Genomic DNA, 55574 nt, shown 5'->3' with positions numbered 1-55574 from the left:
GCTGGCCGACCGACTGGCCGGCCATCCGGAGCGGGTGCTGGTGATCGGCGGCGGTTTCACCGGTTCGGAAATCGCATCCGCCTGCCGGGAGCGGGGGCTGGAGGTCACGGTCACCGAACGCGGTCCCGCACCCCTGGTGGGCGCGCTCGGCGGCACCCTGTCGAAGCTCGCGGCCGTCATGCACCGCAATCACGGCGTCGACCTGCGCACCGGGGTGACAGTCACCGCCCTGCGCGGGAACGGCCGCTTCACCGGTGCGGACCTGTCGGACGGCAGCCGCGTCGACGCCGACCTCTGCGTCGCGGCACTGGGGGCACTGCGTAACGTCGAGTGGCTGGCGGACTCCGGCCTGGCCGCAGGCCCGCGCGGGATCGCCTGCGACGCCGGTTGCCGCGCCTTCACCATGTACGGCATCGTCACCGACGACATCTTCGTGGCCGGAGACGTCTCCCGGTTCCCCCACCCGCTGTTCGGGTACCAGATGCTCTCCCTGGAGCACTGGGGCAACGCGGTTGCACAGGCCCAAGTGGCGGCCCACAACATGGTCAATCCGGGACCCCTGCGGCGCCCGCACCTGGCCATCCCGACGTTCTGGTCCACCCAGTTCGGACTCAACATCAAGTCCGTGGGTGTGCCCAGCTACTCCGATCACGTGGTCATCGCCCAGGGCTCTTTGGAGACACGCCGTGTGGCCATGGTCTACGGCTACCAGGGGCGGGTCACCGCCGCGGTCACCGTCGACATGGCCAAGTCGCTCCCGTACTACCAGCACCTGATCGAGACGGCTGCCCCGTTCCCGCCCCCGCCCGGCGCGGCGGACCGCGCGATCGCGGCGGACATCCCGATCCCGTCCGACGTACCGGACCCGAAGGGGCTGTCCCACGGCCCCACCGTGGCGCTCACCGGCTACTTGCCCGACCGCCGGCTGACCATGGTGCAGCCTCTCAGCTGATCCACGTCCCGCCCGACCACGAGGAGCCACCATGGACTCCGACACCTTGCTGGCAAGGATCACCGACTACGCCAGTCGCCCCGACCCCTACCCTCTGTACGCGGAACTCCGCGAGGCCGGCCCCGTAGCGCGGCAAGGCGACGGCAGCTATCTGATCGGCACCTACCACGACATCGCCGCCCTGCTCCACGACCCGCGCATGAGCGCCGACCCACGCACCCGCGGCGAGACGACACACAAACCGCCGTTCCTGCGGCTCGACGACCCTGAGCACCACAGACTGCGCACCCTGGCCATGCGGCCGTTCGGCCCGCCGCACAGCCCGGGCCGGGTCGATGCCATGCGCGGGGAGATCTCCCACATCACCGAGGAACTCATCGTGGCGCTACGGGACCGCGAGCAGTTCGACATCGTCGACGACTTCGCTTATCCCCTGCCCATCACCGTCATCTGCCGGCTCATGGGGGTCCCGCGTGAGGACGAGCCGCTGTTCCAGGCATGGACCGACGTCATCGTCGCGTCCGCCGACATCGGGCCCGAAGAGGACACCACCCAACGGGACAAGGCGGGCATCCAAGCCCGACAGGAAATGGGTGGATACCTGGTGAACCTCGCCGAGCAGCGCCGTGGGCAGCCCGGCGACGACATGCTCTCCGCCTTCATCAACGAACCGGACCCCGCCCTGCGGCTCACCGTCGAGGAACTGGCGGAGAACGCCATCCTGCTGTTCATCGCCGGACACGAAACCACGGTCAATCTGATCGCCAACGGCGTCCTCACCCTGCTGCGCCGGCCCGACCAGCTGGACCGGCTGCGCCGCGAACCCGGCCTGTTGCCGCAAGCGGTGGAGGAACTTTTGCGCTACGAACCGCCGGTCCACATGCGCGAGAGGATCCCCCTCGCCGACATCGACGTCGCCGGCACCACGATCCCCGAAGGCTCGTCCGTCATCCTGGTGCTGGCCTCGGGCAGCCGCGACCCCAAGCAGTTCCACGAGCCCGACCGGTTCGATCCCGGACGCCCGGACAACGAGCACTTCGGCTTCGGCAGCGGGATCCACCTGTGCTACGGCGCGCCTGTGGCCCGCCTCGAGGCACAGGCCGCGCTCGGCGCGCTGATCCCACACCTCGGCACAGCACGCCTGGTCCAGGACCCACCCCCCTACCGGCAGAACGCCATGCTCCGCGGACCGCGTCACCTGCCCATCCATCTGTAGCGCGGCGGGGCGCCACACCACGGCAGAAACGACCGCCACCCCTCGCGTGCTGTGCGGACCAAGGGAAACCGTTCGTGATCGGTGTCGACGGACCCTTACGGGGCCCCGGCGGGAAGGGGGCGCCGGGTCAGGTCGCGGGCCTCATCCGGGGGGACGCCGAGCATGTGCAGGAGCATCGCGGCCAATGTGCCTGCAGCCTGATCCTTGTCGGTTTCGGTTTCAGGTCGGCTGACCCACAGCTCCAGGAGCGCCAGCATGCTGCCGTTCAACGCCATCAGAGCGATGACCGGGTCGATTACGGTAAAGCGGCCCGAGGCCATGCCCTGCTCCATGTCGCGCTTCGCGCGCGGAGCCAGGCCGTGGCAGGAGTACGTGCGGCCGAGTGCGCTGTGACACAGGATCCGCATGATCTCCGGGTGTGACTCGGCCACACGTGCGCTGAGCCGCACGGCCCCAGCGAGGCGCTCCGCGGGATCGTCGAGGCCACGCAGGCCTTCGTCGATGGCTTGGGCGTACTCCTCCAGCGTCTCGTCCACAGCCGCTTCGAAGAGGTCCAGCTTGCAGGTGAAGTGGTTGTAGAAGGAGCCGAAGCCCACGTCCGCGCGTTCCGCGATGGCTCGGATGCTGGTGCTGGTGTCGCCGGACTCGGCCAGCATCTTCCGGGCGGCGCGGACAAGCGCCTGCCGGGTTGCGGCACGACGGCGTTCGAATCGGCTCCTGTACGAGGCTGGCATCAGCATGCACCACAAACAAAGTTACCAGTTCTGATGAATTCATCATTGCAGTCGTAACTGCGACAGTCCACCCCGCGCAACCCGCGCGGGAGGTCGTCCTTGCGCATGAGTTCGCAGCCCGGACCGAGAGCGCTGCCGCTCCGCGGCACACAAATCTGACCAGAACATCAGATCTGGAACACTTGACGATGAAGTGATCGTATCTGATAATTTCATCAGAACTAGACAAATAGGACTTCGGCGGTGACGCCGACGAGTCCTCTGGAAGAGGCACTTTCGCGTGGCGCACCCGAGCCCGCCCGGCCGGTGATGTGCAGGCCCGCCCGTTCCCGCTCGACCGCAGACCGGGCCACCGCTGTACACGCCGGTCCTCTTTCACATCACGACACCGATGGGACACCCGCGATGACGAACACGGATCAAACGCCGCTTGCCGAGCCGCCGAGCCGCCATGAGGTACCCGACGCAGCTATAGCGATGATCGACGCGGAGGGGACAGTAGTGGGATGGACGCAGGCTGCTCAGCAGCTCGTCGGGTATGCGGCGCGCGAGATGGTGGGCCGGTCCGCGGCGCAGGTGCTGCAACCCTCGACGGACGTACTGGGAGCATCGGCGCAGGCCGAGCAGTGCCGTGCACAGGGTGGCTGGTCCGGGACCGTGGCGGTCCGCCATCGCGACGGTCACACGCTCAGGATGACTTTGAGGGTCTCCTTGCTGTGGGGACAGGACGCCAGCACCCGGTGGCTGGTGTCCGTGACCGACATCGGCTCCCTGTCCTCAGGGAGGGTCGACGGGCCGGTACGCGAGTCTCTCCTCGCTCACGCACCGATCGGCATCGTCGTTCGTGACCTGCATCTGCGCTGCACCTGGGTGAACGACGCGATGGAGCGCCACGACGGCGTTCCTCGTGCCCGACGGTTCGGACGCCGCCTCAAGGACTCGCTGCCCGGTTTCGAGGCCGAAGCGCTGGAAGTGGTCATGCGGCAGGTGCTGGCGAGCGGCAGCACCACGGTGCACGAATATCGGGCGTGGCCGCCGGCCGATCGGCGCGGGGAGCACGTCTTCTCGGCTTCGTTCTTCTGCCTTCAGGACGCGGACGGCAGGCCACTGGCGGTGTGCTCCATGAGTGTGGATGTCACCGGCAACCGGCGGGCCCAGGAACGCCTGGCCATTCTCAGTGAAGCCAGTACGCGTATCGGCAGCACCCTCGACGTCATGCAGACGGGGCAGGAACTGGCCAACCTCACCGTGCCGTTGCTGGCTGATCACGCCCTCGTCGACCTTGTCGAGCCGGTTCCGTTCGGCCTGGAGCCCTCGTTCGGCACGGCGAGGGTCAGCCCATCTCGGCTTCGCCGTGCCGGTCTGGCCTCCATCGACCTGGGTGTTCTGGAGTCGCCGTGGGTTCGCGAAGAGGTGGTCCATGTCCACCCGAGCTCGCCGTTCGCCACCGCCCTGCGCACGGGCAGGTCTCACTTGGAACCGGTGCTGGACACTGCCGGCCCATGGGTCGACCACGACCCGGTGCGGGCACAGAAGGTCCGTGACAGCGGGGTCCACTCACTGATGGTCGTCCCCATCCGGGCGCGGCGCTGCATGCTGGGGCTGGCGCTGTTCGGCCGCTCCGAGGAGCAGACGCCGTTTCAGGAGGATGACCTGCTCCTTGCCGAGGAGCTCGTCACCCGGGCCGCGCTCTGCCTGGACAACGCTCTTCAGTACGCTCGCGAACGCACAGTGGCCCTCACGCTGCAGCGCGACCTGCTGCCCCACCGTGTGCGAGGTGGCGTTGCCATCGAGGTGGCCTCGCGCTACATGCCGGCCGACATGGATCATGGCGTGGGGGGTGACTGGTTCGATGTGATTGAGCTGTCCGGCGCCCGGGTGGCCCTCGTCGTCGGCGACGTGGTCGGACACGGCATCAACGCCGCGGTGGCGATGGGGCGGTTGCGCACCGCCGTTCATACCCTCGCGGATATGGATCTGCCTCCCCATGAACTGCTGGCACACCTCGATGACACGGTCCGGCGGGTGAATGAGGAGGACGCCGACGCTCCGGACCAGGTTCCAAGTGGCGCCACCTGCCTGTATGCCGTCTATGACCCGGTCACCAGGCGGTGCACGATGGCGCGGGCCGGGCATCCTCCGCCCGTGATCATCGATCCGCAGGGCCAGGCAAGTTTTCCCGAGCTGCCGGCCGGAGCCCCGCTCGGCCTCGGCCTCGGGCTGGTTCCCTTCGAGTCCGTGGAACTGGTGCTGCCCGAGGGAAGTCTGCTCGGCTTCTACACCGACGGTGTGGTCGAGTCTCGCAACGACGACATCGACGTCGGCCTCCACCGCCTGGCCGCCACTCTGGCACGGCCGGGGCAGTCGCTGGAGGAGCTGTGCTCCGAAGTGATCGAGAGCCTGCCGGTCCCGGCGCCGGCCGACGACGTCACCTTGCTGCTGGCCCGAACCCGCGAACTGAAACCAGCCCAAGTCGCCTCCTGGGACTTGCAGAGCGAGCCGACCGCCGTCCGCGCGGCCCGTCAACTGGCTGCCCGTCAGCTCGATGAGTGGGGGCTGGAGCGCCTCGTGCCTGCGGTGGAACTCATCGTCAGTGAGCTGGTCACCAACGCCCTCCGTTATGGGGAGGGACCCAGCCGCCTACGGCTCATCCAGCACCACGTGCTGACGTGCGAAGTCTCTGACACCAGCGCCAGTCACCCGCGCCCGCGCCATCCCCGCGCCCTGGACGAGAACGGCCGCGGCCTGTTCCTCGTCGCTCAGCTATCCCGCAGATGGGGATCCCGCTCCGCAACGGACGGCAAGGTCGTCTGGGCAGAACAAGACCTGCCTTCCACGCCGCGCGATGTGCTGTCGACGTGGCGATGACTGGTTCGAGTTCCCCCGGCTTCTCATGGGGGGTGGTGGTACCCGCCGCCTCAGGCGCAGAGAGGATTTGAAAAAATGCATATATATGATGCCAACAGCTCCTACCCGGCAAGCAGCCACCGAGCGACGACGAGCGGCGGCGATACTGGCCATAGCGGTACGCCGTACGCCTTCGACGGTCTGGCAGCCGTCGTGCTCGACGACCGAGGCACGGTTGTGCAGTGGACCGGGACAGCCACGGACCTGACGGGGTTCACCGCCGAGGAAGTGTGCGGGCGCTCCGTGCACGAACTCGTGGCCAATGTCCCGGAGGAAATGCGCTGGCCCCTCCACAAGCCGCAGTCCGGCTGGGTACGGCTGCGGCACCGGTGCGGCAATACCATCGATGTCACCTTCCGGACCACGAAGGTGGACGGCTCGCAAGACGTCCTCGTCCTCGCAGCGCCTGCACATCACGTCGCCAACCACGAGCAGGGCGCAGCGCTCTTGCGCGCGCTGGCTTCCCAAAACCGCATCATGGTCGCCCTGCACGACACGGAGCTGACCCTTGTCCAGACAAACTCCATGCCAGGCAATGGCAACGGCCGCGGGGTATGCCCGGGCACCCGGCTGGGCGACATGCTCTGCACCCAGGACGCCGAGAACCTCGAGGCCGTACTGCGCCGGGTCCTGACCACGGGCGTCCCGGTGGTCCGCAGGACTCAGCGCGTCAGGTGGCGACGTGGTCCCGCGCGGCCGCAGGTCCTGTCGCTGTCCGCCTTCCGCCTGGAGAACGCACAAGGGCATCCCACGGGGGTCGCGGCCCTGTACGTTGATGACAGCGACCAGCTGCGCGCTCGTCGTCATCTGGACCTCACCCGTGAGGTGGCCGAGCATGTCGGGAAATCGCTGAACGTCGTGCGCACAGCGCAGGAGCTGGCGAATGTCCTCGTCCCCGCCCTCGGTGATCTCGTGGCCGTCGACCTCGCCCAGGCGGTGTTCGAAGGAGAGGAACCCCCCGGCCGGCCGGGCGGTGGGGATCTTCATCTCCGCAACGCCGCCATGGCCCCGGCCGCCGCGCTCTGGCCGGCCGGCATCAAGCCCGGCGGCCTCGTCCCGCCCCTGCCCGACCACCCCTTGTGGCACAGCTTCCGGCACGGCGAGACGCTCACCCTCAGCCTCGAGGACTACGCTGCTGCGATCGGCGAACCGCGTCTGATCGAGTTCCTCGTCCCGCAAGGCTGCCATTCGGTGATGGTGGCCCCGCTGCACACCCGTGGTCTCACGCTCGGCGACATCTCGGTCTGGCGCACCGGCCGATCAGCCCCCTTCACCGACGACGAGGCTGATCTCCTGCGGCAGATCGCCGCGCAGGGCGCACTGGCCATCGACAACGCCCGCCGCTATGCGCGCGAGCACCGTGCGGCCGTGGCGCTGCGGCAGCGTCTTCTTCCGCCGGCCACCACCGACACAGCCGCGGCCGAGACCGCGGGCATCCATCTGCCCGCAGGCGGTGCACCGGGGATCGGCGGCGACTGGTTCGACGCCATAGCCCTGCCTTCTTTGCGGGTGGCCCTTGTCGCCGGGGACGTGGTCGGCCACGGGATACCCGCGACCGCCACCATGGGCCGGCTGCGCACCGCAATCCAGACCCTCGCCGACCTGGAGCTCGAGCCGAGCGAGTTGCTCGGCCGCATGGCGGACCTGGTGCAGCGTCTCGCGGCCGAAGTCCCGTCCGGCGACCACGACTTCGTCGGTGCCACCTGCCTGTACGCGCTCTACGACCCGATCAGCCAGAATTGCACCATCGCCAGTGCCGGACACCCGCCGCCCATCGTGGTGAGGCCCGACGGGACCTCCGAGGTCGTCAGGATCTGCCCGGGACCGCCGCTGGCCGTCGGTGGCATCCCGTACGAGAGCACCACGATCCACCTGGATCCAGGCAGCATCCTCGCGCTCTACACCAACGGCCTGATCGAAAAGGGCGACAGCGACATCGACCAGGGCGTGCAGCGCCTGACCGACGCCCTCGCCACAGCCTGCCGACCCGATCGGGCACTGGACGACACCGGCCGGTCCCTCCTCACCGAACTGGCAGACCAGCCACCACGTGACGACGCGGCCCTGCTACTGGCCCGCACCCGCGCCATCCCGAGCGAGTACACCGCCGACTGGGAGTTCCCAGCCGACCCGTCCGCCGTCTCCAAGGCCCGGGAAACGACATCCCGCCAACTGCGCACCTGGGGACTGGACGACCTCCTCCTGCCGACTGAGCTCATCGTCAGTGAGCTGGTGACCAACGCCATCCGCTACGCCCACCCCCCAGTGCACCTCCGGCTGATCCGCCACGACGTCCTGGTATGCGAGGTCACCGACTCCAGCAGCACCCAGCCCCGCCTGCGGCATGCCCGCACCACCGACGAGGGAGGACGCGGCCTGTTCCTCATCGCCCAGCTCACCACCCGCTGGGGCTGCCGTTGCAACGACTACGGCAAGACGATCTGGGCCGAACAACCCATCCCCCGAACCCCCGACGACTCGCCGGCACCCTCATGATCCGGACCCGAGCCGCACCAGCACTCGCGGCGCCACACAGACGGCTCTCACCACCGCCCCCTCGCCCGCCCCCTTCACCGCAGCACGCCCCACCGCAGCCAGAATTCGTCACCGCCGAGGAAGGCTGCCCAGCAGTACGCCGCGGGATCAGCCGGCCGAGGATCTACGCGTCGACCGCCCGGAGTTACCGTGCGCCCAGTTCACCTTTTCAGCACACACCGCATCCGCTGACCCCTCGTTGAAGAACAGTATGGCTACCCTCAGGAAAGATCGTGCCGACCGCCGAGATGGCTCCACCACAGCCCCGCAGGCCGCGGGCACCACGGCCTACCGTGCTGAGGTGCTGCGCCAAGCTTTGAGGGATCGGGCCGAGCAAGAAATCGCGCAGCGACTGGGAGCGACGGTGCGGCTGGTCCGGTGAGCACTCCCAACACAGGCACACACACTCATTCAAGAACGAGACCGTGAGGGCACTCGTCACGGAAGGGCCCAAGCACCGGGCTCGGCTGCCCGGCTGATCGAGACGCCACACCCTGGACGAGCGCATCGCCATGCGCCCAGGAGCCTGCACTGCCAGCACCGTCGTCCCTTCACCGGCCCGCACGCTCACTCCGCCGCCGTCCACGGGCCGCGCCGCGCCATCCGTTGGCCGCCTGACCCTTGGCTAGAGGTCTCCCCCCGGGCCACAGGCTTCGTCCGACGCCGCGTACGGAGCGGCCCGCCGAGCCGTTTGGGGGGGCGGACGCCGTAGCCCCCGTTGCGCCGTCTTCGCCCACCACTCAGAGAACTGATGATTTCATCGGTCCTGATGAGACTTGACGAATGCGCTCTTTTTGCTGATGCTTTCATCAAGACTGACTAGAAGTGCTCCACGGGGCGGTTCGGTCGCCGCTCAGAACTCAGGAGAGCCGATGATGATTCCGGTCGCCCGCACAGCCGAGGGCTGGTGGGTGGAGAGCAGCACAGGAAGGCTGCATCGCATCACCACCGGCGCCTCGACCACCTCGGACCTGCTCGCCGACCGCGCCGCGGTGACCGAGGCGGCGGCCCACGCCGCGTCCGACCCGGACGCCGGACGGCAGGCGGGGCGCGGAGAACTGCTCTCGCCGGTCACCGCTCCCTGCCGGGTGGTGGCACAGATGGTCAACTACCGCTCCCACGCGGAGGACTCCGGATTCGACCCCGACACCGTCCCCCCGGCGTTCTTCCGCAAGGCCTCAGGGTCCGTGAGCGGCCCGTACCAGGACCTCGTGCGCCCCTCGCATGTCCGGTTCCTCGACTACGAGATCGAGCTGGGCTTGGTCATGGGCGCGGACCTGCCAGTCGGCACAGAGGTCACAGCGGCAAGCCTGGCTCGCTACGTCGCCGCTCTGGTCGTCGCCAATGACGTCAGCGCACGCGACCTGCAGCTACCCAAGACGCAGTTCTACGAGTCCAAGTCCTACCCCACCTTCACCCCCCTCGGACCTCGGCTGCTCCTGGTCGACGCCGACGACCTCGCCCGCCTGTCCGACCTTCGGCTCACCTTGCAGGTCAACGGGGCCACCCGTCAGAACAACACCGTCACCGACATGATCGTCAAGCCCGCGCGCGCCCTGACCCTGCTGGCCCGGTTCCAGACCCTGCAGCCCGGAGACGTGCTCCTCACCGGAACCCCCGGCGGGACCGCCCTGAAGTCCCCGGGCAAGCTGGCGACCAAGCTCGCCGCTTTGCTGCCACCGCAGAAGCGCTGGCAAAAGTTCTTCGCCCGCCAGCAGCACAACCCGTACTACCTGCAAGACGGCGATGTCGTGACCGCCCGGATCGCGACCGACGACGGCGTACTGGACCTCGGCGAGCAGCGCACGGCAGTGCGCGCCCGCTGACCCCTCCCGGGCTCCCCCCATCCGGGACCGGCCGGTCCGGCCCCCACGCCGGGCCGGCCCTTCACAAGCCGTACAGGCTCGGACTGCGTCTGCAGGGCACCACACGCAACCGACCACGCTGGGCGCTGGGACAGCCCCCAGGCAGATCACCCGGCAACCGGGCGACGGCGGAGCCGTCCGTGAGTTGCCTATCCGCCCTGGCGAGCCGAACTGCCACCAGGACACCGAGGCCTCAGCCCACAGGGCATCCACCGGAAGTACACCACCCAGCCCGTCACCTGATCCAAGGAATGTTCATGATTGCCACCGTCCTTCTGGCCGCCGTTCTGGCCGCGTTGTTCCTCCTGGCGGGAGCGGCCAAGGTCGCAGCGGTTCCCGCGATGCGTCAGGCTGCGGCCCATGTGGGTGCGACCCTCACCCAGTACCGACTGCTGGGCGCCTTGGAGGTGGCGGCAGCCGCCGGGCTGCTGGTCGGTCTGCGCTGGCACATGCTCGGCGCCACCGTTTCCACAGGCCTGATCCTGCTCATGGCCGGAGCCGTGATCGTGCATCTGCGCAGCGGTGACAGGGCCGTCCGCTGCCTGCCGGCCGCCGTCACAGGCGCCCTGGCCGCAGCCGAGCTGATCCTCCTGACGGTCGCTTAGACCTGAACCGGGAGCCCCACGCTGCGCTCGCGCCCGGCCAAGCCCCAACGATTGCCCGCCCCCGTTATCCGTTGAAGAAGGAAAGTCATGGCAAAGCTGGAGATCATCGTCGCGAGCACGCGACCCAACCGAATCGGTCCGTCGATCGGCCAGTGGGCGCTGGCCGAGGCGAAGGAGCATGGGGCTTTCACCGAGGTCGAGCTGGTGGACCTCGCGGAGGTGAACCTTCCGTTCATGAATGAGCCGCACCACCCCCGGCTGGGACGCTATGTGCACCAGCACACACGGGAGTGGAGCGCGAAGATCGCCGAGGCGGACGCGTTCGTGTTCGTGATGCCGGAATACAACTTCGGGTACAACGCCGAACTCAAGAACGCCATCGACTACCTGCACGCCGAATGGCAGTACAAGCCGGTCGGCCTGGTCAGCTACGGCGGAGTCTCCGCAGGAACCCGCGCCGCGCAGATGATCAAGCAAGTGGTGACCACGCTGAAGATGACGCCAGTTCCTGAAGCGGTGTCCATTCCCTTCGTTCACCAGCTCATCGGCGAAGACGAGGGACTGCAGTCCAATGAACTCATGACCGCTTCCGCCAAGGCGATGATGGACGAACTCGCCCGCCTCAGCAAGGCCCTGCTCCCCCTGCGCCGTCCCACGACCGAGTAAAAGGCCGGACCGGAAATGGCTCACCGACGCGGGAGCGTAGAGCCACCTGATGTGCGTACACCGCACGATGGCCGAAGTCCGGCCGCCCCGACCCACCACATGCCTGAAGGTCCGCACTGCATGCGGGGCCGCCCCGTGGCAGGGGCGGCCCCGCATCTCGGAAATGGCCGGGCGACCAGCCCCCCCCCCGAGGCTGCTATATCGCGTCAAGCTGCTTGAGGAAGGTCCGCATGGCTGTGTCGCCCGTTCTGGTCGGTGCGTTCGAGGAGTTTGAAGAGCTGGCGGCAAATGGCGCGCTTCAGGCAGCGTTGGGCATCGCGTGAAGTTTTGCCCTCGGCTGTTCGGCGGGCGACGTAGGCCTTGGTGTCCGTGTCCAGCCGCATGCGGATCAGGGTGATCGTGTGCAGGACTCGGTTGAGCTGTCGGTCGCCGCTGCGGTTGATGGGGACTGCAAAAAGAACGGCACCTCTCTGTGTCAAGCGGGGGCGATCAGAGAGGTATCCCAACGTGTTAAATCGGCGCCAGAGATCGTGGTCTGCAGCCATGATGTCCGAGGCTGTGGCAGGGGTCGCTCAAGTTACACCTGCCGCCTGCGGGCTGGCCCTCGAACGGCGTGCGTCCCGGCCACAGCCGCCGACGGGAGTGGTTCAAGAGAGGTCTGCACTGCCCAACGTTGGTCTGCCCTCCTCGTCGGTCACCCGGAGCCGACCACGAAGGAGACACCGCGCCATCCCGCCGTTCCGCCGACGCCGCATCAGGCCGGGTCAACATCGCCATCGACCCGCACAAGGCATCCTGGACGGCTGTTGCCGTCGACACCCGCCTACGGACGCTGAACGCCTTACGCGTCCCGGTCAGTCGAGCCGGCTACCAGGATCTGCTCCGCTTCGCCCGGCGGTGGCCCGAGGCGATATGGGCCATTGAAGGCGCCGGTGGCCTGGGTGCCCCGCTGACCTCCGGGCTGGCCGCCGATGGCATCGCACCCACGGACGTGCCTGCCAAGCTCGCCCGCCGGGTGCGGCTGCTGTCCACCGGCCACGGCCGCACGAGCGACGAGGCTGACGCATTGTCCGTGGGCATCGCCGCCCATACCGCAACCAGTCTGGGCGCACTTCACGGCTGGACGCCCGCGCCACCCGCACATCGATACCCGTGAGATCCGCCGCGGCAGCGAACCTGACTGCTCCAGAATCGGCCGCGCTCACCCCTTGCCGTCATCGTCTCCTAACTGTGCCCTTCACCCCCGGCGCTGCGATGGAGTCCGCCCTTCTCCTCAGTGGCCGCTGCTCGAAGACCGGTCTAGCGTTTGACAGAGAAGGGAGCGCAAGAGCGTCGTTCCTTTCATTCCACCGTCAGAGACGAAGGACGCGGCGACGTTGCTGATGTCTGGCTACGTCAATTTCCCAGCTTGATCAGGTTCCAAGCTCGGATACTCTCGGAGGGCAGCATGCTCCCTACCTACCACCGCACGGCGGCAATCGAAGGACAGCGGGTCTTCTACCGCGAGGCGGGTCCCGCCGGTGCGCCGGTTGTCCTGCTCCTGCATGGCTTTCCGAGCAGCTCCCACATGTTCCGTCACCTCATCCCTGCGCTTGCCTGCGACTATCATGTGATCGCGCCGGATCACATCGGATATGGACAGTCCTCCATGCCCAAAGTCGACGAGTTCGAGTACACCTTCGACAACCTCGCGAAGGTCACCGCCGGACTGCTCGACAGTTTGGATATCAACCGTTTCTCAATTTATGTACACGACTACGGTGCCCCCATAGGGTGGCGGCTGGCGCTCGATCCCGCGTACGAAGTGACCGCGATCATCTCGCAGAGCGGCAACGCATATATGGAAGGGTTTGCCCAGCCCTTTTGGGAGGACCTGTTCGCCTATGCCACGACCCCCAGCGGAGACACCGAGCCGGGGGCACGAGCCAAGTTCAGTGCAGCAACGACCCGTTGGCAGTACGAGAACGGCGCTTTGGACAAAAGCCTGGTCAGCCCGGACAACTGGCTTCACGACCAGACTCTGCTGGACCGGCCCGGCAACGATGAGATCCAACTTGCGCTTTTCCGGAACTACCCGACCAACATCGACGGCTACCCCCAGCTGCAGGAGTACTTCCGCACCAGCCAGGTGCCGCTGCTTGCGGTCTGGGGCGAAAGGGATGAGATCTTCGGGCCGGACGGTGCACGGGCGTTCACGCGCGACCTGCCGAACGCGGAAGTCCACCTGCTGCCGGCTGGGCACTTCGCCCTGGAAACGCACCTGAACACCATCAGCGGCTACATCCACGGATTCCTCGGCCGCGTCCTTTAGCTGAGGTGCCGCCGAAGCACTCATGCCGATTCAGGGACGATCACTCGGGGCGATCTTGAAGTGGGGCATCTAGGTGCGAACTTCACGGTGGGCGGACTCCCGGACAATGAGATGTACATCATCGGTCCTTCATCGCGGCCCCAGATAGACCCCAGCCGGTACGGGTAGCCGGCATCAAGCCGCCCACGCAACACTCGACCAGGCCTCGGCCAGCCGACCCGCCAGCCGGCGAACGGGCCAGGTCGGATGCGCGCTGCGGTCAGTTTCCGGACACGCGTCCAGTCGAGGGTGGGCCGTGAAGCGTGTCTGCTGCGACCCCTTGCACGTTGGAATCTCTCCGGCCTGGTCCAGATCGCCACAGTGTGACCGGGCTACGACAGACCGCGTCGGTCGCTCATCGGTGAAGCCTGGAGCTGGTCGTCTCGGCCTGAAGCTGGGCAAGTTTCTCCGCGGAGGGGCTGCCGGGTTCGGCATGGAAGACGACGATGAGCTGACCATGGGTCCCCGCGATGGTGAACCGCTCGTACTGCAGGGTCATCTCGCCGACACCCGGGTGGTTCAGCTGCGCTACGCCGGCGGCACGCGGGCTGACGTCGTGGCGAACCCAAAGACGCTGGAACTCCGGGCTGACAGTGGTCAGTTCGCCGACAAGTTCCACGACCCGTACGTCTTCCAGTTCTGTCCCTACCAGAGCGCGGAGGCCGGCCACAGCACGGACGCTCATCTCGTCCCAGTTGAGGTACAGGCTGCGCAGTTCTTTGTCGAGGAACGCGGCACGGATGACGTTCACACCCGGGAGGAAGATCGGGGACATGGCGGTAGCCAGCGCGTTGGAGGCGAGGACGTCCATGTACCGGTTGAGGACGATCACGGGTGTTTGCGACCACCACGTCGAGATCAGTTGTCGGATCTCAGGGCTGACGTGGTCCGGTTCGGCGAGGTTGTGATTTCGCCGCGGCGGACTGGCCAGAGCGTGGAGATGGGCGGTGGCGGGTTCGTCGAGTTGCAGGACTCGTGCGAGGGCATCGAGCACCTGAGGTGAGGGGTTCTGGTCTCGTCCCTGTTCCAGTCGCAGGTAGTAGTCGGTACTGATACCGGCGAGTAGTGCGAGTTCTTCTCGGCGCAGGCCCGGTACCCGGCGGCGGCCGCCCGGAGGAAGACCGACGTCTTCGGGCCGGACAATCTCACGGCGTGCACGCAGGTAGTCGCCTAGTTGCTTGCCACCCATGGTTTCCACGGTACGTCGTGGTCTGCGTACGGGAGGAACAGGAGGGGGCTGTCAGTGGGACTTGGCCGTTGATGAGCGGTGGCTTGTCTGCGTGTCACCATCAGGCCAATAGTCGAATGTAAGGCACTCGCGAGTGCTGACTACTTCGGTGGCTATCAGCCGTGCTGCGGCATCCGCATGGGAGTGCCGGCGCACGAATGTGGTCGTCCGACCCGCCTCCCGGGTCGCGGCGCCCGGGAGGCGGGTGACAGCGCGTGCCAGGGTGGCGTCGTTCTCACGGCAGTTGTCCTGCGCATGCCGGCCGCGGCGCCGCCTGGTACGCAGATAGCCGCCAGAGTCAGCCGGCCGCAGCAGGGCTGGGTGCGCCGGCGATGATGCGGGCCGCTCCGGGCAGGCCGCGGGCTCCCTCCACTGCCCGGGCGGTGATGTCTGGGACGCTGTGTCCCAGGGCCCGGACCGCGTCGTCGAAGATGTCCATGTCGATGAGCTGCAGCGTCGTCAGGTGCTCGGCGTTGTCGGTGGTGACCGCGCCGCCGAGGGCCTGCAGGGCAAAGCTCGAGCCGGTGCCGGAGCGCAGAAGGTCGACCAGGGCGGCGATGTCCAGGCCCAGGTCCTGGGCCAGTCCGAGGATCTCCTGGACGTTGCGCTGGTTCATCATCAGCAGGGTGTTGTTCATGAGCTTGCCCAACTGGCCGGCTCCTCCCTGGCCCATGTGGGTGACCTTCTTGGAGAAGCTCTCGAAGACCGGACGGCACTGTTCGACGATCTGCGCGTCGCCGCCGACCATGGTGGTCAGCTGGCGGGCGACAGCCCCGGCGTTGCCGCCGCTGACCGGCGCGTCCAGGACGTGAATGCTCCTGGCTGCCGCCATGTCCGTCATCTCGTTGGCGAACTGGGGCAGGCCGGTGCCGTGATTGACGATGACGGAGCCGGGCTTCATGCTGGCGAGCAGGCCGCCGTCGGTGAGGACCTCCCGGATGTCGGAGTCCTCACGCAGGCACAGTCCGACGATGTCGCTGGCTGCACCGAGCTCGGCAAGGGTGCTGTGGACGGTGTAAGGCAGGCCGTCGAGTGCGTCGAGCGAGCTGCTGCGACGGGCCCAGACCTGGAGCGGGTAGCCGGAGTCGGCGATTGCGCGGGCCATGGGCGCGCCCTGGTCGCCCAGGCCGATCCATCCGATGTTCTGCAGCGCGTGGTTGTTCGTCACGTAGGTCTCTCTTGGGGTGATGGTGTTCGGGCGCAGCGGTGCCGGTGACCGGGTGTCCGTGCACGGGCGTGCGGGAGGGTCGGCTCCGGGAGTCGCTCGGGTGGAGCGCGCGGAGCCTTGGGTGGGGCCGGCCTCAGCCACCGCGTGGTGGCTGAGGGCCGCGGCCCGTTCGTCGTGTGTGCGTTCCGCGTTCGCGTCCGGCGGGCACGTGCAGCGTTCGTGGGGTTGTCCGCCTGCGGGGCGTGGCTTCCACTGGTGAGGTGGAGGTCATGCCCGCGTTGGCGCGGGGGGCGTGGCGTCAGCCGCGGCCCGCCTCGCGCAGGAAGCGGTGGGAGATCTCCCAGATGCGGTCGGCGTTGTCGGGGTCCAGGGCGTAGGGGGCAACGCCGCTGGTCCAGCCGTTGCCGTCGGGCACCTGGATGGCCTCGTTGCAGTCCTCGAAGTAGTGGCCGCCGACGCCGGCGAGCTGCGGAGAGGTGGCGACGAGGAGGGTGGTGGCCGCGCCCTGCTCGACGGTCTTGCGCAGCTCCACGGGGGTCCGCAGGCCGCCGGTGTGCTTCTGCAGGTTGGTGGCGATGGCGCCGGGCATCAGGGCGTTGGCGGTGATGCCGTCGGCGGCCCAGCGCTGGTTCGCTGCGACGGCGAACAGCACGGTCGCCGTCTTGGACTGGCCGTAGGCGCCGATGGCGTCGTAGGCGCGGTAGCGGTAGTTGATGTCGTCGAAGACCACCGGGGAGATGAGGTGTCCCTGGGAGCTGACGACGACCACACGGGCTTCGCCGTCGGCGGCCAGCGCACCGTGCAGGCCGTTGGTCAGGGCGAAGTGGCCGAGGTGGTTGGTGGCGAACTGCATCTCCCAGCCCTCGGGCGTGCGCTGCAGCTCCGGGATGGCCATGACGCCGGCGTTGTTGACCAGCAGGTGCAGCGGGCCGCTCCAGGACCGGACGAAGGCCGCGACCGACTCCTGGTCGGACACGTCGAGGCGGCCGACGTGCACGTTCTTGTTGCCGGTCGATGCGGCGATCTCGGCAGCGATCTTCTCGCCCGCGTCGGTGTTGCGTACGGCCAGGGTGACCTCGGCGCCGATGGAGGCGAGGACACGTGCCGTCTCGATGCCGATACCCGAGGACGCCCCGGTGACAACCGCGCGGCGGCCGGTCAGGTCGATGCCTTCCGCGACTTCCGCTGCCGTGGAAGAAAATCCGAAGGAAGTGGTGATGCGAGTCATGGTGCTAAAGCCCTGCCTGTCGTGGGGTTCTTAGCGGCGAGTGAACGCCGTTGTGAGTTTTTGGTGCCCGGCCTGTCAGGCAATCCCGGGTGAGTACATTGGTGTGAACAGTCCGGGTCCTTACTGCTCAGGCCGACACAGCAATACTGGGTGAGGGCTCGGTGTGGAGCCAGAACCCTGCGAACCCTGGGACTGGCAGGGCTATGACCGGCCTCGTGAGCCGATTCTTCGGAGCCTCTCAGACGGGTCCCGCGAAGCCTGGTAGTAACAGGGCCAACCATATTTGGCGTAAATCGCCTAGCCTCCCGGTATGACTTCTGAGGATGCCCTCGGCAGCTTTCTGCGTGCCCGTCGCGAACTGATCCAGCCGGAGGATGTGGGGATCGCCACCGAAGGGCGCCGGCGAGTGCCGGGCCTGCGTAGGGAGGAGCTCGCGATGCTCGCCGGCATCAGCACGGACTACTACCTGCGCTTGGAGCAGGGACGCGACCGCAACCCGTCGGCTCAGATCGTCGATTCTCTGTCTGGTGCGCTGATGCTCGACGATGAAGCAGCGGCGTATCTGCGTGCTCTGGCGGTGTCCCCGCCGCGGCGGAGGCGGGCGCGTAGACGCCCTGACCGCGTGCCCGTGGGTATCGACCAGCACGTCCGGCTGCACCTGGATATACCTTCCTTCGTTCACGACCGGTACATGAACGTTATTTCTGCGAATCCCTTGGCCGAAGCGCTTTCTCCTTGCCATCGCGTCGGCACCAATGTGCTGCGCACGACGTTTCTCAATCCGGAGGTGCGTGAGCTGTACGAGGACTGGGAGCGTACCGCTCACAGCCTGGTGGCTTCGGTGCGCGCGTTGGCCAGCCCTGACCTGGATGACCCGCAGCTCGCCGAATTGGTGGGTGACCTGTCGATCAAGAGTGAGGACTTTCGCCGCCTGTGGGCGCGGCACGATGTGCGTGCGCGGATCAGCGGCAGCGCCCATTTGCTGCATCCGCAGATAGGTCCGGTGAGCTTGAATTTCCAGAAACTGGAGATCATCGGAACCGACCGGCAGATCATCGTCATCTACCACGTGCCGCCAGGCAGCGACGCCGCCGAACGGCTGGCGCTGCTGGCGAACATCACGGCCACCGACGAGCAGTTGGCTCCCGTCCCGGCAGGCTCGCCCACCGATCACCAGCCCGGCTAGCGCCTGCCGCCAAACGATCTCACCTGGTGGATCATGGTCTAGCGATACCTCGCCGTGAACTGCCGGATACCGAGCGCGAGTTCACGCGGCCGCTGCTGCCCCATGCCGCATCGGGACGGAAGCTGCTGGACGACCGGATGGTCCTGAACTGGGCCGTGTGGAAGTTCCGGACCGGGTCGGCCTAGCGGGACGTCCCCGAGCGGTACGGATCCTGGGCGCCCCTACCCACGCGGTCGCCCGTGGGCTGCGACAGAACCTCGGTCGAATGCAGCAGGCCACTCAGGCGAAGCCTGATGCGGCCGGTTCCATCGACTGGCCGGCACTGGAGTTCCTCCGGCAGCACAGCAACCGCTCATCGCTCGCTGCCGGACCGGCCCCCTCGGGCACCACTTTGGGCGAGATGCCGACATACCGTCACACCAACGCACACTGACAGGAGTTCTGCCATGAACGTGGGACGCACAGGAATCTGGAGTATCGAACTGCGGAGCGCGGACCCTGGAGCGATCCAGGACGCCGCAGCCGAACTCGACGACATGGGCTGGGAAACGCTGTGGATCCCGGGCCTCGGAGGCGGTGATGTCATCGGCGACTCCGAACGGCTGCTCAGCGCTACACGCAGCGCCAAGGTCGCGATCGGCGTGTTGAGCATCTGGCGCCACCCGGCAGCCGAGATGGCAGCCGGACATGCACAATTGCGGCAGCGCTACGGCAGTCGGCTCTTGCTAGGCCTCGGCGTGAGCGATCCGGCCGCCGCCCGCGAGGCGGGACGCGACTACCGACCGCTGTCGGACATGGGTGGCTACCTGGACGAACTCGACAAGGCCCCGGCGCCCGTGCCGGCGGACGAGCGCCTCATGGCCGCGCTCGGACCAAAAATGGTCAACCTCGCCGCTCACCGCACGGCAGGTGTGCACCCCTTTCTGGTCACTCCCGAGTACTCGGCGACCCGCGAACGACTGGGACACGGGCCGCTCCTGGCTCCGTACCAGGCCGTGGTGCTCGAACGGGACCCAAGCGTGGCCCGCGCCGCCGCCCGTGAATTCGTCGGAATGTTTCTGTCGATGGGCCACTACGCCCGCAACGTGCTGCGCCAGGGCTTCACCGAGGAGGACCTGGCGACGGCGGCGACAGCGACCGGCTCGTCGACAGCCGTGTGGCCTGGGGCGACGTAGAGACCATCGGCAGCCGTGTCCGCGCCCACCACCAGGCCGGAGCCGACCATGTCTGCCTGCACGTCCTGGGGGCGGGCTCAGCCATGCCGCTGCCCCAGTGGCGGGAACTTGCCGTACTAACCCGCTGAGAACCCACTCCGGTTTCCGCCCAGAGGGCTCCTGGTGGGCCGACTCGACGAGCAGCTCACAGCGACTGGCTGCCGATTCACGCCAGCCCGGAGCACGACCGCCGATGCAGGGATACGCGATCCTTCTCGCTCCGTCGGCGTCCATCTCTCCGACGTGCCCGTGCACGGCACGAGGCGCATCCTGGAAGGGTAACCCCGCTCGCGTGACGGCAGCTTTCACGCCTTCTGGGCGGGGCCGCCAGTAGTGAGGGAAGCCCCCGTCGCCTGTGTGCCGCGGCGGGGGTCTGCGGTGCCGGCAGAGTCCGCTCACATCCAGACGGCTGGGCCTTCTCCGCGCCACTCGAAGAAATCGGTGTCGGTGAGGTCGACAGTGTCGAGGTCGAGGCCTGCGCGGCGCAAGAACTCCAGCAGGTCGACGGGGCTGTAGGCGACGCCGAGAATGGTGCCGTCGATGCGGACGCGGCGGCCGCCGGTCTCCGTCGGCGGGTAGACGATCACGCGGCATTCCACCTGGCCAGGATGCCCCGGGGCAGTAGCGGTCGCATCCTGGAAGTGCGGCCCCGCTCGCAACACCCCGGCAGGACATTGCCCGCGCGGCGGGGCCGCCCGGGCCCGGCGGCGCTTCCCCTGCGGACGCGGAAGACGGTCGACGGCTTCGGGTTCGTCGATGAGCACGACGTCGACCCTCCAAGCTGTATTGGGTCGGGCCCGGCGGGCGAGCAGGGCCAACGGCCGTACGCGCTGCTCGTGGAGGCGCTGGCACGGCACTGTCGCCGTCGCCAAGGTGACGCTGCGTACGCGCGAGCGCCTGGCGGTGCTCCGCCCGAGGCAGGGGATGCGCGTGCTGCACACCCTGCTGTGGCCGGAGGAGATCCGCGAGCCGGACGACCTGTCGTCGGCGGCCCCGGTCACCGAAGGAGAAGTGCCTCTCGCCGAGATGCTGATGGAGTAACTGGCCGGGGTCGACATCGAGAGCCTCCACGACGAGTACGCGGCCGCGCTGGAGCAACTGGTCGTCGCGAAGATGAGCGGCACCACGGTGGAGGAGCCGGCCGAGTTGGTTCCGGCCGTCGATCTGTTGGCGGCGCCTGAAGCCAGCATCCGCGCCGCCGACAACCGCTGAGGCGGCGCGCGCGGCCGCATCCTGGACGCGCCCTCCCAGGAGCCCTTCGGCCCGCAGCCATCCCCCGACAGCGGGCGCGCACGTCGCGAATCCCACCGCGCGAACGGGTTGGCACTCGGGGTGAGATCCTCCGCGAACGGCGGACATCCCGCCGGGTCCTGTTTGTCCGCGAGCGGCACCGGTTACCCGGAGGCGACGAGGTTTCCGAGGACGAGTGGGAGAGCGCCATGGCCAACGAGCCGGGCCCGGTGAAGAAGATCGTCGACAAGGTCATGGAAGTAGGCGCCGAACTCACCCCGGCAGGGAGGGCGGACATTCCCGGCGTGCCCGCAAGCATGCCCCCCACGGTGGAGGAACCGGTCGAGCCGCACGCGCCGCTGCCGGCCAAGCCCGACCAGGGGGTTCCCACCCCGCTCAGCGCGACGGGACGCCCGGACGGCCCGTCCAGGACCGTGCGGGCGCAGGACGGGTCGTTCCTGACCGACGCGCAGGGCACACGCCTGCCGGACTCCGACCATTCACTCAAGGCCGGCCCGCGCGGCCCGGTGCTGCTGCAGGACCACCATCTGCGCGAGAAGGTCATGCACTTCGACCACGAGCGCATCCCGGAGCGCGTGGTGCACGCCCGGGGCGCCGCGGCGCACGGCGTCTTCCGGGGCTACGGGACGGCCGCCGAGGTCTGCAAGGCGGCATTCCTCGCGAAGGGCGTCGACACTCCGGTCTTCGTGCGGTTCTCCACCGTGCTCGGCTCGCGGGGCTCTGCCGATACCGTGCGCGACACCCGGGGGTTCGCCACCAAGTTCTACACGTCTGAGGGTGTCTTCGACCTGGTTGGCAACAACATCCCGGTGTTCTTCATCCAGGACGCGATCAAGTTCCCGGACGTCATCCATGCCGGCAAGCCGCATCCGGACCGGGAGATCCCGCAGGCGCAGAGCGCTCACGACACCTTCTGGGACTTCGTGTCGCTGCACACGGAGGCCACCCACCACGCTCTGTGGAACATGTCGGACCGCGGCATCCCGCGCTCGTTCCGCACCATGGAAGGCTTCGGCGTCCACACCTTCCGGCTGGTGAACGCAGCCGGCGCCACGACGCTGGTGAAGTTCCACTGGAAGCCGAAGCTCGGCGTGCACTCCCTGGTGTGGGAGGAGGCGCAAATGATCAGCGGCATGGACCCGGACTTCCACCGCCGTGACCTCGCCGACGCCATCGAATCGGGCGCCTACCCACAGTGGGAGCTGGGCATCCAGACCTTCCCCGACAGGCCGGAGCAGACCTTCCAGGGGATCGATCTGCTGGACCCGACAAAGATCGTCCCCGAAGAGCTGGCACCGGTCCAGCCGTTGGGGCTGCTCACCCTCAACGCCAACCCCACCAACTTCTTCGCCGAGACCGAGCAGGTCGCCTTCCACACGGGACACCTCGTCCCCGGAATCGACATCACCGACGACCCGCTGCTGGCCGGGCGGCTCTTCTCCTACCTCGACACCCAGATCACCCGGCTGGGCGGGCCCAACTTCCCCCAGATCCCGATCAACCGTCCCCATGCGCCCGTGAACGACATGCTGCGTGACGGCTTCCACCAGGACGCGGTGCACACCGGTGTCGCCCCGTACAAGCCCAACTCCCTCGACGGCGGCTGCCCGTTCTTCGCCGGCGCCGAAGACCACGCGTACATCGAGTACCCCACGCCCATCGCCCCCTCGGTCAAGGTGCGCGAGGCACCGGCGTCCTTCGCGGACCATTACAGTCAGCCCCGGTTGTTCTGGCTGAGCCTGAGCCCGGTGGAACGCGAGCACACCATCGCCGCGTACACCTTCGAGCTGGGAAAGTGCTACGAAGAGGCGATCAAGGAACGCGCCCTGCGCGCCCTCGCCCACATCGACCCTTACCTGTGCCGGCAGGTCGCCCAAGGCCTGGGTCTGCCCGCACCCGAGCCTTCCGAGCCGCTCGCCGACGCACAACCGAGTCCCGCACTCTCGCAGCTCGGGCATACCTGGCCGACCGCCGGACGCGTCATCGGCATCGTCACCGATGGCACCGGCGACTTGGGCGCCGTGGACACCGTCCGTCGTTCCGTGCTGGCCAACGACATGGTCCCGCTGATCGTCGCGCCCACCGGGGGATCCCTCGCGGGTGAGGGGGCTGATCCAGTCACCGTGCAGCGCACCTTCGCGACCGCGCGCTCCGTGGAATTCGACGCCCTGCTGCTGGCCGGGACGCCGGGACCGGCCGCCGACGCCCGAGGCGGCCGCGATGCCAAGGCAGGCGCCCCGGCGCTCGCCGCCGCGCCGGTGGATCCGCGCGTCGTGCTGATGCTTCAGGAGGCCTACCGGCACGCGAAGCCGATCGGGGGCTGGGACGGCGCCGACCTGGCCCTGCAGGCGGCCGGCATTGCTGCCGGCGCACTCGGCGTCATCACCGGCTCCGATGGTGAGGCCGTACTACGCGAGATCACCACGCTGCTGGGCGCCCACCGCGTGTGGGAGCGGTTCCCGGCTCCGTCCGAGAGCGGCACCGCCTGAGCGGCCGCGAACAGCCATGACGGGCGCCTCCCTCGGCCGGCTCGCTTCGGTCGGGGAGGCCCGTTGCGCGCTCGGTGTCCCGCTCACTTCAGCGGGTCATGACCCCAGTTCATGAGGGAGCACCGCCACCGCGTCTCGGTGATGTCTCCGTGGGGACGCTGCTTGACGTGACGGTGGACGTAGCCGACGACCTTGCGCATGTGCGCCAAGTCGTCGTCGCTGAGCTCACCCCCGTTTGTTTCCAGCAGCCTGACGATGCGCCGACCCGAGGCGCCTACGCTTTCGCCCCCGTCGCTCTGACCGACGCCTCTTGGATTCCTCGGTGGCGAGCCACTTTTCGAGCTGGGCCGCCGTCATGTTGACCGCCTCTTCGAAGGCGTCTATGGCGTCGTCCCGGTCACCCCGCCCCCGGGGCTTCCCGGCCACGGCTCACTCTTCCTTGCCCAAGGCCCCCGGCTTGTGCACTGCCGAGCGCCCGGACTTGTCGCTCTCCACTTCGTACTGTGGTTCCTCCTTTGTCGCGTCAACAGCGCGGCCCGCCGCCTGAGTCCGCTCGGTGATCTTCTTCTTGACCTTTCCGGTCACCTTCTTGCCGTGGCTCTTCCACGAAACCTCGTCGCCCTTGCTCAGGTCGCGTTCGGCCATGGACTCCTCCTGGACGATGACGCTGCCGTTTCCGGACACCCCACCCCGTACGGGTTCAGGTCCGCGCCGCACAGCGATGGGCTGGTTCCCGCCACACCACCAACGGACGGTAACCAGCCCATCAGGGATGGGGGCCGCGAAAGGACGACGGCCCCCGCGACGGGTGCTCCTCTTTACATCCTGCGCCCAGCGCGGCGATGTGGCATCTCGCACCCGGCACAACCTGACCCAGGAAACAGATGGGGTCATTGGCGGCGTCGGAGAACACCCGGAGGTCCGTGGCCATGCCGGCGTACCTATCCGCGCGGTTCTCGCCCACACGCAGCAACGGCGGAGGAGGACGCTGGCGAGGATGTACGAGCCCGCTCAGTGATGGGCGTCGCGCCGCCATGTCGCCTTCGGTCGCGGAGGGTGGCCGCCGTCTTGGCGGTCACACGTGGCCTCCAGAACGGCTGACGACCGGACCCGCGCCGCCTTACCTACCAGTAATGCCGACGCCCGCCGACACTGTGCCCGATGGCGCCCAGCACCCAGAGCACGAGGCCGATAACAGCCAGGATGATCCCGATGGTCCACAGGATCGAGATCCCGGTGAGGAAGCCGATGATCAGCAGGATGATTCCCAGGATGAGCACGATGCCCTCCATTGGTCGGTGCTATACGCAGCCGCATGGCTGCGACTGCGCGACTGCGTCGCGCTCATTCCAGCCGAGAGGTGCTCAGCCAGGCGGATGACTACTTTCCGAGCGCGCGCTCGAGTTCTGCCTTGTTCATGGTGGATCGCCCGTCGATGTTGCGACGTTTGGCCTCCGCGTAAAGCTGATCGCGAGTCGGGCCTTGCGAACCGTTGCCCGACCGCAGGCCGCCGCGCCGCCCAGAGGACATGTCCACTGTGGAGCTCCGGCTCGCAGACTTGGACTCGCCCGCGCGAGCCCGCTCCTTGTTCACCGTGCGCGCGGCAATCTCCTTGGCTCGCTTCTCACTCTCACCGCGTTCCTCGGCGCTGTCCTTGATGTGCTCGAACTGCCGTTCGCGCTTGCTGCTCGACCCTGCTGGCATCACTCACCCCTGGGTGATCAATTTGAGGCCGCCCAATGGCCTGCTACCCGTCATCGTCACGGATATTTCGGACGCGGGATTGATCGCCCGCCCCACCGCAGAGCTGCGACGAGGTTCCCGACGCAGCAGGCCCAAGGGGAAGACGTTCAAGGTGAATGCTCGCTGCGCGCTACTCCGCCCGCGTGATCCCGTGCGGCAATTCTGCCCCCAAGCGGAGTTCGGCGTGCGCGCAGGGAAGATCCACCACGGCGCGGTGGCAGACCGCTCCGCCGCGAAGCAGACTGCGCGTCTATCTACAGAGACGACGGGTAGCGGCTTGGTATGAGCCACTCCGGTAGCCGAGCGGAAGAGCGCCCATCATGAGGGACGAGGCCGAGCGCGCTGCGCTGTTCGACATGGACGGCACTCTCGTGGATACCAATTACCTCCACGCGGTCTCCTGGTGGGAGGCGTTCCGGCAGTCCGGGCACACCGTGTCGATGGCGGACATCCACCGCTGCATCGGCATGGGCTCCGACCATCTTCTGCAGCACCTGTTGGGCAAGGACCGCGACCGCAGCGAGGACGACGCGATCAGTGGCGCCCACAAGGCGCTGTACGGCGCCTACGCCCCCGCGCTCGCCCCTCTGGACGGTGCCGCAGACCTGCTGCGCGCCGTAGCAGCCCGGGGCTTCCGGGTCGTCCTGGCCACCTCCGCCGACAGCAAGGAACTCGCCGTCATGCGGACCGCCCTGGACGCCGACGACGTCATCGCGGACGCCACCAGCAAAGATGACGTCTCCGCCAGCAAACCGGCCCCTGATCTGGTTGCCCAGGCCCTGGAACTGGCGGGCGTAGGCCCGGACCGAGCGGTCTTCGTGGGCGACACGGTGTGGGACATCAAGGCCGCCGCAAAGGTGGGGGTGCCCTGCGTGGCCCTGCTCTGCGGCGGCATCAGCCGCGCTGAGCTGGAGGAAGCGGGCGCCGCCGCCGTGCACCGCGACCCACGTGACGTGCTTGTTTCCCTAGACACCAGCCCTGTATGGCGATAGTCATGCTCCTCGAGCGTCGCCCGTTTGATCGTGGACTTGCGGGTAGCCGCAACCTATGTGGTTCTTGTGCCCGCCAGGGGTGTACCACCCGCAGGACGACACACTTCTCCTCGAAGACGCGCTGAAGCGGGAGCCTATCGCCGACGACGCCCACGTCCTCGACCTTGGGACGGGCACTGGCGCGCTGGCCCTCGCCGCCGCCGGACGCGGTGCAGCGCAGGTGACGGCCGTGGACGCATCCTTGAGCGCCGTGTGTACGGCGTGGCTCAACGCCCGGCTCAACGGACTGCGGGTCACGGTGCTGCACGGCGACCTCACCGCACCTGTGACAGGTCGCCGCTTCGATCTGATCATGGCCAATCCGCCGTACGTCCCGTCACCACAGGCAGCCCTGCCGACCCGCGGCCGCAACATGGCGTGGGATGCGGGGTTCGACGGCCGCGCGCTGCTGGACCGGATCTGCTCCGACGCCCCGCCGCTGCTGACACCGGGAGGAGTTCTGCTCCTGGTTCACTCGGCTCTCTGCGGTGCCGATCGCACCCTGGGCCTGCTACGTCGCGCCGGCTTACGGAGTGCGGTCATCGAGCGCCGGTACATCTCCCTCGGGCCGGTGCTGCGGGACCGGTCGGCGTGGCTGGAGGCGCGGGGGCTGATCGCTCCGGGGGAAGAGAAGGAAGAGCTGGTGGTGATCCGTGCCGAACGCCGCAATGGATGAAGCGGCGTCGACGCTGCCCCAAAATCCGATCGGGACCGAACCGGGGGCACTCCAGGTCACGCCTCCCGGCTGATGTCCCCACTCCGAGCGGGACTGAACACGACTACTGGGACCCACGCCTGCCGGTCTCAGAAGCCTCATCTTGCCTCGGTGGATACGGACCGTTGGCCGCGGACAGGGCCACGCGTGCGGTGATCCGCTTGCCGGTGGTCGTGTGCGTCACCTCGAAGCCTCCGCACAGTGCGGTCACGATCTCCATACCGTGCCGGCCCACTCGCGCCGGATCTGGTTCCACCGCTATGGGAACGAGCGGGGAGGTGTCCCACACGGAGATCTCCAGTACCTGTCCAGCAAGCGCGAGTTCCATGCCGAGGCGTCCTGGGGCGTGCTTGACGGCGTTGGTCACCAGTTCGCTGACCACCAGCTGGACCGTGTCGGCCACGTCAGCGGTTATCTCCCTGGCGGCGCCTTGGCTGATGCGGGCGATGAACGATGCGGCGGTCTGCCTCGCAGCCCATATGGCGCTGGGATCATTGCCGTAGACGTCACTGACGTGCAAGGAAGTCATCTCCGTAGACACCAGAGGGCCATCGTCGCCCTTCCCGGTCGCCCGACCGACGATGTCTTACGCACCATATCTTCACATGCCTCGCTTCCGCCCTAACGAAGTCTTACAAGCCGACCTCCCGCAGGGATTGCTCGCGACCTGAGCCGCTCTCAGCCAGTCGTGGTCCCGGTGCCGATCGGGCGGGCTGCTCTGGCACGCAAGCAGGGCACATCAAGCTGATGCACCCGCAAACGCGAGGCGCCGGCGCTGAGCACCGCAGGCCCCGCGTACTCGCGATCGGGCGCATCGAAAAGACAGCCACCGAGCACGGACAGAAGTTGCAATAAATACGCTGAGGTTCAAGGCAGTTGTAGGCGGGTTGCGAAGACGATGATGTCGTCCTCCGGGTCCGCCCCGAATGTGACGACCAGTTTGTCGCACAACGCGTCGGGATCTCCGGGCCCCGCTGCGGCGGCGTTGCCGAGGAGCTGCATGCGCTGGTCGAGGTTGCTGTCGCGGGTCTCGATGAGCCCGTCGGTGATCATGAGCAGCCGACTGCCCGGCTCGACCTTGTGACTGGAGGCGGCGGGTTGGGGAAGGCCCAGGCCGAGAAGCGGGCCGTGTTCGCGCAGGTAACGCGGCTCGGCATCGGGCGCCAGGAGCAGGGGTGGCAGGTGGCCGGCGTTGGCGACGTGCAAGCGCGCGTTGCCCGGTTCGATCAGCACGATGCACACGGTGGCGGTCCATCCGGGCTGGTGCACGGCCAGCAGGCGGTCCAGGTGCTGCAGCAGGATGTGCGGAGCGTGGCCCTGGGTGGCGTAGGCGCGCAGACCGTGGCGGAGGTCGCCCATGACCATGGCCGCCTGGAGAGAGTGGCCGACGACGTCGCCAACCGCGAGGAGGAGCCCGTGCGGGGTGTTGACGGCTTCGTAGAAGTCGCCGCCGATCTCGGCCGTGGCGGCGGCGGGCAGGTAGCGTACGGCGAGTTCCACGCCGGCTGCCTCGGGCAGGGTCGCGGGCAGGAAGGTGCGTTGCAGCGTGAGGGCGAGTTCGTGCTCCTGTCCGTAGCGCTCGACCACGTCCTTGTGTTCGACCGTGAGTTCCGCGTAGAGGGCCATGACCCCGGCGTTGGTCTCGGTGAGTTCCTCGTTGAGCCGCTCGAGTTCGTCGCGCTGGGCGTGGGCTTCCTGCAGTGCGGCGAGCAGGTCCCGGGTCTGTGCCTGGAGGTCGTCGATCGCGCTCGCGGGAACGTCGAGCTTCAAGACGGCCAGGAGCTGGTCCACCTCCAGGTCCCCGGCGGGGCCGGGAACATGGCAGGTGATCTCGATCCTGCCGCCCGGCGAACGGACCACGGACGACGCTGCTAGGTCCGCGGATTCGGAGGCTGGTTGGTAGCGGGTCTGCGGCAGCAGTCGGGTGACGGCGGACAGGGACTCGTCGCTGGGGGCGCGGTCGTCACGCCATTGCAGGAGGGCTCGGAGGGCGGCCGGTTCCCGCTGCACGCTGAAGGCGGCGGTCATGGCCGCGGGCCGCAGCAGGTCGCGGCCCAGCTCGCTCAGCGCGGTGGCCAGGCGCACCTGGTCGCGGCTGTCGAGGCCGACGGCCTGGGCGATGGTCTTGGCGTGGCGGCGCAGCGCGAACACGTCGCGCTCGCTGCTGACCGGCGTGACCAGCACGGGAGTGGAGTTGCGGGGCCGAACGTCGGGCTCGTTCACCAGGCCGCCTTGGCGATCACCGCGCTGGCGTCGTCCCGGCGCGTCCCGGCCTGGCGCAGCAGTCCGGCGGCGATCACGGCGGGCGGGTGGTGGAGCAGCCCGGCCAGGTCGGCCGCGGTCCAGCGGTCACTGAGTCCGTCGGAGTGCATCACCAGGGCTCCGTGGGAGGGCAGATGCTGTTCGTACGTGCGCAGTTGGTGCATCTGGTGGCCCACGATGCCGGGGTGCGAGAGCAGGTTGGCGCGGGTCGTGGTGGTGACCAGGGCGGCGGTGATGTTGCCGATGCCGCAGAAGAGCACCCGGCCGTCGGGCTCCAGGCGGGCGACGGCCACGGCGGCGCCACGGGTTCCGCGCAGAGCCCGGTGGACCTGCTCCATCACCTGCTCGGGAGTGCGCGCGGTCCCGGTGCGGAAGGCCTGGACGGCCGCCTGCGAGGCCAAGGCGGCCATCGGGCCGTGGCCCAGGCCGTCGCAGGACATCACCAGTACACCCTGGCCCGGTCCCGCCACGGCGGCGCGCACCGGCACAGAGCGTTTCTTTCCTGTCGGACCGACGGAAGCCTCGGGGCGGCGCGAGACCAGCTGCGCGTGACCATCCGAAGGTGGAGCGGCAGTCATCGCCGAACTGGGGTCGATGCGCGCGGCCCATGCATCGCCGCAGACTTGCTCGCCGCTGATCGGCCGGGTGATTCCTCCGACAGCCGGTTCGCCGGACATCGGGGGGCGTAGGTTGCGGGGCCAGAAGCGGGCCAGTTGCACGGTGCCCAGGCCGGGTTGGGAATGGACGTCGAAGTTGTCGGCCAGCCGCTGCACCGCGCCCAGGCCGATGCCCAAGGTGCCGGCCGTCGACATCCCGTCCCGTTGGGATTCCGGCACGTCCGCCATCCCTGGACCGCTGTCCACGACCACCACCTCGACTCCGGCCACGGCGTCGTTGCGCAGCACGCGCAGCAGCAGGGAGCCGTCGACGGCGTGCTTGGTGATGTTGGTCGCCAGCTCGGCCACCGCCAGCACCAGTTCCGCGGTGCGCTGTTCCCCCAGGCCGATACGCCGGCCCAGGGCGGCGGCGGCTCCGCGGGCGGCTTCGGGCTGGTCACGGAACCAGGCCACGTCCTCGCAGTCCAGCAACGGCGCCCCGCCGATGATGTTCACCTTGCCCATTTGGTGATGGTCACCGTGGTGCCCTGTCCCGGTGTGCTGTCCAGGACGAAGTCGTCGACCAGCCGTTTGGACCCGGACAGGCCCAGGCCCATGCCGTTGCCAGAGGTCCAGCCGTCGGTCAGGGCCAGGTCCACGTCCGCGATCCCCGGGCCCTGGTCGGCGAAGACCAGACGCACCCCGCGCCGGCCGTGTTCGTCCACCAGGAGCGCGGTCATGGTGCCTCCGCCGCCGTAGATGAGGGTGTTGCGGGCCAGCTCACTGGCTGCGGTGATCAATTTCGTCTGCTCCACGAGGGAAAGCCGGCACGCCTGGGCCAGCGCACGCACCAGTTGACGCGCCTGCACCACCCCGGCGTTGGCGGTGATCTCCAGCACCTCCGGGGTGCGGGAGGCCCCGCTCACGGGCCTGCCGCGACATCTGGCTCAGCGCCATCGACACCGGGCGCCACCGAGGAATCAACCCCGGTCAAGCCGATCGCAATGGCGTGGGCCCGCTCCAGCACTTGCAACCCCTTGTCCAGGGTCAGCGCGGTCCGCACGCCCCCCAGGGACAGGCCGAGTTCGACCAGGGTGATGGCGACGGCCGGGCGCATGCCGACGACGACGGTCTGGGCGTCCAGCAGGCGGCTGATGGAGGCGATGGTGGCCAGCATCCGGCCGACGAAGGAGTCGACGATCTCCACCGCGGTGATGTCGATCACCACCCCGTGCGCGCCGGTTTCCACCACCTTGGCCGCCAGATCGTCCTGCAGCAGCATCACCGCTTGGTCGTCCAGGTCGGTCTGGATGGAGACCAGCAGCACCTGCCCGATCTGCAGGACCGGAACCTGCTCGCTCACCGGCCACCGGCCTGGGACGCCGTACGGGACACGGTGACACCGGAGTTGCGCAGCGCGTGGCGCAGGGCGTCGGCCAACGTGGCCTTGGTGACGATGTGCCCGAAGTCGATGCCCAGAGCCACGATCGTCTGCGCGATCTGCGGGCGGATACCGGAGATGGTGCACTCCGCGCCCATCAGGCGCGCCGCCACCACGGTCTTCAGCAGGTGCTGGGCAACCTCGGTGTCGACCGCGGGGACGCCGGTGATGTCGATGATGGCCTGCTCGGAGCCGGTGTCTATCAGCGCCTGCAGCATCTTCTCCATCACCACCTGGGTCCGCGCGGAGTCCAGCGTGCCGACCAGCGGGACGCCGATCACCCCGTCCCACAACTTCACCACCGGCGTGGACAGCTCCAGCAACTGCTCGGCCTGCCCCGAGATCAGCTCCTCGCGGGTACGGGTGTAGACCTCAATGGTGAACAGGCCGAGCGTGTCCAGGAGCGCGGCGAACTTCAGGTACGCCTCCACGTCGCTGTCCTTGCCGGTCAGCGACGGTTCCAGGACCTCCTTGAGGGCGAACACGCTCACAGCGGTCTCCGTGGGGGTGAAACCCTGCCGGGCCCGGTTGCGGGACAGCTCGGTGAGCAGCGCGCGAACCTCCCCGAACGCCTCACCGCGCCCGTCCAGGCTTCCCTCGCTCAGCGCCGCCACCAGCGCGGCATAGAGTTCCTGAAGCTCGCGCTGGACCTCCGCGCGGCTGACCCGCCCCTTCAACGAGCTGGTGACCTTGTCGGCCCATTCGGCGCTCAGGTTCTCACCCCGGACGGACAACAGGCCGATCAAGCGCTCTGAAACGTTCTTGCCAGCCACTGGCCACATCCTTCTTCGCAGGAGAACACGCGCCCTCCTGCGGAACCCTAGGCCATCCGGGTGAGTCGCACGTCCGTTCCCGCTGCCGGCGAGACAAGGGCCATAGGGCCGCGGCCCACCGGACCCCTCACGAGGGCCTCGCTCCGGGTGGCCGGTGCGCACCTGAACGCTTGCAGCAGTCGGTGGTCGTGGACGCACCACGGCCTGCAGGAACATGCCCTCACGCTCACGCCTCCGCGCATAGGAACGCTGCTCTGGTTGAGGAGGCGCTGACATGCAGGCAGGGGCCGCGCGATCGGGACGGCGCAGGACTCGGTACCGCAGCGGGGCTGCCAGCGGTGTCCGGCACGATGACGCCCCGGAGGTCCGGCAGGTCTCCATGGTGATGTTCGCCCGACTGTAGCCGCGACGACGCATGCAGAGCGACCTTTGCCAACGGCCCTATTCCCGGAGCCGGGCCATGACACGGGCAGCCGCCTTGTCGCTGGCGTGGCCTTCGAGTGCCGCCCACTCGGCGACGTCGAGTGGCCACAGCGCACTGCGATATTTGATGATCACTTCGGTGCCGTCCTGACGCACCGTGTGATGCGCGTCGGCGGGCAGCTTGCCGACCTTGACAACGACGGCAGCGGACTGGGGGCTGCGACATTTGAGACGCGTCTTCGGCATGACCAGGGCTCCTGCAGCGACAGACTCCACAATCACTGCTTCGGATGCTAGCCGAGGCCCTGTCCTGACCGCCCGCGATTCCGTGCAGACGGAGTAAAGCGGGTAGTCACCGGAACGGGGGCAAGCTCCGGCTCCGAGCCGCTGCCCCGGGCGACCGAGCAACGCGCCTGTGGACGGAGGCAGCTAGCTTGCGGCGGGCGAAGAGGGCACCGCCGGTCGCCATGCCCGGCGATCGAGAGTGGTGGCAGTAGCTGCCCTCACGCCATCTGTCCACTCTCCAGCCAGAGATGGGCCAGCAGGCTGCTGGCACCTATGGGGCCGCTAGGGGGTGTTGTACCCCATTGGGCGGGAAGCCGAGTAAGAACACAGTGAGAGGTGACTTCGGTGGATCTGCCTGATGACATAACTCCGGTGCCGGTGACGCAAGAGCTTCCGATAGCCGACTACAAGCACCTGCCGCGGATCTCGGTCGAGGACCGAGTGGGCAAGCTGGATCAGGACGGTGCGGAAAAGGTGCTGCGGTACGAACGCGAACACCGGGACCGGACCCCGGTCATCCAGCTGCTCCTCGCCCGGCTGCGGCAGCTCCGCACCAACGAGGGAAAGGCCCGTTGATCACGCGGCCGTTTGCCGGCACGTCCGTCGACTGATCTCTCCGCAGTGCGCGTGCCCTGTGTACACCACTTTTCGACATGCGTGTTGGGGCCACCCCGGCTAGCGGGGTGGCCCCAACACAGAGGGTTCAGGGATGGGCGATGTCCTCGCCGACGTCCTTGAGCTTCTCCTTGGCCTCGCGGGCGTCGCCCTTCGCCTGCTCGGCGCGGCCCTTCGCGATCAGCCGCTCGTTACCCACGGCCTCGCCGGCCGTCTCCTTGGCCTTGCCGACGGCCTGCTCGGTCTTCGCCTTGGCCTTCTCGTTGGCAGTCATGCTGCTCACCTTCCCGGGCGTCGAGGTCGTCTGCTGTGGGTTCGTCTGACCGCTGGATGCTGCGGCAAACATGCCGGGCGGACCGGGCGACGGTGCCGCGTTTTCCCCGTGTGGACCCGCATGCGCTGCGGGAATCGGGGCATTCACGGGTGCACGCGGGTGCCCATTGCCCCGTGAAAGAAACATGATCTTCGTGTGCTTGCCGGCCTGGCTCAGGGGCACCCGGTGTCCAGGAGGTTGATAACGATGGTTCCCCTGCTTCTGGTACTTCTTCTGGCACTGATCCTGTTCGGTGCGGGCTTCGCACTGAAGGCGCTGTGGTGGATCGCGGTGATCGTTCTCGTGGTGTGGCTGGTCGGCTTCTTCGTACGGCCCGCCGGTAGCGGTGGCCGCAAGGGCCGCTGGTACCGCTGGTAGAGGCACCACGACAGACGTGCCGGCGCCGCGGATGGCGCCATCGTGGGTGGGGGTTCGGCCAGGGAGGCCGGGCCCCCACCCATGTCCGTACGCATCCATGCGCGCGTATACGGGGCCGTCAGCGTCGGATCCGGTTGAGTGTCCCGGGCGTGCACATCCCAAACGCCGTCCCGGACAGCGCCGAGCACTGCGGCAAGTCGTTGCTGGGCACCATGCTGCAAGTGCTGGACGAGCTGGCCGCCACCGACACCGACAGCGCGTCCGCGTCCGCGTCCGCGACCACCGGCACACCGATCGTGTCGCTGGCCGAATCCTGCGCGACCTGGCCCCCTCGCGCCAACTCACCGCCGCGCAATGCTCCGGCGCACTCGTGCTGGCCAAGCTCGGCCTGCTCACCGACATCCCCGTCTGCACCGACCTGACCACCAAGCCCTGAGTCATCGCCGTCGGCGTCGAGGTGCTCAACCATGTCGCCCCGGTCGGCGAGAAGGAGGAATACATCGAGCGCGCCTGGCGCAACATCACCCCCACCTGCCCGCACCCGCACCGGCGCTCGTCTGAAACGACCAGTCGCAAGCAGTGACCGGAAGTCATGCCCCCGGCAGCCAGGCTGGTCGTTCGCAGCCCGAACACCTACCGGGCTCTTCCAGCCTCATCCCTGGAGAGTGCTTCTTTCATGCGACGACCTGGTCCCAGACAAGTCCCATCGTTGCGGGTCAGGAGCACTCTTCGCGTTTCTGATCACCCACCGGACATCCTGCCGCGTGAAAGCCCAGGCCACTTTGCACCACGACGGAGCCGTATCATGAATCTTCATGAGTGAACTTCCTGAGGTGATCGCCCGGCTGGAACGGGTCGAGACCGAGCTTGCCCTGCGCCGCGCGGCGCACCAGTACTGCGTCGCGGGCGACCTGCGCGATCTCGAGCTTTGGCGCGGCGTGTGGACACCGGACGCTGTGTGGGAGCTCAGCCCGGAAATGGTGTTCACCGGTATCGAAGCGATCTGCGAAACCGTCGAACGGCAGTGGCAGATGTTCCCGGCCATGTCGCACGGAACGGTCAATCTCGACGTCGACGTGGAGGCCGCTACCGGCCGCAGCGACGTCATCGTCCACATCCAGCTCCAGGACACCACCTGGGTCACCGGCGGAGCCACCTACCTCGACGAGTACCGCCGCCATGACGGCGCCTGGCGCATCGCGCGGCGAACGGTGACCCGGACGTTCAACGTCGGGCCGATCCCAAACTGGGGGCCGCCAGGGGAGCGGTAGCCAGCCACGAGCCTGTGCGACGGTCACCGACTGTTCGGTCGTTGACGTCGAGCTTGGTGAACAGTGCAGCAGGTGGCTTGTGACCGGCTCTTCGTGGGTTCCGTTGCGGCGGTCGGCACCGCGTTCACATCGGCGCTGAAGTATCACGCCCAGTCCTTGGCTCACCAGGTCAGCCTGCCCGGCGGTGCGGAGCCTCCTGCGGATCCCCGACAGGCCGGGGCAGTGAAGTGCTCTCAGCAAGTACGGAATCGTCCCCCGAGGCACGCTCGATCACTGCGCCCACGCATTCGTCGCACTGGTAGTCACCGCCCGGCATCTCGGTCATAGTCTCCGCAGGCCCCGCCAGGTCGCAGCCTCCCGCTGCAGCTACGGGCCATGACGCCTGGCAATGCGTTGCGTCGGCGGCGGTCTGGTCAGTCGTGATCGGGGTGGAGTCGGCGGTGCCTTATTGCTCCCCTCACCGGCGTGGGGGCATACGCAGCGATGCGCCACGCAGCCCTGAAGAGATTCACTCAGCGACAGCAGGGAGCAGTTGGTCTGAACTTTGGGGCCGTTCCATCCCAAAGCCTCTGATCTGCAGCTCTCTGAATCCGAATTGGTGATGCCGGAGAAATTACAGCGAGATGCTCAGCCGTTCCGCCTGCCGCCTCAGTACTGTGACTTCGCATGACCGACGCCGAGATCGAGATCACCGCAGACCTGGTGCGCGACCTGCTGCACGAGCAACATCCAGACCTTGCGGGGCTGGCCATCCGCGAGGTGGCGGGTGGCTGGGGCAACCAAATGTGGCGTCTCGGGGACGAGTTGGCCGTGCGCATGCAGCGCATGGACCCTACCCCGGAGCTCCAGCTCAAGGAGCGGCGGTGGCTACCCGTGCTGGCTCCGCGCCTTCCGCTGCCGGTGCCGACTCCGGTGCGGTTCGGTGAACCGTCCGAGCGCTTCCCCAAGCACTGGACAGTGATGACGTGGGTTCCCGGCGAGCCGCTGGACCACGGCTCGATCAGCTGTGGCGCCCACGCGGCCGACACGCTGGCGGGTTTCCTTCGTGCGCTCCATGTGGAGGCGCCCGCCGAGGCGCCGATCAGCTCGGACTTCGGCGCTCACCCCAAGATGTGTACCGACGGCTTCGAGAACTTCTTCCAGGCTGTTGCCCCCGACGACATCGCTGCCGACGTCCGGGCCGTCTGGGACGAGGCCGTCGCGGCCCCCGAGTGGGAGGGCCCGCCAGTTTGGGTGCATGGCGACCTCCATCCCGCGAACGTCGTCGTCTCGGACGGAATGCTCTCGGGCATCGTCGACTTCGGTGCCATGTTCGCCGGCGATCCGGCGTGGGACCTTGCCGCCGCATGGGTGCTGCTACCCGCGGGCATGGCCTCACGGTTCTTCGACATGTACGCGCATGCAGACGAGGCGACGATCCGGCGCGCCCGCGGGCTGGCCGCGATGAAGAGCCTCTTCCTGATGCTGATGGGGCAGAACGGAGACCAGGGCCTTCCCGGCGGCAAGCCGAACTGGGGACCTGTAGGCCGGGCGGCACTTGATCGTGTTCTGAAGAGCGTTTGAGGCGCGCTTTTTGAACTTGTTCTCGATCCTGGTTGAGAGCTGTGCGGCACTCCATCTGCGTGGGTTCATCGATCACCACGCGTTGCAGGGATGCCAAGGTCCACGGCCGTGTGCTGCCCGTGTACCTGATCGAGCTGGCGGAGCTTCTCCTTGGCTCCAGCCAGGCTGGCCTGGAGACCCTCGACCTCGCCGAGCCAGCCTTCCGTCTCGGCTTCGGCGATCCGGGGGTCTGTCCATTGAACGGCTCTGTTCCGTGGTCGGTGGTGACGGTTGGTGATGGGTATCGTTGGCGTTCTATGCGAGACGTCAACTCCCTTGTGGCACTGGTGTTTTCAGGGCTCTCTGCTCTGGTCATCGAGGATGTGGCGGATGACGGCGAGGTGATTCGGGTCATCGCCCGGACCCGGAATGTGCCGGTCCCCTGCCCGGTATGCGGAGTGCTGACGGGGAGGGTGCACGGGTATCACGTTCGGACGGTGGCGGATGTACCGGTGCACGGCCGGCAGGTCGTGGCCCGTGTCCGGGTGCGGCGCCTGGTCTGTCCGGTCCTGGGCTGCCGACGGCAGACGTTCCGTGAGCAGGTTCCTGGGCTGATCGAGCGTCTTCAGCGCCGCACCACGCGTCTGACCAGGCAGGTCTCGGAGGTGGTCAAGGAGTTATGCGGGCGGGCGGCTTCCCGTCTCACCCGGTTCCTGGCAACGCCCGTCTCCTACGCCACCTCCCTGCGCCTGCTGCGTCGCATACCCCCGCCGACGGTCCGCGTCCCACGGGTGATCGGGGTCGACGACTTCGCCCTGCGCCGCCGCCATCGCTACGCCACGATCATCATCGACGCCGAACCCGGGGAGCGCATCGATGTCCTGCCCGACCGCGAGGCCGCCACTTTGGAGGCATGGCTCCGTGGGAAGAAGCAGGTCGATGCCGTGTGCCAGGACGGCTCGGCCACCTACGCCGAGGCGATCCGCCGGGCACTACCCGACGCGGCGCAGGTCAGCGACCGATGGCACCTGTGGAAGAACCTGTGCGACAAGATCCTGGCCGAGGTCCGCGCCCACGCCTCCTGCTGGGGCACCGTCAACCCGCCCCGTCCCGGCGGCGTCCGCGAGCAGACCACACGCGAGCGCTGGCACAAAGTCCATGACCTCCTCGGCCAGGGCGTCGGCCTGCTCGAATGCGCCCGCAGACTGGGCCTCGCACTGAACACCGTCAAGCGATATGCCCGCAACCCTGAACCGTCCGCCGACCACATCGCCCCCCGCTAACGACCCACTCTGGTCGATCCCTACCGCGACCACCTGCGCCGACGCCGGTCCGACTACCCGGCAGTCCCTGTCACCCACCTCCTCCACGAGATCAGGGGACTCGGCTACACCGGCAGCGCCAACCTGCTGGTCCGCTACCTCAACCGGGGCCGCGCAGAAGGAACCGCCCCGTGACAACCCCGCGCCACCTCGCCCGGCTCCTGCTCACCCACCCCGAACGCCTACGAACCAAGGACACAGCCCTGCTCGGCCTCCTCACCGCGGCCTGCCCCAAGATGACCCAGCTCACCACCCTCATCCGCGAATTCGCCGCCCTCCTGACGCCCGCCGGCGGCAACGACTCCAAGCTCACCGGGTGGATCGCCCAAGCCCGCAGCGCCGACCTGCCCCGACTGCACAGCTTCTGCAACGGCCTCGAACTCGACCGCGCCGCCGTCAATGCCGGACTGACCCTCCCTTGGAGCAACGGCCGCACCGAAGGCATCAACACCCGGAAAAAGAGGATCATGCGGCAGATGCACGGCCGAGCAGGATTCGACCTCCTCCGTCACCGCATCCTGCTGCAATAACGACCACCGACCGTCACCACCGACTACGGAACAGAGCCGTTAGCTGGACACACCCGCAGCAGATGGCGGCGGCAAGGCCGATGAAGGCCAGGTAGTTGCGAGGCCCCGGACGGCCGGCCCCGCGCCCTCCCCCGGCGGAGACGCGGGGCCGGTTGCTGGCTCAGGCCACATCGGGCAGGGACTGCCATTTCCAGTTGGGGCGTTCGTAGGCGACCTGGAAGCCGAGCCGCAGCATGTTGTGCAGGGAGGTGTTGCGGGTGCCGGGGGTCTCCGTGCCGGTCTCGGCGATGACGAAGCGGCAGCCGAGGTCCCGCGCGGCCCGGGCGCGGGCGGCCAGGAGGGCGGTCTGCCCGCCGCGGTTGCGCGCGTGCGGGAGGACCGCGCCGGCGAACAGCTGGGCCGTGTCGCCATGGACGTGCATCGTCCCGGTGCCGACGAGTTCCCCGTCCAGCCAGGCGGCGAACGGGTGCCATCCCGGCTGAGCGGCCGAGTACGCGGACATCTGGGCGTAGTGCTCCTCGGGCATGCCGAACGCGCGCACCAGGACCGACCCCCACTCGGCCGCGTGGCCGGCCTCGACCGGGGCCACGGTGATCCGGTCGGGCGCCTTGTCGAGGGCGTCGGCGCGGGCGACGACATCCTCCGTCGCGCCGACGAGCTTCACCCAGGACGCGCCCTCGGTGATGCCCTCGCTCGCGCAGATGGCCTCCCAGTCCGAGGGAAGGAACGCGGGGGCGATCTGCAGGACGGCCTGCGGGGTCCCCTCCGCCCGGTAGAAGTCGCACACCTCGCGGATCAGCTCGGGCGTGACGGCGCCGGTGACACCGAATCCCAGTGCCTTGCTCCAGAAGCGGGTGGGGTCGTTGCGCATCGACAGCACGACTCCGCCGCCGATCCGCGTGGCGTTTATGCCCAGGGCGGCTCGCAGGTGCTCGGGGGCGCCGGTCTCGAACCGGAACAGCGCTTCGGCCTCGGACTGCTCGGCAACCAACGGGGAGACCAGGGTGTTCATGGGCCATCAGCTCTTTCTCTCGGGTCTGTGTCGTATGTGAAGGTCGATCCGCGAGCGACCTGGCGCCGTGCGGACTGCGGCGGACAGCACAACTCCCAACCGCAACCCGGGGAGGGTGCCTGTATGTCCTTCGTCAAGCGGTGGTGGGGTGAGGGGTCGGTGGAGAGTGCCGTCGCGGAGCATGGCGAACAGGACGCTGATGCGGTGGCGGGCGAGGCGGAGGAGGGCTTGTGTGTGGGGCTTTCCGCGGGCTCGGCAGCGGTCGTAGTAGGCGCGTGAAAAAGGGTCGTACAGGGCGGCGAATGCCGACGGGAACATTGCTCGCTTGAGCTGCCGGTTGCCACCTCGGGGTGCGTGTTCGCCGTGGATCGAGGTGCCGAACTGCTTGGGGGGAGCGAAGTCGGCGTAGGAGGCGAGGTGAGCGGCGCTCGGGAAGGAGCTGCCGTCGCCGATGGGGACCATGAGGACTGCGGCCGCCGACGCCAGGACCTGGGAAAGAGGCTGGGCCTCCAGCAGGGTCTGCACGACATTGCGTTTTATTCGTCAGGATGGGCGGATGTTGTGATTGATACGGAACATATTGGCCGGGTCGAATTCCCTCTTTATCTGTGCCAGACGTTGATAACGATCTGGTCCGTACACTCGCTGGACGCCCGTTTCGGTCAGGGCGTCGTGAGGTGCGACGAAGTTTCCTGAAACCCGGTCGTCCGCCCAAGGGGCGAGTTCCTTGGCGAGGATATCAAGGGAAGCCTCGAGTGCTGAGGCGTCGGACGAGCCGGCGGTACCGGTAGCGAAGACAAGGAAGGGCAAGCCGCGTGACGGCACCGCGTTGGGGACCAGCGGTTCGCGGTCGAACGCGCCGCCTAGAGCGCGTACCTCGACCATGAGGAGTGGGCTGCAGCCGGCTTCAGGGCCTGCGAGTTCGAGCAGCTTGTCCAACGTGTCTGCGGTCAGTTCGCGTAGGCAGAATCCACGGTCAATCGTCGGCAGTGGATCGACGGGATCCATGTGAATGTCACCTGCCTGCTCGAACGGGCGCTCAACGACGAGGTCCAGCAGCGGAGTCGCAACGGCGCGCAACGGTGCGAGGAGAGTTTCGCCTTCGGCGGCTGTGCCAAGGTGAGCAAAACGAAGGTGCAGGACGAACTCGCCCCGCAGAACGGGAGGAAGTTCCGGGATGTTCGGTAGCCGCATGAGGGCCACAGAGGTAGTGGTCTCTTCACCCAGAGTGTCGACGAAGGTACGCCACGCCCTGAGGAGCTCGGGTGAATCGTCGCCCGAGAAGTAAATGCCACCGCCGTAGAAACGCGTCACCGGGAAGAGGCTGAATTCCATGCGGGTGACGATTCCGAAATTTCCTTTGCAGCCGCGCAGCGCCCAGAAGAGGTCCGGTTCGGTGTCGCTCGCCACGTCGCGTACCTGCCCGTCGGCGGTAACCACTTCCATCCGGAGCACATGGTCGGCGGCATACCCATAAGAGCGGCCCAGCAGAGGGCTGACTCCGCCGCCGAGTGTGTATCCCATGATGCCTACATTTGGGGCTGATCCAACTATGGGAGCGAGTCCGTGCTTGGCTGTCGCGGAGAGGGCGTCCGTCCAGCGCACGCCGGCTCCAACGGTCGCCGTGGCGGCACGGCCGTCGACAACGATATCGGTCATGCGGCGGGTGGTGATCAGCATCCAGTCGTCCCCCTCCTCTGGGATAACCGTCTGATGGGCGGCGTTCTGCACTCCGACGGCAAGGCCGTGCTCTGCTGCGAAGCGCACAGCGGCGGCTACATCGCCGGTCTCTGTAGCACCCACGGCGATGCTGGGGCGTATGGCCTGGCGCAGGTTGAAGACAGCGCATTCCGCCTCGTAGGCGCCGTCTTCGCGCGTCAGGACCGGCCCTGCAACAGCGGCTCGCAGTCCGGACAGTTCCCGGGGTGTGAAAATTCGGGCAGAAGATATTATCGTCACGATATATCCTTTTCCTGTGGCTGCATCATTCGGATCTCATTGGCGCTGGAGGTAGTAAGGTCTGCATTCCCAGCAGGGAGTGACGCATTGTTTTTCCATGGGAGGTTCCTCGGGCCTTCCGCGACTCGTCGGTGCGACGGCAGATCAACGCGGGGGGGCACGTTCCGCGATGGGACGCGACGAAGCAGGTACGGCCCGGCCTGCCTTTCACTGCCGCCCGGTCGCGTGTTAGCGGTTGAGGACGTTGTTCAGTGCGTGGTGCGGTCGTCGGAGTGACTTGCGTGCGGTCAGCCGCCTGGCAACAGGCGGTAGTTCCAGGAATCCCAGGGTGAGCAACAGGGCGGATGTCGCGCTCAGCACACCGCCTGCGACGTCCGGAGGGTAATGCGCCCCTAGGTACATCCGAGCGAGCGCCACCCCCGCCGTCATCAGAACACCGATTACCGCCACCAAGGCTCGGGCCCGCCGCCCGCGTACGATGAGGACCGTGGTGAGCGCGACGGCCGCAGCGATCGTCGTGTGCCCACTGGGAAAGCTCTGCGCGTTGTCCGGTGGATCCACCCACAGCCGGACCGGTGGGCGGTGCTCAGCTATCGCCACCTTCGTCACAAGCGTCAGCGTCGGCGCCCCGACAAGCACAAGCAGTGCCCGCGCCGCGTCCCGCCGGCGGTGCAGTATCCACAGCGCCAGTGGAATCAGAAGTGCAAGCGCCACTCCAACCTTGGTCTGCGTCACTTCCGTAGCTGCCTTCGCCATCCACGTCAGTGCACCATGGCGCCGCTCGGCGAGTCCCTCGTCGAAGGCTGTGTCCCACCGCGTCAGCACAGCGGTCTTCGCCACGAGCCCCAACCCGAACAGTGCCACAAGCACCGCCAGACCACCGGCCAGCTTCCTTCCACCTGCTATCACTTCACGTCCTTCCGTCGGCTGACGTGTCGTTCGCCGCCGAAACGATGACAACTTGCTCCTCAGTGAGCACGCCGATGAGACGGCCAGCCCACGCGCACACGAATGGCCTGCCCGCCCATATCAGCAGCCCAGGCACCCGTCGAGCGGTGCCTAGCGAAGCCTTCCGGAATTGCCCGACTCCCCCAACAGCGGGACGCTCATCCCGACCGCATCACATGCTCGATCCGGCACGCTTCCGGAGAATATTGCGTGCGTCGAAACCAGACAGGCCACGAGCAGCGATGTACGCCTTCTCGTGCGCTGCCAGTGAGACCCGGCCGCGCAATACTGCCTCGGGCTCGCGCACGAAGCGGTCGAGGAGCCTGCGGTATATTCCTGCCATTGCGGCCACGCACGCACCACTGCGCCGGTCGAGCATGGGCAGGAGACGAAATCCCTCGTCGTACAGCTCAAGGGCCCGGCGGGCCTCGAAGCGAACAAGCTGGGCGAAATCAGCATCGAGCGGCAGTGCAGCGCTGCGGAAACCCGCACCGCATCCGAACATCCTCAAATCCTCAGCAGGCAGATATGTACGCCCTATGGCCGCGTCCTCGCGCACGTCTCGGAGTATATTCGTGAGCTGAAGCGCAAGTCCCAGCGTGTCGGCGTACTCGGCCGCGCGTTCCGTATCGGGCGCGCCAGGTACGGTTCCAAACACGCCGAGCGAGAGGCGTCCCACGGCTCCCGCGACCCGTCGACAGTAGAGCTTGAGGTCGTCCCAGGTCTCGTAGGTGGCACTACGGACATCCATGAGGACACCGTCGATCACCTCTTCCAGTCCGCTGAGGGGAATCGGAAAGCGCCGCGCGGCGTCGGCCAGTGCCACAGCTATCGGATCAGCGTCGAACTCATCCACCTCCCCGGCCTGCACCCGCTTTATCACTGCGCGGGCCGCTTCCAGCTCTTCCTCCTTCCTGTCTCGTTCCAGAGGGCCGTCACCGATGTCGTCCACCAGCCGAGAAAAAGCATAGAGTGCGGACATGGCACGCCGTTTCTCTTGGGGTAGCAACCTGATGCCGTATAAAAAGTTCCGGGCCTCATGGCCGGTGACGACCTCGCAGTACTTGTAGGCCGCCAGCACTCGAGCGGTCGCGTATTGCTTCGTTTCCATGGTTCACCTGGTCTTTCCTATGTGATCTTCAAACTATTGACTTCACTGAATGTCCACTGGTGGGTCGCAGCCCACTTCGCTCCAGCCGCTCCGGTGCTGTTCTTTACGCCCACGCCCCCCTCATCCGGGTAAACAACGAGCCGCTCATGCTGGGCCTCCTGTCGATGCCGACACGGCCCGGCCGCTATACGCCGGCCGGAACCCGAGCAGTCCGCCCCCGCGTCCCTGCTATGGCGCAGCCAGCGGTGCAGTGCCGCTCGCGTCCGGTCTGGCTAGGCACCACCCGGGGCCCGCCAACGGCCACGGCGAGCTCATACGTGATCACATCGAAGAACCTGAACTCGGGGTGCGATTGCACCAGGCGTCCGCAGTCTGTGGTGATCAGGTTGCCTAGAGAACATGCATGATCACCCCTGGCCGCGGGCCTCTTGCCACCTGGGGGGCAACCAGCCGTGGAACACACCGGGTGACCGATGATCAAGCGTGACGAACGGACGTACCGCTCGTCGGCAGGCACGGTCCTCCAGGCAGGTCACGGGGCGTCGAGAACTCCATGATCTTGGAAGCCCGTGTCTGTCCTGCTTCTAGCCCCCTCGCCCAACGAGCCGTCACGAACCGGACGACGGCCGACTACGCGGGAGCCCTGGGGGGCGCGGTGGATGGTCAGGACAGGCGTACGGGCAAGGTGGTAGGGCCGTGCATGAGTAGGCTGTCGCGCATGGTGAGGGCGTCGGGTGATACCGCGAGCCGCAGGTCGGGGAATCGTTCGATCAGCTTGCCCACCGCGGTGTGTGTCTCCATGCGCGCGAGTGGAGCACCGGGGCAGTAGTGGATGCCGTGGCCGAACCCCAGGTGGCGCGCGCTCTGGTCCCGGTGGGTGTCGAAGCGGTCCGGGTCGTCGAATCGGGCGGGGTCGCGGTTGGCGGACATGACCGAGACGAGGAGCGGCTGGCCGACCGGCACTGTCACGCCGCTGAGGGTGACCGGTTCGGTTGTCCAGCGTTGGCTGGATATGTTGACGGGGCTGTCGTAGCGGAGGACCTCCTCGATAGCCGCAGGCAACAGGCCGGGTTCGGCGCGGACTTCCGCCAGTTGTTCGGGCGCTCCCAGGAGCGCGAGGACGGTGTTGGCGATGAGGAAGACCGTGGTGTCGTGGCCCGCCACGAGGAGAAGCTCCGCATTGTGGAGCAACTCCGTCTCGGACAGTGCGCCTCCTTCCTCCGAGGCCGCCACAGCTAGCGCGGAGAGTAGGTCGTCCCCGGGGCGGGTCCGCTTGTCGGCCACCAGTTTCTCCAGGTAGGCGTAAGCCTCGCGCTTCACGGCGGGGTCGTCCTGCGTCCCGTTGATCGCTTCCGACCAGGCGGTGAAGTCGGCCCTGTCGTCCTCGGGCACGCCGAGCAGCTCGCAGATGACCAGCATCGGGATGGGCAGGGCGTACGCGGAGATCAGGTCGACCTCGCCCTGCTCGGCCATGCGGTCGAGCAGTTCGTCGGCGAGCTGCTCGATCTTGGGGCGCAGGTGTTCCACGGCGCGCGGGGTGAACGTCTTGTTCACCAGGCGGCGGATGCGGGTGTGGTCCGGCGGGTCGAGGTAGAGGAGGCTTTCGTGACCTTCCCCGGTGTCCTGCTCGGGGACGTTGCGTCGGTCCCGCTTCACCCGGGGATCCGTCATCAGGCTCATCACGTCGTCGTAGCGGGTCACGAGCCAACCCTCGCCGTGCGAGGCTCCCGCGTGCACGTGACCGACCGGGCACCCGGCCCTCCGCTGTGCCATCACTCGCTGCGCGTCCTGGACGGCGCGGTCGACGGGAAAATCGGTCTCGTTTGATAGTGCGGTCATAGCGCCGCCCCTTCCGTATGGTCACTGGCCCCAGCGCACTCGCTGAGCAGCCACGCTTCAGGCTTGTGGTCGAACTCGTACCGACAGACGACGACTGAGGGCAGATGGTGCCGAACCGGTAGCGGTGTCATCGTCACTGTGATCGACGCGCTTACGGCCGGTTGCCGCCTCGGCCTGCGGACCCCATAGGTCGGCGGAGGGAGCCCGGGGTGGGAAGTCAAGCGCCCGAACGGCCCCCAGCAAGCAGGTGCGTGAGGCCCATGCGGCCACATGCGTGAATTCGGCCACCCAAGTGCGGTTCGGCGTCGGGACGCCGAAGTCGCGGTCTACCCGGTCCAGTGCCCTGGCGGCGGCCGGGTCCGCATTGGTGGTGATGACCTTCTTGCCACGGACGGCGCCGGCGATGCAGGTCAGGAGCACTCTCCGCTTATGTGATCAACCCTCAGACACCCCACCTCGTGAAAGGGTGAGGCTGACGTCCGTCGCGGGCTCGGCCGCTCTGCCGTCGCGCTCAGACGCCCGCAGCGCGTGCTGCCGTATACACGTCATGCAGGACTTCCAGGACGTGGTCCCCGTCACGGGTGGTGAAGCAGAGGTCGAGCAGGACCTCTTGGAGTCCGTCGATCTGTGCATGGGCGAGCAGGTCTTCAACGATCTGCTCGATGTTGCCCTGGAACGGCTGGCGGCCTTCTCCTTCATAAGGCTTCTCGGTAAGAATGACGTTGGCACGGACCGTGAAGTCGAGCGGGCGAGTGCGGCCACGCTGGGCCGCCACGTCCTGCATCTGCTGCCAGACCCCGGCCAACTGGCCGGCATGCATGCCTGTAGGCATCCATCCCTGCGCGCGGTCTACCAGACGACGCATGGCTTTGCCGCTGGTTGCCGCCAGGTAGACGGGCACAGGGCGGACCGGCTTAGGGCCGATCTCAGACGGTGCGATCCTGCTCAGGGCGCCCTGGTAGGAGACAGGGTCGGGACCATGGACAGCGGCGAACACGTCGAGCACTTCGTCCAGGACGCGCCCGCGCTCCTCGAAAGGCGCGACCGATCCAGCAGCGTACTCGTCGAGCGACCAGCCGGTGCCGAGGCCCGCAACCGCACGACCGCCCGTAGCCGCATCGAGCGTTGCGAACCAGCGGGCCAGCTGCAAAGGCACGTGATAGGGAGCGACGAGGACACTGGTGCCCAGTCGGGCCCGCTCCGTGACCGCGGCGGCCATCACCAGCGTCACCAGGGGGTCGGCGACGCTGCGGTACTCGTCAGGCCACGCAAGCCCGGGCACGTCGTAGAGCCCCTGCGTCGTCGGGGTCGGGAACAGGGTGCGCTCGAACACCCACAAACTCTCGTAACCCGTCGCCTCAGCGGCCCTGGCAACCCTGACAATGTCCCTGCTCAGGTCGAACTTCTTCATCTGAGGCAAAGACGTACCGAGCTTGATCGACATACGGGACTCCTTCGAACAAGGAACAGTGAAGCCGACATTCGAAGACCCGCCCCGGCGGAGAGATGGCGACCGGCCACTGGAAAGGTGGCCCAGGCGGCAGCCGGCGTGCGTCGGCATCGGTTCCACCGGCGGCCAAAGGACCGATGTGAACCATTCCGGGGGGGGGCCTTCTCCCCGGAGGGCGGACAAGGCCCGGCTCTACGCGCCGTCTCAAAGGGCAGGGTCGAAGCGGATGGGATGCGGCGGGCGCTGGCCTCGGTGCTGCTGCCGCGGGCGGCCGTTGGCCGGCTGGTGTGAGTCAGGCTTCCTTGGCGGCCTGCTCGAGTGCGTTGCGGAGGATCGCCGCGGGCGCTGCCGGGCGTGACAGGGGCGCTGGAGGGCAGTTGCACCGTCCTGACGTCGATGCCGGGCAACTCGTTGATCAACTTCCCCCACATCTCCTTACGGTGCCACGCGCCGTGCACGAGGAGCAGTGTGGGGAGATCCGACTTCCGCATGATCTTCCTTGCGAGTTCGTTGGGCCGACCTCCGCCACCTTAGACGAACGTCCGTCCAAAAAGCGACCTGGTGCTCTGGCCAGCACCCCCTGGGCGCCGGAGGCAGCGGTCGAGTGGGAGTGGTCTATACTGGACGGTCGGTCGTCCAAGAGGGGCTAATCATGTCTGTTGAGGCGACAGGGACTCGCGCTCGCCGTACGCGGAGCAATGGGGAGCGGAGCCGACACGCCGTGTTGTCCGCAGCACCCGCAGAAGCGACCGTGCACGGCCTCCAAGGCCTCACCATCGGAATGCTGGCCGACAAGCTAGGCATGAGCAAGTCGTCACTGCACGCACTCTTCGGATCCAAAGAAGAGCTGGAACTGGCCATCATCGAACAGGCTCGCCTGGTTTACGACGAACAGATCGTCCAGCCTGCTCTCCAGGAATCCGATCCTCTAAAAAAGCTCCTCGCTCTGTGCGAGAACTGGCTCTCGTTCGTCGAACGGGACATTTTCCCGGGCGGCTGCTTCTTCGCGGCCGCGAACTCGGAGTACGACACCCGCCCAGGAGCCGTCCGCGATCAGCTCGTACTCCTCTACAGTCGCTGGACCGAATTGGTCAACGCCGTCGTCGTGGAATCACAGGAAGCCGGCAGGCTGTCCGGCGAGCAGTCACCGCAGGATCTGACGTTCCAGGTCCTCGCTATCCTGCGTCAGGCGAACGACATGTACCTGCTGTATCAGGACGCGAGCCACATCGAGACGGGCCGCACCATCGTGAGACGCCTCCTGGGAATTGACGTGCATGCCGGGCGATGACGGGATCATGAAAGTTTCCTCACGCTCGTCCGCCGTTTTCCCGGTAGCGCCGAGGCTCTCCCCCCAGGACCGACATTGCGGCCTGGTCGATCTCCCACCCGCGCTGCGGGAGAGCCTTCGGGCCCCGCCCGGACGTGCAGGCGTCCTGACCCCGGAATGACGAAAGCCGCCCCCACCACACCAGGTGGCCGGGCGGATTCGTCGTGCTCGGTGGACTCAGCGAAGGTAGGTCCACTGCCATTCGGCGATCGACGTCCCCTGCGCTGCTTCGGCGAACTGCTGCACCGAGGCCGTCTTGAACTTGGCGCGGGTGGATTCCAACCACTCCTGAGCGGCTAGTTAGCCCTGCTGCAGGTACTCCAGGCCCTGATCATGCATCCCAGCCTGTCGGCGTCGTGCGCGACAAGGACTTCCAGGCTGTCGCCGTTCTCGTCCTCGTGGATGACCGCCTTGATGCCCTCGGCGACACCCGGGTGGGTGTCGGCGACCCGATCGGCCGTGCCGACCGTCTCGTTGTCGGCCGCTGTAATGAAGTTCGGTTCGGAGGGCGAGCAGTTGTGCTGACGGTGATAGCTGGCGCCCCGACTCACCCATCACGCCGCGACTACGTCCGCCCCGCACAGGAAGTCAAGCGCGACCCGTTCAGCAAGATCCCCGTGTACGACCCGGACGCGTAGAGCCTGTTTCGCACGTCGCCTTCATCCCTCAGGTGCGGCCAACCTGCAGAAGCGACGGAGGCACTACCCGATCTCGACCTTCGGGTGGGGCCTCCGTCCGCTTTCCCATTCTGCCGGGCCGCTCCCGGCCGCGGCTAGCCTTCGTGGGTCGGGCGAACCATCATCGCCAGGACGGGGGACTCTGGGGACGGACTGCAGGTCCCGATGTTGCGGTATCCCCACGACTCGTAAAGCCGCAGCACCTTCCCTTCGCCGGCGGCCGGGTTCACCATCAGCGACGCATACGCCGTGGCGGGGTGCGCCTCCAGCAGCGCGTCGTGGGCCCGGCGCGCGGTGCCGGTCTTCCGCCACGCCATTCGCACCCCGAGTTCCTTCACGGCGAGGGCAGTCGCCGCGGTGTACTCCTCGGCCGGGGCCGGGTCGACGCGGGTCCACCACGGGTCGGCGTGCTCGACGGTGTGGGCATACGCGTAGCCGACCGGCTCACCGTCGTCGGAGTATGCGAGCACTGCGGTGAAGCCCGGTGCGGCGCTGTGCCGGTCCAGGCGCTCGGTGAACGCGCTGACGGCGTAGTTCGGCAGGTGCAGCAGGTCGGCCCTCACGTCGGCGTAGACGGCAACCAGGTCGTCCCGTACAGGCGTGAGGTCGTAGAAGGTGCACAGGGCGGTGGCCAGTGCCGTCGTCATGCGGCAGCTCCCCAGGTGGCTCGAGCGTACTCGGACCAGGTGCCAGCAGCGGCGCTGCCCGGGGCAATAGCCTCCAGCCGTGCCCCGAACTCGCGCAGCATCAGGGCGACGCGCGGGTGCTGGACGGCCGCCTCCGTGGACACCGACATAGCCGTGGCGGTCGCCTCCTCCACGGCATCCTGCTCAAGCTGTGCGCGCGCCAGGCGGGACGTGGTGATGGCCCGTGACCGCTTCATGTGCGGGCGCAGACTGGCCAGACTGCGGTAGGCGTGGAACTCGGCCCGCTCATAGTCGCCGAGCGACATACACGCGGACTGGGCGAGAGAGTCCAGCTCGGCCTGGGCATAGAACGCCAGTAGCCACACGGGCCGGGACTCACCCGGGTCTCGGTCACCGGGCAGGCACCTCCGGATGGGGCTCAAAGAGGACTCCCAGCCTATCCCTCAGAAGCCCTCCGTCAGGCCCTCTCGGACGACCGGGAGCGGGAAAAACGGGAGCCCCGTCATCCCGAGTGCGCCAGCCGCGCTCGGCCGAGTTCGCGGGACCCTGCCGGCGACACGGGATCCGGCAGAGCATGGGGAAGGTCGGCTCCAGTTACGACAGTGCCGCGGCAGAGAGCTTCTTCGCCTCGCTGAAGCGAGAGTGCGATCCGCGACTTATACCAGGGCAACCTCGTCGGATGGCACGAAGCTGGCCCGACGGTGTGGTCAAAGGTGGTCGGGAAGCCAGCCGCGCTGCACAGCCCGGGCGCCGGCCTGGAAGCGGCTGCGCGCGTTCAGACGCTCCATCAGGTCGGTCGCGATGCGTCGTGCGGTACGCGGTGAGACGCCGAGGCGTTTGGCGATGGCCTCGTCCGTCAGGCCGTCCGCGAGCAGTTGCAGTGTCGTGGCCTCCTGCCCGGTCAGGCCCTTGTCATCGCGGACTGGACGGGGGCCCAGTGGCTGGGCGGTCGCCCACGTGCTTTCGAACAGCGCACACAGGGCGGTGATGGTGCCCTGCCCGTTCAGGACGACGGCGCCCGCCGCGGTGTCGTCGGTGCTGACTGGGATGACGGCGCGACTGCGGTCGGTGATGATCATGCGGCAGGGCAGGGCCGCAACGGTCCTCACCTCTCCACCTCGTTCAGTGAGCCACGTGAGGTAGTCCACGGTCGGCTGGTGATTGCGGATGCTGTCCAAGTAGACCGTCCGCATCCGGATTCCGCGGGCCAGCAGTTCTTCATTGAGCGGTTTGGCCGCGTCAATGGCCTCCTGTGACTGGGCTCCGCCGGCCGCGAACGTCATGACCTCGCTGGAAAGCTCCCGCGTCAGGGACGCCAGACGATCACGTATCTGATCCAGTCCGAGCAGTTGCTCCACCCCTGGGGAGGGTGCTTGCGGACGCAGGTCCGCACATTCGGCGATCAGCTGGGCGGCCGCCGCGCGGGATGCCTCGATGCGCTGCTGCCGCGCGGCCAGGTCGGCCTGCTGCCGCGCCATGAGCAGTTCCATGCCCAGCTCGGGCGGGACTGCGCGCAGGCGGCCGGCATGGTCGTATGAAGCCCTGACGAGGGCCAGTTCACTCAGGGTGTCGAGAGCGCCGCGCACCTGCGACTGGGCCAGGCCGAGGTGCTCGCTCAAGGCGGCCACGCCATCGTCGGGGCGGGCGAGCATGGCCCGGTAGACCGCCTCCGCGGCGGCGTCGAGTCCCAGCGCCGTGAGCATGGATGACCCCCCTGGTACATGGTCCGGCAGCGTGATCATTGCAGGACGCACGCCCGCACGCGGGAGGTTCACGAACTGTTCCGGTGGACGGTTCCGGCCACTGCCCGAACAGTCCAGGTTGTGCAACTAGTGGTGTTTCCAGCCCGGTTGACAGGCTCAAGGGCATGTATCTCGTGCATGCCCGGCTCCGGGCCACCCAGCAGGCCGTACTTCCCGGGGACATGGGCGCCTGGATGTGGACGCACGCCCGGGCCTGCGACAAGGTCGAGCACATTGTCGTGCACCCCGCCGCCCGTCCGTATCCCGTCCTGGGCCTGTACCTTCTCGCCGATCGGCTGGAGCACGCCGAAGCCCGCGCCGCCGACTTGTGTCGCCGTGTACTTCGCGCCCGCGCCGAGCTGGCCGACTGGGAACTCGTCGACGCCCGCGTGCCGATGACCGCACCGATCTACGAGGCGCTCTTGGCCCCACATCCCCCACTGGACTGATCCGTCCAGGGCCGAATCCGTCCAGCCCATGCACCTTCCACACCCGCTGACCTGCGACGAAGCTAGTGCTCGCCAGCAGGGAACACCACCCGGACGGCAACCGGAAGACGCGTCAACCGCGGGACGCCACAGCCGGAGACAGCTCCTTTACGCCGATCTCTCAGGACAGGACAGCCGTGATTCTCAACCAGATCGTCAAGGCCGCCGCGGTCACCGCCATCTTCTTCGGCTCGACCGTCCTCCTGCCCGCGACGGAAGCCGCCGCCGCTCCCGCCGGCACCAGCACAGCTGCGCACAGCGCCGCTGCTCCCACGACCGACGACATGATCTGGGACTGACCCGGGCCACGCTATGCCCCAGCCCTTTTGAGTGGTCGGGCTGGGGCAGGCATTGGATCCCGCGGCTGCCTGATGCAATCGGCGGCCGAGTCACCCACGTGAAGTAATTCGGAACGATCGTTGGAAGGCGTTCGCACGGAACAACTTGCGTCTCGTGTCACCGGCCCCGGGCGTCCCTCTGCGGACGGTCGGGGCTGCGTCATGTCTCCAGCCGGCCCTTACGTGCGTTCAGCTCCCGGCGGTGGGGCGGCAACGGGGGCACGCCGGCACCTCGGGCATGTCGAGGGCAAGGGTCAGCTCCTTCCGGGTCAGCCAGCCACCAGCCGCCTGCGGGCAGTCCGCTCGGTGCACCACGCCACGACCCGCACGATCTCCGTTGGCAGCCGACTGCGAGCAGAAGCCCCGTAGCGTCCTGCTCGGGAGGCCATGGCGTTCGCTCCGATCACTGCCGTCCGCCCCGCCCGTGCTGGTTGACGAGCTGGCGGATCCGCTCCTCGGCCCAGCTCAGCATGGCTGAGCCGATGCCCTGGAGGCGTTGCTCGGGCAAGAGGTAGCCGCGGTGCAGGTAGAGCCACGTATCGTCGCGCACGACCAGGATCTGATTCTTGGACGGCTCCTCCAACGTGATAGAGGCTTCGACGATCACAGCCGCTGTCGGAAGCCCTTCCACAACCGAGTGGGTATCGACCCGGTCCCGTTCAGCACCCCAGTCGCACCGCGGCCATGGCGCGATGGTCTTCGTCGCCGCGATAGGGCCGGAACCCGAAGCCGACCGGAAGGTCCTGTGCTGGCGTGCCATCCGACATGACCGGATGATCTCGAACTTCGAGGCAGGTCCCTCACCTTATTCGTGCCGCGGTCGTCTGCGGCGTTCAACGACCTGGCCGCGTTCGAAGCGAGCCTCGGCACGGACAAGGGCGACGAGATGGGGTGCGTTTCGGGCCCGCCACCGCTGCCGGGCTGACTCGACGAGCTTCAAGACCATGGCCTGGGCGGCGGGCGCGCTGTTTCGGCGCCTCGGGCCTACTCGATGAACAGAAGTCGATCACTCGGAAGGTACGCCCTTCGCGTCCCAGGCCGAGGCCGATCCACAGGTCATGAGCGTTGCTCGCCCTCGTTTCGCAGCCACGGCTACCCCCGAACACAGCTCCGCTTGGAGCTGCGCTCCGGCCGGCGTGGGCGCCGGAGCGCGCTGCGGACCGTGGCGGCCCCGCAGCGGCGAGGGGCCCGTTGTGCAGCCGTTGCGCGTCGTGGACACTTCGAAGGCCCCGCCGAGGCTCGGCGAGGCCTTCGAGGCGTCGGGTGGGGCGTCAGGCGATCTTCTTGTAACGCAGGGCGACGTAGGACGAGGCCGGGTGGCCACCGATGTCGCCGCTGTAGACGTTCGCGGTCGAGTAGTTCATGTCCGTGGCCGTGCTGCCCTCGGCGTAGTAGTAGAAGGTGCCGGCGTCCTGGTTCTTCCAGCCCGCAAAGAGGACGGCGTGATCGGAGTAGTCGTTCAGCGCGTCACCGGGCTTGAGGTCGGCCTTGTCGATCTGGGTGCTCACGCTGGGCAGGGTCTCGGTCGTGAGCGAGGTGGTGAGGTGCCAGGTCATGGAGACGAAGCCGGAGCAGTCGGTGCGGTAGGAGTGGTCGCCGTCGACGTCGGTGGCGTAGGCACTCTGGCTGTACTGGATGTTGCGGTTGTACCAGTCCTTGGCTCGGGCGATGACCTCGTTGCGGTAGATGGTGCCGCCCTGTACGGACTTCGGTGGGGTCGCCGGCACGTAGGCGCAGTTGTTCGCGTAGGTCGACAGCAGGCTCTGGGTCCAGCCGGACGCGTCCACCGGGTCGTCGGAGTGGTACGCGATGTCGCTGCCGTCACCGTCGGTCGGGTCCACGTCGTGGTACCAGTACATGCCGCCGTTGGTGCGGCCGTAGTAGAGGCCGCCACCCGGCGAGGAGAGCGAGTCCACAGCCGACCAGCCGCTCGACTTCAGGACCGAACTGTCCCAGTCGTTCACTCCGTTGATCTTGTAGCTGAGCAGTCGGCCGTCCGAGGTCGAGGCGATGATGCGGTCGTCGCCCGCGGCGGCGAGCGTCTTGAGGACGAAGCCGGTGTCGATCACGACGTGCTGACCTATATGGGCCGAGCCTGCGGGCTTGGCCTGCGACACCAGGTATTGATGGAGCTGGCCGTCGACCGTCCCATAGAGGTGACCTGCGCCGTCGTAGACCAACTTGTCGAAGGTCCAGCCACCGTCCCAGATCTTGACGACACCCGCGACCGTGAGAGACGTGCTGTTTGTCTGCACGTCGACCCGGTAGAGGTCGCCTGTGGTCGACGTGACCAGGACCGTGTTGAAGTTGAGGGCCGCCATCGCCTTGGGCGTGAAGCCGAGGTTCGGGCCGATGAGCGTCTTGACGCGGTCGCCGGTGTTCGGCGCGATCTGGGTGTAGGTCAGCCGGCCGTCGGACAGCGTGCCGTACATCGACACGTCACCGGTGCACGAGGCAACGGCATGCGCGGCTCCGGCGGTGGTCGCGACCAATCCGAGGGACATCGCGCTGACGGCGACCACAGCGGCGGTGGTACGGCGGACGGCATGGCTCAGCTTCATGATCTCTCCTGCGGTGGGTAAGTCGAGCGGGCGAAGGCACACATCCCTGGCCCAAACAGCTGCCCTGCAGGTGCAGCTGTGAAGGATGTCTTGGGTGTGACGCCCGGTGGCAGGAACTACTTTCGCCGCAGGTCACGCGGGTTGGAAGAGAAGGCATAGGGACGCAAACGTCCATGGCCTGTTCTGTCCTGATCATGCGTCGGCGCCCCGCCGCCCCCACCCGCATGACCGACGCCGTGCCCACGCGCGAACACGCCACCCCCTCGGGCTGAGCACCTGTTCGGCATCCGGCCCCAGCGCAGTAGGGCGATGTCCGTAGAAGCACGGCGCAGGCCATGGAACCTCCGCGATAAATCCCTGCGCAGCCCGGCCAGGAAACATAGACTGAATGCACCGACGCGGGGTGGAGCAACTCGGTAGCTCGCTGGGCTCATATCCCAGAGATCGCGTGGTTCAAATCCCGCCCCCCGCTACCAACATCCGGCCTCTGCCCGACTTCCCGTCAGGCAGAGGCCCCAGTGGCGTGTAGACCGCCTGGCCACGCCCACTTCGGCGTCACAGCCGGCGTCTACGCCCACGCACGCCTCCAGCGCCACGCCATCGACACCTTGAGCGATGCACTGGCTGAGGGCGGCGAA

51 protein-coding genes, 1 tRNA gene and 6 pseudogenes (1 of these 58 cut by a window edge) are annotated in these 55574 nt (G+C 67.6%); 25 read left to right on the top strand and 33 right to left on the bottom strand.

Annotation, left to right across the window (positions count from 1 at the left end; genetic code table 11):
- Both ACFWVC_RS01000 and ACFWVC_RS00995 read left to right on the top strand, forming a co-directional pair.
- Positions 1-952, top strand: the 3' portion of a protein-coding gene (locus ACFWVC_RS01000; RefSeq protein ID WP_384273428.1) for an NAD(P)/FAD-dependent oxidoreductase. It extends 419 nt beyond the left edge of the window; 952 of the gene's 1371 nt are visible here — the last part of the coding sequence; its start codon lies off the left edge, out of view; its stop codon occupies positions 950-952.
- Between the two features lie 31 nt (positions 953-983).
- Positions 984-2168, top strand: a complete 1185-nt coding sequence (locus tag ACFWVC_RS00995) for a cytochrome P450 (RefSeq protein WP_384273426.1) — start codon at positions 984-986, stop codon at positions 2166-2168.
- Between the two features lie 95 nt (positions 2169-2263).
- On the opposite strand, the gene ACFWVC_RS00990 is transcribed toward ACFWVC_RS00995, so the two are convergent.
- Positions 2264-2908: a TetR/AcrR family transcriptional regulator gene (locus ACFWVC_RS00990; protein WP_384273423.1), complete on the bottom strand. Its 645-nt coding sequence runs from the start codon at positions 2906-2908 to the stop codon at positions 2264-2266.
- A gap of 399 nt (positions 2909-3307) precedes the next feature.
- Between ACFWVC_RS00990 and ACFWVC_RS00985 the strand changes: the two genes are divergently transcribed.
- The 5 genes from ACFWVC_RS00985 to ACFWVC_RS00965 all read left to right on the top strand — a co-directional run bounded on the left by ACFWVC_RS00985 (position 3308) and on the right by ACFWVC_RS00965 (position 11480).
- The gene (locus ACFWVC_RS00985; protein WP_384273420.1) at positions 3308-5770 is read left to right on the top strand and encodes a SpoIIE family protein phosphatase; all 2463 of its coding nucleotides are present in this window, start codon (positions 3308-3310) and stop codon (positions 5768-5770) included.
- Between the two features lie 75 nt (positions 5771-5845).
- On the top strand, positions 5846-8305 hold the full coding sequence (locus ACFWVC_RS00980; RefSeq protein WP_384273417.1) for a SpoIIE family protein phosphatase: 2460 nt from the start codon (positions 5846-5848) through the stop codon (positions 8303-8305).
- Between the two features lie 911 nt (positions 8306-9216).
- Positions 9217-10170 carry a fumarylacetoacetate hydrolase family protein gene (locus ACFWVC_RS00975; protein ID WP_384273414.1) on the top strand — a complete coding sequence of 318 codons (954 nt, stop codon included), beginning with the start codon at positions 9217-9219 and terminating at the stop codon, positions 10168-10170.
- A gap of 296 nt (positions 10171-10466) precedes the next feature.
- Positions 10467-10814 (top strand): DoxX family protein, encoded by a 348-nt coding sequence (locus ACFWVC_RS00970; RefSeq protein ID WP_384273411.1) that lies wholly within the window; start codon positions 10467-10469, stop codon positions 10812-10814.
- A gap of 87 nt (positions 10815-10901) precedes the next feature.
- The gene (locus ACFWVC_RS00965; protein WP_384273408.1) at positions 10902-11480 is read left to right on the top strand and encodes an NADPH-dependent FMN reductase; all 579 of its coding nucleotides are present in this window, start codon (positions 10902-10904) and stop codon (positions 11478-11480) included.
- A gap of 206 nt (positions 11481-11686) precedes the next feature.
- Here ACFWVC_RS00965 and ACFWVC_RS00960 read toward each other — a convergent pair whose 3' ends face one another.
- Positions 11687-12025 carry a hypothetical protein gene (locus ACFWVC_RS00960; RefSeq protein WP_384273405.1) on the bottom strand — a complete coding sequence of 113 codons (339 nt, stop codon included), beginning with the start codon at positions 12023-12025 and terminating at the stop codon, positions 11687-11689.
- Between the two features lie 68 nt (positions 12026-12093).
- Here ACFWVC_RS00960 and ACFWVC_RS00955 point away from each other — a divergent pair, with 68 nt between their 5' ends.
- Together ACFWVC_RS00955 and ACFWVC_RS00950 are read left to right on the top strand one after the other, a co-directional pair.
- Complete coding sequence (locus ACFWVC_RS00955) at positions 12094-12636, top strand: transposase (RefSeq protein ID WP_384273402.1); 543 nt, start codon at positions 12094-12096, stop codon at positions 12634-12636.
- Positions 12637-12927: 291 nt separating this feature from the next.
- Entirely contained in the window at positions 12928-13791 is an 864-nt protein-coding gene (locus tag ACFWVC_RS00950; protein ID WP_384273399.1) for an alpha/beta fold hydrolase, read from the top strand.
- Between the two features lie 394 nt (positions 13792-14185).
- Here the strand turns inward: ACFWVC_RS00950 and ACFWVC_RS00945 are convergent, their stop codons facing one another.
- From ACFWVC_RS00945 to ACFWVC_RS00935, 3 genes are all read right to left on the bottom strand, one after another.
- A complete protein-coding gene (locus ACFWVC_RS00945) occupies positions 14186-15019 on the bottom strand; it encodes a helix-turn-helix transcriptional regulator (RefSeq protein ID WP_384273396.1) in 834 nt (277 codons plus the stop codon).
- A gap of 337 nt (positions 15020-15356) precedes the next feature.
- Positions 15357-16226, bottom strand: a complete 870-nt coding sequence (locus ACFWVC_RS00940) for an NAD(P)-dependent oxidoreductase (protein ID WP_384273392.1) — start codon at positions 16224-16226, stop codon at positions 15357-15359.
- A 298-nt stretch (positions 16227-16524) separates the two neighbouring features.
- Positions 16525-17454, bottom strand: a complete 930-nt coding sequence (locus tag ACFWVC_RS00935; RefSeq protein ID WP_384273388.1) for an SDR family NAD(P)-dependent oxidoreductase — start codon at positions 17452-17454, stop codon at positions 16525-16527.
- Between the two features lie 310 nt (positions 17455-17764).
- Here ACFWVC_RS00935 and ACFWVC_RS00930 point away from each other — a divergent pair, with 310 nt between their 5' ends.
- Positions 17765-18640: a helix-turn-helix transcriptional regulator gene (locus ACFWVC_RS00930; protein ID WP_384273382.1), complete on the top strand. Its 876-nt coding sequence runs from the start codon at positions 17765-17767 to the stop codon at positions 18638-18640.
- A gap of 446 nt (positions 18641-19086) precedes the next feature.
- Entirely contained in the window at positions 19087-19815 is a 729-nt protein-coding gene (locus tag ACFWVC_RS00925; protein ID WP_384273376.1) for a TIGR03620 family F420-dependent LLM class oxidoreductase, read from the top strand.
- A 434-nt stretch (positions 19816-20249) separates the two neighbouring features.
- Here the strand turns inward: ACFWVC_RS00925 and ACFWVC_RS00920 are convergent, their stop codons facing one another.
- Positions 20250-20453, bottom strand: a complete 204-nt coding sequence (locus tag ACFWVC_RS00920) for a hypothetical protein (protein ID WP_384273368.1) — start codon at positions 20451-20453, stop codon at positions 20250-20252.
- A gap of 157 nt (positions 20454-20610) precedes the next feature.
- On the opposite strand from ACFWVC_RS00920, the gene ACFWVC_RS00915 reads away from it, so the two are divergent.
- Both ACFWVC_RS00915 and ACFWVC_RS00910 read left to right on the top strand, forming a co-directional pair.
- Entirely contained in the window at positions 20611-20895 is a 285-nt protein-coding gene (locus ACFWVC_RS00915) for a Ku protein (RefSeq protein WP_384273364.1), read from the top strand.
- Positions 20896-21293: 398 nt separating this feature from the next.
- Complete coding sequence (locus ACFWVC_RS00910) at positions 21294-23594, top strand: catalase (protein WP_384273361.1); 2301 nt, start codon at positions 21294-21296, stop codon at positions 23592-23594.
- Between the two features lie 83 nt (positions 23595-23677).
- Here ACFWVC_RS00910 and ACFWVC_RS00905 read toward each other — a convergent pair.
- The 4 genes and pseudogenes from ACFWVC_RS00905 to ACFWVC_RS00890 all read right to left on the bottom strand — a co-directional run bounded on the left by ACFWVC_RS00905 (position 23678) and on the right by ACFWVC_RS00890 (position 25298).
- Positions 23678-23951: pseudogene (locus ACFWVC_RS00905) on the bottom strand (DUF3140 domain-containing protein).
- Positions 23952-24023: 72 nt separating this feature from the next.
- Positions 24024-24239, bottom strand: a complete 216-nt coding sequence (locus ACFWVC_RS00900) for a DUF2945 domain-containing protein (protein ID WP_384273358.1) — start codon at positions 24237-24239, stop codon at positions 24024-24026.
- A gap of 479 nt (positions 24240-24718) precedes the next feature.
- The gene (locus tag ACFWVC_RS00895) at positions 24719-24874 is read right to left on the bottom strand and encodes a DUF6131 family protein (RefSeq protein WP_384273689.1); all 156 of its coding nucleotides are present in this window, start codon (positions 24872-24874) and stop codon (positions 24719-24721) included.
- Positions 24875-24974: 100 nt separating this feature from the next.
- A complete protein-coding gene (locus ACFWVC_RS00890; protein WP_384273355.1) occupies positions 24975-25298 on the bottom strand; it encodes a plasmid stabilization protein in 324 nt (107 codons plus the stop codon).
- 359 nt (positions 25299-25657) lie between these two features.
- On the opposite strand from ACFWVC_RS00890, the gene ACFWVC_RS00885 reads away from it, so the two are divergent.
- On the top strand, positions 25658-26329 hold the full coding sequence (locus ACFWVC_RS00885; protein WP_384273351.1) for an HAD family hydrolase: 672 nt from the start codon (positions 25658-25660) through the stop codon (positions 26327-26329).
- Between the two features lie 55 nt (positions 26330-26384).
- Positions 26385-27044, top strand: coding sequence for a HemK2/MTQ2 family protein methyltransferase (locus ACFWVC_RS00880; RefSeq protein ID WP_384273348.1), 660 nt, complete (start codon positions 26385-26387; stop codon positions 27042-27044).
- 103 nt (positions 27045-27147) lie between these two features.
- Here ACFWVC_RS00880 and ACFWVC_RS00875 read toward each other — a convergent pair whose 3' ends face one another.
- The 7 genes and pseudogenes from ACFWVC_RS00875 to ACFWVC_RS00845 form a co-directional block, all read right to left on the bottom strand.
- Positions 27148-27612 (bottom strand): ATP-binding protein, encoded by a 465-nt coding sequence (locus ACFWVC_RS00875; protein ID WP_384273342.1) that lies wholly within the window; start codon positions 27610-27612, stop codon positions 27148-27150.
- A 338-nt stretch (positions 27613-27950) separates the two neighbouring features.
- Positions 27951-29306: a PP2C family protein-serine/threonine phosphatase gene (locus tag ACFWVC_RS00870; protein WP_384273337.1), complete on the bottom strand. Its 1356-nt coding sequence runs from the start codon at positions 29304-29306 to the stop codon at positions 27951-27953.
- The gene (locus ACFWVC_RS00865) at positions 29303-30466 is read right to left on the bottom strand and encodes an ATP-binding protein (RefSeq protein WP_384273331.1); all 1164 of its coding nucleotides are present in this window, start codon (positions 30464-30466) and stop codon (positions 29303-29305) included. The genes ACFWVC_RS00870 and ACFWVC_RS00865 overlap by 4 nt, the downstream gene beginning before the upstream one ends.
- Positions 30454-30867 (bottom strand): anti-sigma regulatory factor, encoded by a 414-nt coding sequence (locus ACFWVC_RS00860; RefSeq protein WP_384273329.1) that lies wholly within the window; start codon positions 30865-30867, stop codon positions 30454-30456. The genes ACFWVC_RS00865 and ACFWVC_RS00860 overlap by 13 nt, the downstream gene beginning before the upstream one ends.
- A gap of 54 nt (positions 30868-30921) precedes the next feature.
- Positions 30922-31304, bottom strand: a pseudogene (locus ACFWVC_RS00855) (STAS domain-containing protein).
- Positions 31301-32155: an STAS domain-containing protein gene (locus ACFWVC_RS00850; RefSeq protein ID WP_384273324.1), complete on the bottom strand. Its 855-nt coding sequence runs from the start codon at positions 32153-32155 to the stop codon at positions 31301-31303. The pseudogene ACFWVC_RS00855 and the gene ACFWVC_RS00850 overlap by 4 nt, the downstream one beginning before the upstream one ends.
- A 441-nt stretch (positions 32156-32596) precedes the next feature.
- Positions 32597-32824, bottom strand: a complete 228-nt coding sequence (locus ACFWVC_RS00845; protein ID WP_384273319.1) for a hypothetical protein — start codon at positions 32822-32824, stop codon at positions 32597-32599.
- A gap of 411 nt (positions 32825-33235) precedes the next feature.
- On the opposite strand from ACFWVC_RS00845, the gene ACFWVC_RS00840 reads away from it, so the two are divergent.
- Complete coding sequence (locus tag ACFWVC_RS00840) at positions 33236-33439, top strand: hypothetical protein (RefSeq protein WP_384273313.1); 204 nt, start codon at positions 33236-33238, stop codon at positions 33437-33439.
- Positions 33440-33566: 127 nt separating this feature from the next.
- On the opposite strand, the gene ACFWVC_RS00835 is transcribed toward ACFWVC_RS00840, so the two are convergent.
- Complete coding sequence (locus tag ACFWVC_RS00835) at positions 33567-33752, bottom strand: CsbD family protein (protein ID WP_384273311.1); 186 nt, start codon at positions 33750-33752, stop codon at positions 33567-33569.
- A 246-nt stretch (positions 33753-33998) separates the two neighbouring features.
- Between ACFWVC_RS00835 and ACFWVC_RS00830 the strand changes: the two genes are divergently transcribed.
- A complete protein-coding gene (locus ACFWVC_RS00830) occupies positions 33999-34169 on the top strand; it encodes a DUF5670 family protein (RefSeq protein WP_384273308.1) in 171 nt (56 codons plus the stop codon).
- A gap of 118 nt (positions 34170-34287) precedes the next feature.
- Here ACFWVC_RS00830 and ACFWVC_RS00825 read toward each other — a convergent pair whose 3' ends face one another.
- Positions 34288-34638 carry a hypothetical protein gene (locus ACFWVC_RS00825; RefSeq protein WP_384273306.1) on the bottom strand — a complete coding sequence of 117 codons (351 nt, stop codon included), beginning with the start codon at positions 34636-34638 and terminating at the stop codon, positions 34288-34290.
- A 346-nt stretch (positions 34639-34984) separates the two neighbouring features.
- Here ACFWVC_RS00825 and ACFWVC_RS00820 point away from each other — a divergent pair, with 346 nt between their 5' ends.
- From ACFWVC_RS00820 to ACFWVC_RS00810, 3 genes and pseudogenes are all read left to right on the top strand, one after another.
- Positions 34985-35440 carry a nuclear transport factor 2 family protein gene (locus ACFWVC_RS00820; RefSeq protein WP_384273303.1) on the top strand — a complete coding sequence of 152 codons (456 nt, stop codon included), beginning with the start codon at positions 34985-34987 and terminating at the stop codon, positions 35438-35440.
- Between the two features lie 666 nt (positions 35441-36106).
- Positions 36107-37003, top strand: a complete 897-nt coding sequence (locus ACFWVC_RS00815) for an aminoglycoside phosphotransferase family protein (protein ID WP_384273300.1) — start codon at positions 36107-36109, stop codon at positions 37001-37003.
- A gap of 326 nt (positions 37004-37329) precedes the next feature.
- Positions 37330-38834 (top strand): annotated as a pseudogene (locus ACFWVC_RS00810) (ISL3 family transposase).
- Between the two features lie 160 nt (positions 38835-38994).
- Here the strand turns inward: ACFWVC_RS00810 and ACFWVC_RS00805 are convergent.
- The 8 genes and pseudogenes from ACFWVC_RS00805 to ACFWVC_RS00770 form a co-directional block, all read right to left on the bottom strand.
- The gene (locus ACFWVC_RS00805) at positions 38995-39846 is read right to left on the bottom strand and encodes a GNAT family N-acetyltransferase (protein WP_384273297.1); all 852 of its coding nucleotides are present in this window, start codon (positions 39844-39846) and stop codon (positions 38995-38997) included.
- A 6-nt stretch (positions 39847-39852) separates the two neighbouring features.
- Positions 39853-40371, bottom strand: a pseudogene (locus ACFWVC_RS00800) (transposase); the annotation flags it as partial.
- Between the two features lie 18 nt (positions 40372-40389).
- Positions 40390-41805 (bottom strand): FAD-binding oxidoreductase, encoded by a 1416-nt coding sequence (locus tag ACFWVC_RS00795; RefSeq protein ID WP_384273294.1) that lies wholly within the window; start codon positions 41803-41805, stop codon positions 40390-40392.
- A 228-nt stretch (positions 41806-42033) separates the two neighbouring features.
- Complete coding sequence (locus ACFWVC_RS00790; protein ID WP_384273291.1) at positions 42034-42714, bottom strand: phosphatase PAP2 family protein; 681 nt, start codon at positions 42712-42714, stop codon at positions 42034-42036.
- A 211-nt stretch (positions 42715-42925) separates the two neighbouring features.
- Positions 42926-43864: a presqualene diphosphate synthase HpnD gene (gene hpnD, locus ACFWVC_RS00785; protein WP_384273288.1), complete on the bottom strand. Its 939-nt coding sequence runs from the start codon at positions 43862-43864 to the stop codon at positions 42926-42928.
- Positions 43865-44527: 663 nt separating this feature from the next.
- Positions 44528-45703 carry a cytochrome P450 gene (locus tag ACFWVC_RS00780; RefSeq protein ID WP_384273283.1) on the bottom strand — a complete coding sequence of 392 codons (1176 nt, stop codon included), beginning with the start codon at positions 45701-45703 and terminating at the stop codon, positions 44528-44530.
- A 255-nt stretch (positions 45704-45958) separates the two neighbouring features.
- A pseudogene (locus tag ACFWVC_RS00775) lies at positions 45959-46108 on the bottom strand (IS3 family transposase); the annotation flags it as partial.
- Positions 46109-46214: 106 nt separating this feature from the next.
- A complete protein-coding gene (locus ACFWVC_RS00770) occupies positions 46215-47147 on the bottom strand; it encodes a TIGR03619 family F420-dependent LLM class oxidoreductase (RefSeq protein WP_384273280.1) in 933 nt (310 codons plus the stop codon).
- A 658-nt stretch (positions 47148-47805) separates the two neighbouring features.
- Between ACFWVC_RS00770 and ACFWVC_RS00765 the strand changes: the two genes are divergently transcribed.
- Both ACFWVC_RS00765 and ACFWVC_RS00760 read left to right on the top strand, forming a co-directional pair.
- Positions 47806-48444, top strand: coding sequence for a TetR/AcrR family transcriptional regulator (locus ACFWVC_RS00765; protein WP_384273278.1), 639 nt, complete (start codon positions 47806-47808; stop codon positions 48442-48444).
- Positions 48445-48839: 395 nt separating this feature from the next.
- Entirely contained in the window at positions 48840-49121 is a 282-nt protein-coding gene (locus tag ACFWVC_RS00760; protein WP_384273275.1) for a hypothetical protein, read from the top strand.
- Between the two features lie 134 nt (positions 49122-49255).
- Here the strand turns inward: ACFWVC_RS00760 and ACFWVC_RS00755 are convergent, their stop codons facing one another.
- From ACFWVC_RS00755 to ACFWVC_RS00745, 3 genes are all read right to left on the bottom strand, one after another.
- Positions 49256-49807, bottom strand: a complete 552-nt coding sequence (locus ACFWVC_RS00755; protein ID WP_384273272.1) for a GNAT family N-acetyltransferase — start codon at positions 49805-49807, stop codon at positions 49256-49258.
- Positions 49804-50229 (bottom strand): hypothetical protein, encoded by a 426-nt coding sequence (locus ACFWVC_RS00750; RefSeq protein WP_384273269.1) that lies wholly within the window; start codon positions 50227-50229, stop codon positions 49804-49806. The genes ACFWVC_RS00755 and ACFWVC_RS00750 overlap by 4 nt, the downstream gene beginning before the upstream one ends.
- A gap of 285 nt (positions 50230-50514) precedes the next feature.
- Positions 50515-51510, bottom strand: a complete 996-nt coding sequence (locus tag ACFWVC_RS00745; RefSeq protein ID WP_384273266.1) for a LuxR C-terminal-related transcriptional regulator — start codon at positions 51508-51510, stop codon at positions 50515-50517.
- 164 nt (positions 51511-51674) lie between these two features.
- Between ACFWVC_RS00745 and ACFWVC_RS00740 the strand changes: the two genes are divergently transcribed.
- Both ACFWVC_RS00740 and ACFWVC_RS00735 read left to right on the top strand, forming a co-directional pair.
- Entirely contained in the window at positions 51675-51998 is a 324-nt protein-coding gene (locus tag ACFWVC_RS00740; RefSeq protein ID WP_384273263.1) for a hypothetical protein, read from the top strand.
- 176 nt (positions 51999-52174) lie between these two features.
- A complete protein-coding gene (locus ACFWVC_RS00735) occupies positions 52175-52336 on the top strand; it encodes a hypothetical protein (RefSeq protein WP_384273261.1) in 162 nt (53 codons plus the stop codon).
- Between the two features lie 228 nt (positions 52337-52564).
- Here the strand turns inward: ACFWVC_RS00735 and ACFWVC_RS00730 are convergent, their stop codons facing one another.
- The 3 genes and pseudogenes from ACFWVC_RS00730 to ACFWVC_RS00720 all read right to left on the bottom strand — a co-directional run bounded on the left by ACFWVC_RS00730 (position 52565) and on the right by ACFWVC_RS00720 (position 54936).
- A complete protein-coding gene (locus ACFWVC_RS00730; RefSeq protein WP_384273686.1) occupies positions 52565-52687 on the bottom strand; it encodes a DUF6233 domain-containing protein in 123 nt (40 codons plus the stop codon).
- 22 nt (positions 52688-52709) lie between these two features.
- Positions 52710-53142 (bottom strand): annotated as a pseudogene (locus tag ACFWVC_RS00725) (GNAT family N-acetyltransferase); the annotation flags it as partial.
- Between the two features lie 504 nt (positions 53143-53646).
- Positions 53647-54936, bottom strand: a complete 1290-nt coding sequence (locus ACFWVC_RS00720) for a hypothetical protein (protein ID WP_384273258.1) — start codon at positions 54934-54936, stop codon at positions 53647-53649.
- A gap of 397 nt (positions 54937-55333) precedes the next feature.
- On the opposite strand from ACFWVC_RS00720, the gene ACFWVC_RS00715 reads away from it, so the two are divergent.
- Positions 55334-55412, top strand: a tRNA-Met gene (locus tag ACFWVC_RS00715).
- The last annotated feature ends 162 nt before the right edge of the window (positions 55413-55574 follow it).

It is taken from the genome of Streptomyces sp. NPDC058691, from assembly GCF_042714775.1.
Lineage (GTDB): Bacteria > Actinomycetota > Actinomycetes > Streptomycetales > Streptomycetaceae > Actinacidiphila.
This window is presented reverse-complemented; position numbering and strand designations above follow the sequence as displayed.

What these genes read in the sequence shown, in the direction of transcription:
- ACFWVC_RS00925 (WP_384273376.1), top strand. Translation starts at nt 19,087, where the DNA reads ATGAACGTGGGACGCACAGGAATCTGGAGTATCGAACTGCGGAGCGCG.
- ACFWVC_RS00950 (WP_384273399.1), top strand. Translation starts at nt 12,928, where the DNA reads ATGCTCCCTACCTACCACCGCACGGCGGCAATCGAAGGACAGCGGGTC.
- ACFWVC_RS00975 (WP_384273414.1), top strand. Translation starts at nt 9,217, where the DNA reads ATGATGATTCCGGTCGCCCGCACAGCCGAGGGCTGGTGGGTGGAGAGC.
- ACFWVC_RS00935 (WP_384273388.1), bottom strand. Translation starts at nt 17,454, where the DNA reads ATGACTCGCATCACCACTTCCTTCGGATTTTCTTCCACGGCAGCGGAA.
- ACFWVC_RS00965 (WP_384273408.1), top strand. Translation starts at nt 10,902, where the DNA reads ATGGCAAAGCTGGAGATCATCGTCGCGAGCACGCGACCCAACCGAATC.
- ACFWVC_RS00720 (WP_384273258.1), bottom strand. Translation starts at nt 54,936, where the DNA reads ATGAAGCTGAGCCATGCCGTCCGCCGTACCACCGCCGCTGTGGTCGCC.
- ACFWVC_RS00820 (WP_384273303.1), top strand. Translation starts at nt 34,985, where the DNA reads ATGAGTGAACTTCCTGAGGTGATCGCCCGGCTGGAACGGGTCGAGACC.
- ACFWVC_RS00865 (WP_384273331.1), bottom strand. Translation starts at nt 30,466, where the DNA reads ATGGGCAAGGTGAACATCATCGGCGGGGCGCCGTTGCTGGACTGCGAG.
- ACFWVC_RS00970 (WP_384273411.1), top strand. Translation starts at nt 10,467, where the DNA reads ATGATTGCCACCGTCCTTCTGGCCGCCGTTCTGGCCGCGTTGTTCCTC.
- ACFWVC_RS00930 (WP_384273382.1), top strand. Translation starts at nt 17,765, where the DNA reads ATGACTTCTGAGGATGCCCTCGGCAGCTTTCTGCGTGCCCGTCGCGAA.
- ACFWVC_RS00945 (WP_384273396.1), bottom strand. Translation starts at nt 15,019, where the DNA reads ATGGGTGGCAAGCAACTAGGCGACTACCTGCGTGCACGCCGTGAGATT.
- ACFWVC_RS00910 (WP_384273361.1), top strand. Translation starts at nt 21,294, where the DNA reads ATGGCCAACGAGCCGGGCCCGGTGAAGAAGATCGTCGACAAGGTCATG.
- ACFWVC_RS00780 (WP_384273283.1), bottom strand. Translation starts at nt 45,703, where the DNA reads ATGACCGCACTATCAAACGAGACCGATTTTCCCGTCGACCGCGCCGTC.
- ACFWVC_RS00765 (WP_384273278.1), top strand. Translation starts at nt 47,806, where the DNA reads ATGTCTGTTGAGGCGACAGGGACTCGCGCTCGCCGTACGCGGAGCAAT.
- ACFWVC_RS00805 (WP_384273297.1), bottom strand. Translation starts at nt 39,846, where the DNA reads ATGAACACCCTGGTCTCCCCGTTGGTTGCCGAGCAGTCCGAGGCCGAA.
- ACFWVC_RS00835 (WP_384273311.1), bottom strand. Translation starts at nt 33,752, where the DNA reads ATGACTGCCAACGAGAAGGCCAAGGCGAAGACCGAGCAGGCCGTCGGC.
- ACFWVC_RS00755 (WP_384273272.1), bottom strand. Translation starts at nt 49,807, where the DNA reads ATGACGACGGCACTGGCCACCGCCCTGTGCACCTTCTACGACCTCACG.
- ACFWVC_RS00890 (WP_384273355.1), bottom strand. Translation starts at nt 25,298, where the DNA reads ATGCCAGCAGGGTCGAGCAGCAAGCGCGAACGGCAGTTCGAGCACATC.
- ACFWVC_RS00830 (WP_384273308.1), top strand. Translation starts at nt 33,999, where the DNA reads ATGGTTCCCCTGCTTCTGGTACTTCTTCTGGCACTGATCCTGTTCGGT.
- ACFWVC_RS00880 (WP_384273348.1), top strand. Translation starts at nt 26,385, where the DNA reads ATGTGGTTCTTGTGCCCGCCAGGGGTGTACCACCCGCAGGACGACACA.
- ACFWVC_RS00745 (WP_384273266.1), bottom strand. Translation starts at nt 51,510, where the DNA reads ATGCTCACGGCGCTGGGACTCGACGCCGCCGCGGAGGCGGTCTACCGG.
- ACFWVC_RS00825 (WP_384273306.1), bottom strand. Translation starts at nt 34,638, where the DNA reads ATGGTTGAGCACCTCGACGCCGACGGCGATGACTCAGGGCTTGGTGGT.
- ACFWVC_RS00885 (WP_384273351.1), top strand. Translation starts at nt 25,658, where the DNA reads ATGAGGGACGAGGCCGAGCGCGCTGCGCTGTTCGACATGGACGGCACT.
- ACFWVC_RS00770 (WP_384273280.1), bottom strand. Translation starts at nt 47,147, where the DNA reads ATGTCGATCAAGCTCGGTACGTCTTTGCCTCAGATGAAGAAGTTCGAC.
- ACFWVC_RS00915 (WP_384273364.1), top strand. Translation starts at nt 20,611, where the DNA reads ATGAGCACGACGTCGACCCTCCAAGCTGTATTGGGTCGGGCCCGGCGG.
- ACFWVC_RS00845 (WP_384273319.1), bottom strand. Translation starts at nt 32,824, where the DNA reads ATGCCGAAGACGCGTCTCAAATGTCGCAGCCCCCAGTCCGCTGCCGTC.
- hpnD (WP_384273288.1), bottom strand. Translation starts at nt 43,864, where the DNA reads ATGGAAACGAAGCAATACGCGACCGCTCGAGTGCTGGCGGCCTACAAG.
- ACFWVC_RS00815 (WP_384273300.1), top strand. Translation starts at nt 36,107, where the DNA reads ATGACCGACGCCGAGATCGAGATCACCGCAGACCTGGTGCGCGACCTG.
- ACFWVC_RS00875 (WP_384273342.1), bottom strand. Translation starts at nt 27,612, where the DNA reads ATGACTTCCTTGCACGTCAGTGACGTCTACGGCAATGATCCCAGCGCC.
- ACFWVC_RS00740 (WP_384273263.1), top strand. Translation starts at nt 51,675, where the DNA reads ATGTATCTCGTGCATGCCCGGCTCCGGGCCACCCAGCAGGCCGTACTT.
- ACFWVC_RS00985 (WP_384273420.1), top strand. Translation starts at nt 3,308, where the DNA reads ATGACGAACACGGATCAAACGCCGCTTGCCGAGCCGCCGAGCCGCCAT.
- ACFWVC_RS00900 (WP_384273358.1), bottom strand. Translation starts at nt 24,239, where the DNA reads ATGGCCGAACGCGACCTGAGCAAGGGCGACGAGGTTTCGTGGAAGAGC.
- ACFWVC_RS00980 (WP_384273417.1), top strand. Translation starts at nt 5,846, where the DNA reads ATGCATATATATGATGCCAACAGCTCCTACCCGGCAAGCAGCCACCGA.
- ACFWVC_RS00995 (WP_384273426.1), top strand. Translation starts at nt 984, where the DNA reads ATGGACTCCGACACCTTGCTGGCAAGGATCACCGACTACGCCAGTCGC.
- ACFWVC_RS00960 (WP_384273405.1), bottom strand. Translation starts at nt 12,025, where the DNA reads ATGGCTGCAGACCACGATCTCTGGCGCCGATTTAACACGTTGGGATAC.
- ACFWVC_RS00990 (WP_384273423.1), bottom strand. Translation starts at nt 2,908, where the DNA reads ATGCTGATGCCAGCCTCGTACAGGAGCCGATTCGAACGCCGTCGTGCC.